This is a genomic window from Candidatus Paceibacterota bacterium, from assembly GCA_035452965.1.
Taxonomy (GTDB): Bacteria; Verrucomicrobiota; Verrucomicrobiia; order Limisphaerales; family UBA8199; genus UBA8199.
The window spans coordinates 1-57,671 of record DAOTCE010000015.1 but is presented as its reverse complement, the minus strand read 5'-3'; the positions used below and the strand labels follow the sequence as shown (position 1 = coordinate 57,671).

38 protein-coding genes (1 of these 38 running past the window's edge) are annotated in these 57,671 nt (G+C 61.9%); 22 read left to right on the top strand and 16 right to left on the bottom strand.

All coding sequences use genetic code 11. The features are described from left to right. The 3 genes from P5205_12845 to P5205_12835 all read right to left on the bottom strand — a co-directional run. Positions 1–47: the start of a hypothetical protein gene (locus tag P5205_12845; protein ID HSA11248.1), read on the bottom strand. Its footprint begins 2,152 nt before the window's first position; the window shows 47 of its 2,199 coding nt (coding positions 1–47); the start codon lies at positions 45–47; its stop codon lies beyond the left edge, outside the window. A gap of 618 nt (positions 48–665) precedes the next feature. Further along, positions 666–1,799, bottom strand: a complete 1,134-nt coding sequence (locus P5205_12840; protein ID HSA11247.1) for an aminoglycoside phosphotransferase family protein — start codon at positions 1,797–1,799, stop codon at positions 666–668. Positions 1,800–1,807: 8 nt separating this feature from the next. Further along, positions 1,808–2,716 carry a nucleotidyltransferase gene (locus tag P5205_12835; GenBank protein ID HSA11246.1) on the bottom strand — a complete coding sequence of 303 codons (909 nt, stop codon included), beginning with the start codon at positions 2,714–2,716 and terminating at the stop codon, positions 1,808–1,810. Between the two features lie 333 nt (positions 2,717–3,049). Here P5205_12835 and P5205_12830 point away from each other — a divergent pair, with 333 nt between their 5' ends. Continuing rightward, positions 3,050–3,859 carry an electron transfer flavoprotein subunit beta gene (locus P5205_12830; protein HSA11245.1) on the top strand — a complete coding sequence of 270 codons (810 nt, stop codon included), beginning with the start codon at positions 3,050–3,052 and terminating at the stop codon, positions 3,857–3,859. A gap of 74 nt (positions 3,860–3,933) precedes the next feature. After that, on the top strand, positions 3,934–4,974 hold the full coding sequence (locus P5205_12825; GenBank protein ID HSA11244.1) for an electron transfer flavoprotein subunit alpha: 1,041 nt from the start codon (positions 3,934–3,936) through the stop codon (positions 4,972–4,974). Between the two features lie 22 nt (positions 4,975–4,996). Here P5205_12825 and P5205_12820 read toward each other — a convergent pair whose 3' ends face one another. From P5205_12820 to P5205_12810, 3 genes are all read right to left on the bottom strand, one after another. Next, complete coding sequence (locus P5205_12820) at positions 4,997–8,395, bottom strand: glycosyl hydrolase (protein ID HSA11243.1); 3,399 nt, start codon at positions 8,393–8,395, stop codon at positions 4,997–4,999. Further along, a complete protein-coding gene (locus P5205_12815; protein HSA11242.1) occupies positions 8,392–14,394 on the bottom strand; it encodes a glycosyl hydrolase in 6,003 nt (2,000 codons plus the stop codon). Before P5205_12815 ends, P5205_12820 begins: the two co-directional genes overlap by 4 nt. 294 nt (positions 14,395–14,688) lie before the next feature. Further along, positions 14,689–15,666: a glycoside hydrolase family 43 protein gene (locus tag P5205_12810; GenBank protein HSA11241.1), complete on the bottom strand. Its 978-nt coding sequence runs from the start codon at positions 15,664–15,666 to the stop codon at positions 14,689–14,691. A gap of 737 nt (positions 15,667–16,403) precedes the next feature. Here P5205_12810 and P5205_12805 point away from each other — a divergent pair. Next, positions 16,404–17,801: a sulfatase gene (locus tag P5205_12805; protein HSA11240.1), complete on the top strand. Its 1,398-nt coding sequence runs from the start codon at positions 16,404–16,406 to the stop codon at positions 17,799–17,801. Between the two features lie 23 nt (positions 17,802–17,824). On the opposite strand, the gene thrH is transcribed toward P5205_12805, so the two are convergent. Next, on the bottom strand, positions 17,825–18,430 hold the full coding sequence (gene thrH / locus P5205_12800; GenBank protein ID HSA11239.1) for a bifunctional phosphoserine phosphatase/homoserine phosphotransferase ThrH: 606 nt from the start codon (positions 18,428–18,430) through the stop codon (positions 17,825–17,827). 198 nt (positions 18,431–18,628) lie between these two features. Between thrH and P5205_12795 the strand changes: the two genes are divergently transcribed. Together P5205_12795 and P5205_12790 are read left to right on the top strand one after the other, a co-directional pair. Continuing rightward, on the top strand, positions 18,629–19,897 hold the full coding sequence (locus tag P5205_12795; protein HSA11238.1) for an adenylosuccinate synthase: 1,269 nt from the start codon (positions 18,629–18,631) through the stop codon (positions 19,895–19,897). Beyond that, positions 19,898–20,635 (top strand): isoprenyl transferase, encoded by a 738-nt coding sequence (locus P5205_12790; GenBank protein HSA11237.1) that lies wholly within the window; start codon positions 19,898–19,900, stop codon positions 20,633–20,635. 24 nt (positions 20,636–20,659) lie between these two features. On the opposite strand, the gene P5205_12785 is transcribed toward P5205_12790, so the two are convergent. Then, positions 20,660–23,344: a M28 family peptidase gene (locus tag P5205_12785; protein ID HSA11236.1), complete on the bottom strand. Its 2,685-nt coding sequence runs from the start codon at positions 23,342–23,344 to the stop codon at positions 20,660–20,662. A gap of 188 nt (positions 23,345–23,532) precedes the next feature. Between P5205_12785 and P5205_12780 the strand changes: the two genes are divergently transcribed. The 4 genes from P5205_12780 to ispG all read left to right on the top strand — a co-directional run bounded on the left by P5205_12780 (position 23,533) and on the right by ispG (position 29,307). Further along, positions 23,533–24,456, top strand: coding sequence for a CDP-archaeol synthase (locus P5205_12780; GenBank protein HSA11235.1), 924 nt, complete (start codon positions 23,533–23,535; stop codon positions 24,454–24,456). Further along, positions 24,453–25,592, top strand: coding sequence for a 1-deoxy-D-xylulose-5-phosphate reductoisomerase (locus tag P5205_12775; protein HSA11234.1), 1,140 nt, complete (start codon positions 24,453–24,455; stop codon positions 25,590–25,592). The genes P5205_12780 and P5205_12775 overlap by 4 nt, the downstream gene beginning before the upstream one ends. A 426-nt stretch (positions 25,593–26,018) precedes the next feature. Next, positions 26,019–27,407 carry an RIP metalloprotease RseP gene (rseP, locus tag P5205_12770; GenBank protein HSA11233.1) on the top strand — a complete coding sequence of 463 codons (1,389 nt, stop codon included), beginning with the start codon at positions 26,019–26,021 and terminating at the stop codon, positions 27,405–27,407. Between the two features lie 97 nt (positions 27,408–27,504). Beyond that, positions 27,505–29,307, top strand: a complete 1,803-nt coding sequence (gene ispG / locus P5205_12765; GenBank protein ID HSA11232.1) for a (E)-4-hydroxy-3-methylbut-2-enyl-diphosphate synthase — start codon at positions 27,505–27,507, stop codon at positions 29,305–29,307. A gap of 82 nt (positions 29,308–29,389) precedes the next feature. Here the strand turns inward: ispG and nuoB are convergent, their stop codons facing one another. The 7 genes from nuoB to P5205_12730 all read right to left on the bottom strand — a co-directional run bounded on the left by nuoB (position 29,390) and on the right by P5205_12730 (position 37,623). After that, a complete protein-coding gene (gene nuoB / locus P5205_12760) occupies positions 29,390–30,226 on the bottom strand; it encodes an NADH-quinone oxidoreductase subunit NuoB (GenBank protein HSA11231.1) in 837 nt (278 codons plus the stop codon). Between the two features lie 16 nt (positions 30,227–30,242). After that, on the bottom strand, positions 30,243–31,838 hold the full coding sequence (locus P5205_12755; protein ID HSA11230.1) for an NADH-quinone oxidoreductase subunit C: 1,596 nt from the start codon (positions 31,836–31,838) through the stop codon (positions 30,243–30,245). Next, the gene (locus tag P5205_12750) at positions 31,835–33,316 is read right to left on the bottom strand and encodes a proton-conducting transporter membrane subunit (GenBank protein ID HSA11229.1); all 1,482 of its coding nucleotides are present in this window, start codon (positions 33,314–33,316) and stop codon (positions 31,835–31,837) included. The genes P5205_12755 and P5205_12750 overlap by 4 nt, the downstream gene beginning before the upstream one ends. Beyond that, entirely contained in the window at positions 33,313–33,984 is a 672-nt protein-coding gene (locus P5205_12745) for a hypothetical protein (protein ID HSA11228.1), read from the bottom strand. The genes P5205_12750 and P5205_12745 overlap by 4 nt, the downstream gene beginning before the upstream one ends. Before the next feature lies 1 nt (position 33,985). Further along, positions 33,986–34,927, bottom strand: coding sequence for a respiratory chain complex I subunit 1 family protein (locus P5205_12740; GenBank protein HSA11227.1), 942 nt, complete (start codon positions 34,925–34,927; stop codon positions 33,986–33,988). Continuing rightward, entirely contained in the window at positions 34,924–37,014 is a 2,091-nt protein-coding gene (gene hyfB / locus P5205_12735) for a hydrogenase 4 subunit B (protein HSA11226.1), read from the bottom strand. The genes P5205_12740 and hyfB overlap by 4 nt, the downstream gene beginning before the upstream one ends. Before the next feature lie 216 nt (positions 37,015–37,230). Beyond that, entirely contained in the window at positions 37,231–37,623 is a 393-nt protein-coding gene (locus tag P5205_12730; GenBank protein HSA11225.1) for a C4-type zinc ribbon domain-containing protein, read from the bottom strand. Positions 37,624–38,306: 683 nt separating this feature from the next. Here P5205_12730 and P5205_12725 point away from each other — a divergent pair. Then, on the top strand, positions 38,307–39,176 hold the full coding sequence (locus P5205_12725; protein ID HSA11224.1) for a glutamate--tRNA ligase family protein: 870 nt from the start codon (positions 38,307–38,309) through the stop codon (positions 39,174–39,176). 26 nt (positions 39,177–39,202) lie between these two features. Here the strand turns inward: P5205_12725 and P5205_12720 are convergent, their stop codons facing one another. After that, a complete protein-coding gene (locus P5205_12720; GenBank protein HSA11223.1) occupies positions 39,203–41,167 on the bottom strand; it encodes a hypothetical protein in 1,965 nt (654 codons plus the stop codon). 251 nt (positions 41,168–41,418) lie between these two features. Between P5205_12720 and P5205_12715 the strand changes: the two genes are divergently transcribed. From P5205_12715 to P5205_12660, 12 genes are all read left to right on the top strand, one after another. Beyond that, positions 41,419–42,024, top strand: a complete 606-nt coding sequence (locus P5205_12715; protein ID HSA11222.1) for a hypothetical protein — start codon at positions 41,419–41,421, stop codon at positions 42,022–42,024. A gap of 114 nt (positions 42,025–42,138) precedes the next feature. Then, the gene (locus P5205_12710) at positions 42,139–44,238 is read left to right on the top strand and encodes an alginate lyase family protein (protein ID HSA11221.1); all 2,100 of its coding nucleotides are present in this window, start codon (positions 42,139–42,141) and stop codon (positions 44,236–44,238) included. Positions 44,239–44,274: 36 nt separating this feature from the next. Next, positions 44,275–46,929 carry a malectin domain-containing carbohydrate-binding protein gene (locus tag P5205_12705; GenBank protein HSA11220.1) on the top strand — a complete coding sequence of 885 codons (2,655 nt, stop codon included), beginning with the start codon at positions 44,275–44,277 and terminating at the stop codon, positions 46,927–46,929. Positions 46,930–47,011: 82 nt separating this feature from the next. Then, complete coding sequence (locus P5205_12700; GenBank protein ID HSA11219.1) at positions 47,012–48,133, top strand: hypothetical protein; 1,122 nt, start codon at positions 47,012–47,014, stop codon at positions 48,131–48,133. A 215-nt stretch (positions 48,134–48,348) separates the two neighbouring features. Continuing rightward, the gene (locus tag P5205_12695) at positions 48,349–48,564 is read left to right on the top strand and encodes a cold-shock protein (GenBank protein HSA11218.1); all 216 of its coding nucleotides are present in this window, start codon (positions 48,349–48,351) and stop codon (positions 48,562–48,564) included. Positions 48,565–48,696: 132 nt separating this feature from the next. Beyond that, on the top strand, positions 48,697–49,875 hold the full coding sequence (hemW, locus tag P5205_12690; protein HSA11217.1) for a radical SAM family heme chaperone HemW: 1,179 nt from the start codon (positions 48,697–48,699) through the stop codon (positions 49,873–49,875). A gap of 158 nt (positions 49,876–50,033) precedes the next feature. Then, positions 50,034–50,987, top strand: coding sequence for an ROK family protein (locus P5205_12685; GenBank protein ID HSA11216.1), 954 nt, complete (start codon positions 50,034–50,036; stop codon positions 50,985–50,987). Positions 50,988–51,008: 21 nt separating this feature from the next. Further along, positions 51,009–52,223 (top strand): MFS transporter, encoded by a 1,215-nt coding sequence (locus tag P5205_12680; GenBank protein ID HSA11215.1) that lies wholly within the window; start codon positions 51,009–51,011, stop codon positions 52,221–52,223. Between the two features lie 40 nt (positions 52,224–52,263). Continuing rightward, on the top strand, positions 52,264–53,031 hold the full coding sequence (locus P5205_12675; GenBank protein HSA11214.1) for a sugar isomerase domain-containing protein: 768 nt from the start codon (positions 52,264–52,266) through the stop codon (positions 53,029–53,031). Positions 53,032–53,184: 153 nt separating this feature from the next. Beyond that, entirely contained in the window at positions 53,185–54,072 is an 888-nt protein-coding gene (locus P5205_12670; protein ID HSA11213.1) for a transglutaminase-like domain-containing protein, read from the top strand. A gap of 346 nt (positions 54,073–54,418) precedes the next feature. Then, complete coding sequence (locus tag P5205_12665) at positions 54,419–56,542, top strand: protein-disulfide reductase DsbD family protein (GenBank protein HSA11212.1); 2,124 nt, start codon at positions 54,419–54,421, stop codon at positions 56,540–56,542. Positions 56,543–56,636: 94 nt separating this feature from the next. After that, positions 56,637–57,236 (top strand): redoxin domain-containing protein, encoded by a 600-nt coding sequence (locus P5205_12660; GenBank protein HSA11211.1) that lies wholly within the window; start codon positions 56,637–56,639, stop codon positions 57,234–57,236. Positions 57,237–57,671 lie beyond the last annotated feature (435 nt).

Genomic DNA, 57,671 nt, shown 5'->3' with positions numbered 1-57,671 from the left:
TTCCCCAACCGGCGGTTGCTGCACGCTAAGTCCTTCCAGGCTTTCATAATGTCATTAACCCGGAGGCAGGCTGCAATAGGCGGGAACTGAATGGCGCAGCTTCATTGCCTAGTTATAGAGCAAACTGGCGACTGTGCAATGCGCAAATGGCTTGGCGACCTCCTCGAATTCCCGCAAGCAGGACATGCGTCACGCTAAGGCACTTCCAACTTGAAACTACTCATTGGTTCTTTGCGGACTCCCGGAGAATACCGATGGCGATTTGTCTTCTCGGGCGGCCCCTCTAACCGCCGGTACCCTCGCTGGACGGGCGACACCGTCGTCAGGGTGGCCATACCCTCGCATTGGCTTGTGGTGGGCTGGAGGATGGCTTGTTAGTGCGGTTAGCCTACGGTGTGTATCCCATGGGGAGCGATCCCCATGGGATACACACCGTAGCGCCACCATGTTGTTACCGCATCCGCAAGCCAAGGAGACCGGCGTTTTCTGGGACTGGAGAAAGCAGACAGGCGGCACAACTGTCCAAAATGTGGACAGTGCACGAGTTGGGGGGCCAGGATTGTTTTGGACCGGGACCATTGCTGACCTTCTATTCACTGTGCATTGGTCATCCGGTATATAGGGGTGAAAACGACCGTTGGAACTTCCCGTAAATCCGAGATTAACTATTGTCGCCCGACTTGGCGCTCGGCCACCTCCACCACTTTGCGCATCGCCACCTCGTTGCGTTCGAATGAGTCCACCATCTTGAACTGGACCCGTGCACGGTCCGCGCTTTGGCCCGGACGATGGACCTTGAAATAGAGGTCGCCCCGCAGATGGTCCTCCAGAAATCGGAAGCCAATCTCGAAGGTAATAAGCTTGGCGCAGAACACGAGATGGTCCTTCTCGACAGGAGTCAGGAACTGGCCTGCGGACGCCAAGTACCCACCGACCAGCGCCTCGAACATGTCCATGCGCATTTCGACCCTGGAGAGGTCGGACTCGTCCTCCAGCGTTGGGCATGCGGCTGTGCGGCACATATCGCCGAAATCATAGAGGGCCAGGCCAGGCATAACCGTATCAAGGTCAATCACACACATGCCCTCGCCGGTGGCGTCATCGAGCATGACGTTGTTGAGCTTGCAGTCGTTGTGCGTTACTCGTTCCGGGAGTTGGCCGCGCGCTTGCAGGCCCAGCAGCACATCCACGAGCGGCTCGTGCCGCAGCGCGAACCCGATCTCCGCTTTTACCCCGGCGGCCCGATTGCAGGCGTCCCGTTCGATCGCCTGGCGCAGCGCGTCAAAGCGCCTGCGTGAGTGGTGGAAGTCGGGTATGGTGTCCTCCAGTCGAGGTGCCGGCAGGTCGGCAAGGTGTTTCTGGAACTGGCCGAACGCCCGGGCTGCCTCGAATGCCTGCCGGGGAGTCTCAATCCGGTCGTAGCTCGTTGCGTGCTCAATGAACAGGTAACAGCGCCAGTGGTTGCCTGCGGCATCCGCATAGCAGCACTTGCCGTCGTTCGCGCGCACCAGCGTCAGGACGCGCCGGGAGATCTGATCCGCACCAAGCGCCTCCAACTTGCGGCGGATGTGCGTCGTGACACGCTCGACATTGACCATCAGACCGGCGGGGTTCTTAAAGACGTTGTGGTTTATGCGTTGGAAGATGTAGCGCATCGAGCTGCCGGATTGATTGAAGACGGCGGCGTAGGTGTCGTTGATGTGGCCGCTGCCGTAAGGCGCGGCTTCCCGGAAATCGCCGTAGATCTGGAAGTGCGCGGCGACAGAGCGAAGATCGTGTCTCGGCTGGCTCTCAGACATAGGGGGGTTCAACCCCACAACCGTGCTGGATACTTGCCGGCACGAATGAGCGCCCGGATGCTGTCCACTACCACCGCGCGGTCCTCACGATAGGTCACGCCGAACCAATGGCACCATGTTGGCAACACAGTAACTCGTACAAGCCCCTCCCGCATCAGCGCATTGACGGCCGTGGGCAGGTAGAACTCGGCATTGAGGTTGGCCTGGTTGCGGGCCAGAAACTCGCTGAATAAGCAGCGCAGGCCGGGCAGCAATTTCGGTGTAAATCCCCAGCAATTCATCGAAACAGTCTCCAGCCCGGTCAGGTCACGGTAACTGCCATCAGCCTCCCGGTTGCGGGCGCCAATGGGCTGTCTTTCGATGGCGGTCAACTCCTCAACGGATGTCAAGTATCCCTCCTCATCCGTCTGGCAGAGGCCCCGCGCCACGGTGCCGTGCTCCGAAAGTGTGCGGTCCAGTTGGAAACCCACCATCGCGAACAGGTCGGGATTGGAGGGCGCGGTCTGCGTCAAGAACCGGGCGAGCACGCCGAAGGACTCCGCCCCGTAGAAGTCGTCCGCGTTGATGACCGCGAAAGGGCGGTCCAGCAACAGAGCGGCGCACAACACGGCATGGCCGGTTCCCCACGGCTTCTGACGATCGGGCGGGACGTAGCAGTTAGGCGGCACCATGTCCAGGGACTGGATGGCATAATCGATATTCACGTGCCTGGCGAAGCGCCGGCCAAAGCTGTCCCGAAAATCCTGCTCGACGTCGCGGCGGATGACGAAGATGAACTTGCCAAAACCCGCGCGCCTCGCATCAAAGACCGAGTAATCCAAGACGGCCTCCCCGGCCGGGCCAACGGGTTCTATCTGTTTCAATCCGCCGTAGCGGGCACCAATGCCGGCGGCCAGGATGACCAATGTAGGGGCCAATTTCAAAGACGCCTGCAGACGCTACCGGCACTCGAAAACTCCGCAAGACCAAAGTGGCGGTTGGACATAAAGAAGGTGCACCCAGCCGAAGCCAGGTTGCACCTATGAAACCACTAACAAAACCAACAAACCTAACACCATAATAGACAGGCACGCCGGGTTTGCGTTCAATGGAATCGCTGGTAGTTGGAAAGACGCTTTCCCAGGACCGTTGGACGCCAATTCAGTTTGGGTCACCTTACTGGCAAGTGACGGCTGCAGCTGCTCCGCCGATTGCATCCTACGCGTTTCAGGCTTCCCAAGGGGCTCAAAACTCAAGATGATCCGTGGCGCATGACCACCGCATATCAAATAGTTGTTTGTGGCACTATTGTGCCGGACCCGCTCCAAACCCTGGAGCCGGTGACCGGTTCCACTGGTCCCGCGTTGAAGAATGAGATGATGCTTCCCGCCGTCCTCGACCCGTGGGCAAGCCACGCACTGTATGAGGCAGCCAACCTGGCGAAGAACACCCCCGGCAGCAAAGTCTGGCTCGTGAGCCTCGGCCCTAAAGCCAAGCTGCAGCAGGTGATGATGACTGTCGCGCAAAAGGTGCCTTTTGAACTCATTGCCATCGACGGCCCGGCGAGCGGATTTGCCGAGGCGGCGGAAGTCGCCGCAGTGCTGGCCGAGGCCATCCAGGGGATCGCCGGGCTCGACCGCACGAAACTGCTCGTGTTTGGCGGCTGGGAGTCCGCCTCGCGCGGCGCCGGTGCGACGATGCAGATGGTAGGCGAACGTTTAGGCATCCTGGACCAGTTCCAAGGCGTGGACGAGTTGAAGGTGAGCGCCGACGGATCGCTGGAAATTCTCGAACGCGTTGAAGGTGGAAAGCACCAGGTTTCACGCTGCGCAGGGCCTCCTGCCCTGCTCGGCTGGGCGACCGGCAATCTTCCGGAACCTAGAAATAATCCGCAGATCGGCATGGCTAATATGCGCGCCGTAATGCCCGCCCTGCAAAGGGCGAAGCCTGTTAAACTCGCCGCCGAAGGCCTGGCCTTCGCCAGCGTGTCGTTGCCGAAGCAACTGCGCACGACCAGGATCGTGAAAGATAAGTCTCCAGATGAGATCGCGCAGGAGCTTGTCCAATGGATAAGAAGGTAATGTCTGCGAATTGGCGCGCGCGCCGAGGCTCCATCACTCCAACATTCTATCACCCCCTTTAGCATTTTCCCGTTATGGAAACAATTCTTCTCCTCGCCCACATCGAAACCGATGGTTCGCTGGCCAAGCCCGCGCTCGAAGCCCTGGGGGCGGCTAAGACCCTGTGTGCCGGCATGGCCGACTCGAAACTGATCGTGGCCCTGGTTGGCCGGGATGTGCAGGCCGCCGCCGACCGCATAGCTGCTTGCGGGGCTGCCGCTTTTCTGGGTGTGGCGGGCCCTGACTTTTCGCAATCGCGCTACGCCACGGACGCCGCTGCGGTTGAAGCGCTCGCCAAAGCCGCTCAGGCTACCCTGGTCCTGGCACCAGCGACCTCGCGTTGGAACAGGGCCCTGCCGGGCGTTGCCCAACGGCTGGGCGGCCGAGCGGACACGCACGTAACCGGGCTCGCCGCTGACAACGGCGCGCCGTCAATCAGTCGCTGGTACTATCGCCAGCGCATGGAAGCCGTCCTGCGGCGGACTCTTAGGCCGTGGTTTATCCTCATTGATCCCGGCAGTCAACCGGCCTGGGAAGGCGCCGCCGGGACCGCAGCCGTGCAGGCTATTCCGGTCAGCCTGTCTGAAACCTGCAAACGTACCACTGTGCTTGGGGTGCGCGAACCGGCGGCTGATGCTCAAACGATACGGCCCGACGCCAATTTGCTACTGGTGGCTGGCGCCGGCTGGACAAAGAAACAGGCCGACAGTCAGGCGCACGTCAAGGAAGCCGAGCAGTTAATTCTCGACTGCCTCAAGCTCTCCCGAGCCTCGCTTGGCAGCAGCAAGTCGCTGGTAGACTTGGGCGGCGAGGGGCAGGCGGTGCTGTCCTTCCTGACGCATCTTAATCAAATAGGCCAAACCGGCTCCACGCCCCGGCACCCGAAAGGGCTGGCCACGTGCTGTCATGGGGAAGAGCCACACACGGTTGGCTGGCGCTTCATTGCTGAGCGCCGCGCCATCAATCTCGATCCGAACTGCGGCTGGGCGCGAGGCAAGGCTGACGTGCTTTATGTCGCCGACGCCTTCGCCGTCATGGGCAAGCTGAATCAGTTGCTGGCCGAAGGCTCCGGGTAGGCCATCAAACACCGCCTGAGGCTTAACGTTCCTCAACCAGAATACGCACCGGGCCGAGCAAACCGGACTCCATCAGCGGCGTGTCCTTGGTCAGTTTCCGGATATTGGTGCGCGTAAAGCGCTTCTCCGGCTGGAGGAATTGGTCTCCAATAATACGGTTGGGCCAGAAGTTAACGACCTCCACCTCGAGTTTGTTTCCGGTCGGTTTGATGGCCTCGGTCGCGTCCACGCGGAAGGGGACTGCCCACAACGTGCCAAAGTTCCTTCCATTAAGACGCACCGTGGCCAGATTTTTGACATCGCCCAGGTCCAACGACAAGCGGTGGCGATCACGACGCAGCGATTCCGGCAGGTCAAACGTTTTGTGATAAGTCGCCTTGCCTGAATAATACTTGATGCCTTCCTCAGATCGCTGGGGCCAACTGACTAATTGGTCGAAAACCGCCGATTCCGGCCCGCCCCACCTGGGATCGAACTGGACAGTCCACGCTCCGGAGAGTTCGTGCGGCTCCGAGTAGGCCGGGAAATTCGAACCTGTTTGACCAGTGGCGACGGACTTGGGTGAGGCTGGCTGACGGAACACCACGAACATGGAGCCATACGGCGCAAACTGAAGGGGCAGCGTGGTGGTTTCTTCGCTACGCGTGTAAACCGCGGCGAGGCGGCTGCTTCCGGTCAGTGGGTCCCAAAGCTCGGGGACTTTGCCGGCCACGCGAAAGGTGCAATCCGGCTTCAGCCAGCAGTTGGAGCGGTTTGCCACAAAGTAGATGTCCGCTTCGCGGCTGGCTCGGTGAATGTAATCCAGCACCGGTGGGGCTTGTGGGTCCAAGGTTGTGGGTTGCGGCTGCAGCCGGAAGCCGAAGTCCGGTTTGAGCCCATCACCACCGAGCACTTGGCGGGGAGTCTGCCCGGAGATCACGCGCCCACAGCCATAGCGCCTTATGCCGCTCACCTGCCGATCGTTCCCCCACAACCGATCCGCGAGCCGGACCACCTCGGCATCGCATTTGGGATACCCGCTCAATGAATAGGTTTGCGCAGGCCTGGGGCCGACGATGGTCGCGCCGGCTTTGACCATCTTCTCCAGTTTCTTGAGCACCGCGAGCGAGATGCCGGGCCGATCCGGCAACGCAAGCACACGGTAACTCATCCCGTCCGGCAGCACGATTCGGCCGTCCCGCACGGACATGCGCTTGAGGATAACATCCTCGGTCACGACATCGTAATCGTAGCCGGGCAGCACATGCGCCGGATCGCTGCGTTTGAGCTGAGCGAAGTTCGGCACGTGGTCGCCATAGTAGTAGCAGGCATCCGCGACGAACAGGCCCTGCTGCAGCATGAACTGGCAGCGATTGAGATAGGCCAGGAAGGGGGCGGACCTCGACCACCACGTCGTGTTTGGATTGAAGTGAGTTCCGGCAAAATACTGTTGCCCCGGCAGACCCATCTCCTCCGGGGAGCACACGAACGCATGCCAGACCAACAGGTTCAGGCCCTCGCAGGCGGCCTGGTCGAAAGAGGGTTTCAGATTATCCCAGAGCGTCTCCTGCCAATGCGGGCCGATGGTGGTAAATCCTTCCGCTAACACCAGCCGGTGCCCATAGGTGTGGGCCGCCGAGGCAGGCTGCTTCACGAAGAACCGGTTGCTTTCCCCGACCCGGTGCCGCCACGACCAGGCCCAGAATTCGGACATAGGCGCGTCATCCATGCCGAGGCAGCGCTGGGCGTCAATCGGCACCGCATGGGGTCCGCCGGACTCGGGATGGATTTGGAGGCCGTGTTTGTGTGCGAGGTCGCGGAAGATGCGGTAGTGGTTGTCAACAGCCAGGTCGCCAAGTGTTTTGCGGAAGTCATACAGAAAGCGGTTGCTGGCCGGGCGTGAATCTACGATCCGGCCCGCCAGCACGGGGAAGAACGGCAGCGGGTCGTAGCCCCGGCGCTTGCGGAACTCGGCGCGCAGGTTGGGAGTCCAATTCAGCGGCTCGACTTCCCAACTGTCCGTGTGCAGATACTTGAGAGTGCGCCCCGCCAACGGACCGGCGTCGGCGATCAGCGGCTCGACCACCGCATCCCAGTAACGCCGGAACGCGCCCGCATCCAACACGTCCAGGGAGTAGCCTTGCCAGCCATCGCTGCAAGTTGACACGTGCGAATGGTTCCCAATCGTGCAGCCGAGCCGAATAACCTGCCACGTGCCCTCCGGGACATCCCAGTGCAAGATGCCTTCTTTGGAGAGCATCGCGGTAAGGTCCAGGACATCTGCAGCCCGGGTGTCCTCCTCGCCAGGAGTGGCCGGCAGTTCCTCAAACAGGGGCGCGGTGTCAGGCGCAGAAAAGTGCAGAGGCTTGTAGATCGCTTTTTGCTCCCAATTTTGAAGCGGCGGGCGCGCGGGCTGCCCCAGGGAATGGTCCTTCCAAAAGCAGCTTATCTCGCCAATTTGCACATTCCGTGGCGCACCAGGCGATCCCCGGTCGTATGCCGCCAGCACAACGATTCGGATGTTCGAGGCGTCCGCGTCAACCATGCTTAGTTCTGCTGACTCGCCGTCCGCCATGCCAAACCGACGCTCGGACCGGAAGGTCTTGCCGTCGTTGGAAACCTGCAGCTCACACTCCTTCGGGCCGTAACCGGGCCTTCCCATGACATGGAGCTTCAGGCCCCGGACTGTCTGCGGAAAGCTCAGTTGGATCCACTCAGGGCGAGCCGCAGTTGGGCCCTCGCCGGGCTTCGTGCCCGAGGAGACCCAATACGTGTCTGAGTTGCCGTCGCACGCCAGTTCGGCCAGGTGGTCCGGCTGTGAGGAACTGCTCGTGATGCTTGGCGGGGCCGGCTGTCGCGCCCTGGCTGTCCGCCGATACGCCACTGTGGCGACGTCACGATAAAATCCTTCCCGGGCTTTTGGCACCGGCAGCGCCGCAGCGTATTTGGCCGGTCCGCTAATGAGGGCCTCCGACCAGGTCAGCTTCTTCGCCGCGTCTTCGGCTTTGACCATAGGTCCGCCCAGGTTCCATCCGCTCTGTATGTTCAAGCTCATCTCCAAGCCCAGGCGCTCGGCCTCGCGCAGCGCGTGTATGTAGAGTTCGCGCCACTCGGGCGTAAAGAAAGTGGGGCCGTGCGGCACCGGGTCGTTACCGTCCTGTTGCGCGCCGCCCGCATCGCAAATCAATGCGCCGCCGAAGCCCTTGGCCTTCATTTCTTCCAGGTCGCGGGTAATAGCGGCTTTGGTGACATTTCCATTGAGCCACCACCAATACGCGCGCAGGCGGGCGCTGTTGGGCGGATCGGCGAAGCCGTTGGCAAGCTCATCATGCTCCCCTCCCGCAGTTTGGCCGGCCCCCCCCCAAACTGGTGTTGCTATGCAGAATAGCAGCACGAGCACCGCGCTGCGCAACATGAATGCGACATGAATGACTGTTCTCATTGTTGAAGCAGTTCGAAGTGCTGCGGCTCCGTGGCGTCGAATTCGCACTTGAATTCCACTTGTCCCCCACCGTCAGCCTTGAAGGAACCGACCTTGTGGTTCTCCCGACGCAGCTCGTACTTCGCGTGTGGCGTCAGGTGAGAAACGACATGCCAGATAACCACCCCCGCGCTTCCGGAGGATACGATCCATTTCCTCTCCGACGCCATGTCCGCAAGCCGGGTGTCCAGTTCGATCTCCACCGGCGCACGACGGGAACGGCTCAGCGTCATTGCGGGTCCGCCCGACTTGCCGGGGAAAAGCTGGGCCGTATCCCCTTTCGCACTCAGCGCAAAAGGCTGCGCCGAGCGTACCGCAAAGTCCTCCACTTCCACGCGAGTCGCAGCCGTGGTAAGGTCTATCAGATAGGATTGGTTCCGCAGTTGATAGCGAAGCCGCGTGCCGCTGAGTTCCGGAGTCAAGTGTGGTTCGAGGTAGATGCGGTCGTGTTTAGGCTGGAGGCCGTAGATGTTGCGATACAGCCCTACCACCGGCATGCAGTTGCCCGCCAGAATGTCCTCGCCCGCACCGCGTTGGGACTTGCGCTCGTAGCGCTGGAATGACAGTCCGTCGGCTTCATACCGGTCGAGCACGTTCCTGATGTACTTGACCGCAATGGCCGGATCGGACTTGGCGTAGGCGCGCACCGCCAGTTCTCCCCAGGAAAGGAAGATGTCGCCATTCTCGTAGTTGGGGAACGGGAAGTTGACCGTGGCGTGGCCTTCCCCGGGCTGGTAGGGAAAGAAGTTCAGCGGCCAGAAGAACAGGTTTTCATTCCGCATTTCCTTCTCGATGCGGCGCAGAATTGCCTCGCGCCGCTCCGCATCGTCGCACAAGCCATAGCCGATGGCGGTGAACTGTACGGGGGTTACGAGGTTGTTGCCGTGGATGGAGCCGTCCTTTTCCCGCCAATATGCATACCACTGGTTTTGCGGATCCCAAAAGCCGCCCTCCGCGGCGGTTCTGTTAAAGTTGACCTTCAGCTTCGCGGCGCATCGGCGATAGTCCGCCGCGCGCGCGTCGTCGCCCAGCACCTCCTCAGCATCGGCCCAGAGGAGCAAGGCGTAGTACAGCTCCGCGTTGACCAGCGCGTTTTCGTGCGCGGCCCAAATCACATCAATCCAGTCGCTCCCGCGCTCCTGCTTGTGACTGTCGGTCATCATCTCGACCAGCCCGTCGCCATCGGCGTCGCGGCGCAACAGGTAATCCAGCGCGCGCTCGCAGGCGGATTTCTGCCCACGCAGCCATTCCTGGTCGCCGGTGAGGTCGAACAATTCCGCCACGCAAATGACGTAGCAGGGCTGCGAATCCAGCAGGTAGCCCCACTGCGCCTCATAGTAGCCGTTGGCGTCGTAGGTGCCGGGCATGGCGTCGTGAGCGAGGCAACACCAGCGTGACTTGACGCGTCCGCTCGGCTCAATGGCGTGGTCCCGCTCGAAGTCGAAAGTGGCGGCGCAGTTCGCCAGGTAATCCGGATCGTCAATAGCGATGCCCATCTGCGAGAACCATTGCTCGTGCAGGCAGGTAAACCCGGTGCGCCAGCCGTTGGCGCCGAGAATACGACGGTCAATGACCCCATAGCGGCCAATGGTATTCAGCAAGTCGCGAATGCTCTTGCCGTTGAGGCCCTGGAATGAACCTCGATCGAACGCCTTGCCGTAATCCAGCGATTGGAGGCTGTAGGTCACCGTTAGCTGGTCTGGTTTGACCTCGTATGGCGCCCACAGGTCTTGCCGGGAGGGATGGAAACGGCGCAGGTCATGCCTCGGCTTGAGTTCACTGTCGGTGACCGAAAAACTTGCAGTTTGGATCCCTGAGGGCTGGTGTGAGAACCTCATCGCCAGGTGCGGCGGCGGGCGGGATGCGCCTGCTTCACTTTTGATGCGAAGACAAGCACCGTCGTCTCGATTCCAAAATGTGACGGCGCTGGCGTGGGCGCCGTAAGTAGCATTGGAGGTCTCCAGGTACTTGTTCCAGACCACGCCGCCAGTGTCCAGCAGCCCGCCGGTCCAGGTGTTCATGTCGCGGAAGTCCCACCCCGGGCAGTACGAATCTTCGAGCCGGCCGGCCATCCCGTAGTTGCGGCTGATCTGCCAGAGAATCCGATCCGGGTGCACGGTGAATTCCCAGTTCTCCGTTACCTGAATACCCATGCCTCCGAAGACAATCTCGCGCACCGTCACCTTGTTCCGGCTGACAGCTACTTTGGGCGCAGGTATGCCGCTGCGCGTGGTGAACCAGTGGTTCGAGACCTGGATGGCGCTGCACACGCCGGTTTCCGGAGCGATCACTTCGCGGCTGCGGACTATGACCCGGTCCAGCAGGCAACGGCCATTGTAGTTCAAGCGCAGCACCAGGTTGCTCCTCGCATCCGCGAGTGTTACCAGACGGCTGCCCGGGTGCTCGACGATAGCGCAGTCGGCGGTTTGTGTATGGCCAGTCTGAGCGTCGGCCCGTTTTCGTTTTGGCTCGGCAGCCGAAGCACCCTCGACTGCAACCAACGATACCGGGCCCAGCAGGCCCGACTCCAGCAAGGGCGAATCCTTCTTGAAAGGGTTCCAGGTTGTTGAGGTCAGCCGCTGTTCGGGGGGAAGCGACTGGTCGCCGATCAACCGATTCGGCCACAGGTTAGCCACGGTGATTTCCAACTGGTTTCCCTTCACCTTGGCGGAGTCGGTGATGTCCACTCGCCAGGGCGCGCACCATACTACGCCCAGGTCCCGACCATTCAACCGGACCGCCGCCAGGTTCTTCACCGCGCCCAAATCCAGGTGCATCCGCTGCCCGCGCACGCTCTTGGGCGCATCGAAGCTCTTGCGGTAGATCGCGGTCCCGGAATAGTAACGGATACCGTCTTCCTTGCGCTTGCTCCAGTCCTGCAGGCGGTCGAATACCACGTTCTGCGGCCCGCCCCACTTGGGGTCGAACGCGACATTCCAGGAGCCAGGTAGATCGGCCACTTTGGATTCCCTGGGGAAATTCCGCCCCCCCGCACTGCCCTCGGTCTTTCGGAACACAACGAAGAACGACTGCGCCGGCTCGAAGCGCATTGGGACCGTCGTGCGCCCATCCCGAACAGTGAACTCAGGCAGGGTGCGCGTTTGGCCGGTCAACGGATCCCACAATTCGGGCGCTTTGCCCGCCACCCGGAAAATGCAGCTTGTCTCAACCGGGCGTTCCTCGCGGTTGGCGACGAAGTAGATATCCGCATCCCTGGTCTGCCGGTGGGTATAGCGCAGCGGGGCGTCGGACTCGAAGTCTGGCCGCACACCAAGCTCACTAAGTACCGCTGACACGACCGTGAAGTCGCAGAATTGCTCCGGCTCAACGGCCGGTAGTCCCACCTCTCCCCACGGAGCCATGCCTGCCGGGCCCAATTCCATGGCCCCGGTCCAGTGCCCCGCCGCCACTCGGGCAGTGGCCCACTTGCCTTGGGTGTCTTGGGCCGCATGCCAGGTCTTGTCGGTAAGTACCGTGAAGACATGACCGTCACGGAACTTCACGACCAGCGCACCGGTGAGTCCGGCTGGGTTTGGCGCGGTGCCGCCATTTTCCGCAGCCACCGCCAAGATGTTCTCGCCAGGCCGGAGCATTTGCGTGACATCGAGCACGGACACGGCGTGGAAGTTGTTCCCCTTGCCCGCGGGCCGGCCATTAACCCACAGCGCGAAGCTGTTGTCCGCGGTCATGTAAACACGGCCGGATTCAACGTCCCCTTTACCGTCTAGATTGAAGCTGCGGCGGAAATACCGTGATCCCACAGGGGCACTGTCGGCAGGGTTGCCTTCATGGTGCCAGATCCATTTACTTAGCTTGATCGGCTCGGGGGATTTCCCAGAGCGGGCTGCATTCTTCCCGGCTTCTCGAATAACCCGGCCCTGGAGGCGGGGAGCACCGGATCCATCTCCCCACAATTCTGCCGCGAGCTTCTGCACTTCATCGTCGCACTGCGGATAGCCGCTCAAGCTGGGCGATTTCAGCGGCGGCGAACCGACCACCGTCGCGCCGGCCTTAACCAAGTCCCGAACTTTCCGCAAAAGCGCCGGAGTCATGGTCGGCATCTCCGGCAAGACCAGCACGCGGTAGCTCATGCCGTCGGGCAATACGAGCCGGCCATCGGCTGCGACCGACATGCGCGACATAAGTGTCTCCGGCGCACAGCCGTCGTAGTTGTAGCCGGGCCGGTCAGGCGGCTGGCCGATGCGAGCGGATGAAGGCGGACGGAATACGTGGGGCGAACCCTCCGGCACGAGGAAGCAGACATCGGCCACCGGCAGCCCCTGGCGCAACATGAACTGGCAGCGCGCGAGGTATTCGTGATACGCGCCTGCCATGTCCCACCAGGTCTGTGTGCGTTCCCAATGCACGCCATACGGCCCCATCGTCATGCCCGGGCGCGCGTCGAGCTGCGGCTGGTGCTGGTAGCGGTGGAAGACGATGCGGTTGACTCCCGAGCTGAATGCCCAATCGCCCAGGATTTTCATCGCTCCTGGATAGGCCTGCCACCGCTCGGTGTCGTCAGAGGTGAACGCCTCTGCCGCTACGATCTGCTTTCCGCAGGTGTGCGCAACGGACGCTGCTTCGATAACGCTGTAGGTGGTGTCGAACCCATGCAGCCAGAACTCGCACATGGGCACATCGGCCACCGCGCCGAAGCTCATGTCGGAGCACGGCATCATGTCGTAAGGCTCGATGGAAAGGCCGAAGCCGTGCCGGCGTCCCAGTTCCTTCAGTCGTTCCGCGTGATTCTGAATGACCAGTTCCTGCGCCGTCTGCCGCACGTCCCATAGGAAGCGTTCCGTCACCTCCAGGCTGTCCACCACCCGACCCGTAACGGCGGGCAAATAGCGCGCCGGATCGTAGCCCCGGCGGCGGCGGAACTCATCGCGGAAAGCGGCGGTCCAGTTCTGCGCGCCCATTTCCCAACTGTCAATGTGCAGCATCGTCCACCCCGACTCGGCACTCTGCTTGCGCGGGCCGATCTCTCGCAGCAACACGCCAACGAACGCGTTGAAATGCGCCTCGAGCGCAGCGGGGTCCATCTTATCACTCTCCAGGCCCAGTCCGGGCAGCGGTGCCGGCCGGGTGCAGGCGCCCGTGCTTGTGCGCCCGAAGCGCATGATGGTCCAACGGCCCGCCGGTACGTCCCAGGCGAGACGGCCATCCGGTCCCATGCGTTCACTGATATCGAGAACGCGGTCGGCCGCGATCACCGCCTCCGACGGCAGCGCCGGATAGCTCGCTGACGTTGGCAGAAATGGCTTCACCTTGGGCTGTGATGAATAGGGCGCGCGCACGTAGAGCGCTTTCTCATCTATGTCGCTGATGCGCTCATTGCCCGCCGGCGTTGGGAAGGCCAGCACGATCTCGTCCCGATAGAAGTCGTTCTTCGCCTTCTCCAGTTCCGCCGGCAACTGGCCATCGCCAAAGAACGCCGGTCGGCGCTGCGGGCGCGGCAGCATTTCGTCGAAGCGCTTCGGCCCCGCGACCTCGACAGCGCTGGCTACCAGGTGCTGCATGGATTCCTCCGGCTTGACCCATGGGCCACCGCTTCCGGTCCAGCCCGGCCCCGCGTTCAGGGTGATCTGCAAGCCCAACCGCTCCGCCTCCGCCACCGCGTGTTTGAACAGCGCCCGCCACTCGGGCCCCATGAACTTGACCGTGCCCCGCGGGATGCCCACGTCTACCTCCATCATGCTCACTCCGCCGATGCCCGCACGCTTGAGCGCTTCGAAGTCAGCCGTGATTCCCTCGCGGCTGAAGTTCCCATCCATCACGAACCAATACACCCAGGCCCGGGCCGACTCCGGTGGTCGCTGGAAGCCTTGGTCCAGGTCGGCCCCCGGGGCGGCAGAAGGGCTTGCCCAACCAAGCGCCACCAGCAGCAGCAGCAGGAAGATTGGTGGGCGTGAAGGGCAGTGATTGGGGGCGCCAGACGTGAAGTTGATCCAGGATGGCATGATCGTTGCAGGGCAAATCGTGGGCGGACCAACGAAATGGGTCAAGGCCGAAGCGCTTCAGACGCAGCGTTATGACTGCAATTGGGCATCCAATCAGCTCGCCAAACTGAAGCTGATGGCGGACGTCTGCGTTCGAAACCGCTCAGGTTGCGCTCGCATGCCTGTGCAGACTTTTCGACTAATACCTTCCCGGGCTGCAGGTCGAAGGGCAACAACGAAAACAGGATGACGTAGTGTTGGCTGCAGGCCTTAAGCGCTATGCGCCGGCTGCGGTCGAGGCGGCTGTCAAGCTGGTCACGGCGCTGGCTGGGCCGTCCAGGTGGGGCCTTCGCACCGGGGGCCATCGGGCGTCCAGAGCAGCTTGTCCAGGCACATCCAGCGCACCCGCATGGCCGGGTCCCAGGCGTGATAGAGGATAGACTGCCCCTTCCCGTGTGGGTTCGGCACGATGGAATGGTGGCCCGGCCCGCGAACGAGGCCTTCGACGCTGTGCAGCACCCGGGCATGGTCGCCCTGACCGGTGTAAGGTCCTAGCGGGTGGTCGGCCACGACGTAATCCACCCCGTAGCGGGCAGTCTGGTAGTTGGCCCCGCTGTAAAAGCAGTAGTAGCGGCCATTGTGCTTTACCACACATGGCCCTTCAATGGTGTGCCAGTTAAAGGTCGCGTCATACACGTCCATGCGGCGATTGGCTTCGTAAAGTGTCCAGTCGTAGCGGGCGCGCACGACTACGCGGCAATCCCCCGCCAGGCGGGTCATGTCCAGCAGGCGATCCACGACTATGGCTGTGCCCGGGTGCAGACCTGGTTCATTGGTGGGAAAGTTGCGCGCGTAAAACATATACCATTGGCCGTCGTCATCCTTGAAGGGGAAGGCATCAATGGTGAAGCGATTGGTTTGGCAATCCACCAGTTTGTGACCGGTGTCCACGTAGGGCCCTTCCGGCTGGCGGCTGGAGGCGACACGGATTTCGAACTTCTCGGTCTCAATGCCCCCCATCGAGTAATACATGTAGAAGGTGCCCCGGTCGAAGGTGACCTCTGGCGCCCAGTACTGCGCGCGGCGATTAGGTGATGGCGGAATCAAGGCGCCGCCCAGCTTCTCCCAATCCACCAGATTTCGTGAGCGCAGCGCCGTGAAAATGCGGTCATCCGGGGTGCGCCCGTTGCCGGTCGTTCCGAAGGCGTAATAGACCCCTTTGTACCGTATTACCGACGGGTCAGGCATAGACCCGGCGTACACGGGATTTGTGTAAACGCTGGAATCGCCCACTGTGGACTTGGAAACGTCCGAGGGAGCTGAACATCCTACCCCAAATATGACTATGTGACAGACGGCTCCCAGCATTACCCACCAGCGGCAGGATGCGAAGTCGCCAGCGGGCAGGCTGCTTGGAATGGCGCCTGTTCGCTTGTCGTAAACTGGCAGTTGGTCGGTAAGTTGGTTAATTGCCATAGATCTCTCCGGGCCTCTGCCCGGCGACGGAAGCCTGTAACCTCGGACCCGTGCTGTCAAGCAAGCAGAGACCTGGCCTGAATGGGCGAAAACGCGCTCGTGGAGGCAATGTGCACAGTCCCATATTCCTGGACTGAATAGCCGCGCTGGTGGGAATTTGCGTTGTGTCCATTTTTAGGACAGTAGTGCGTCCTCCCGCAGCCCCCACAGCCATAATTGCCGGTGCGACAACGGTGTGACACGCGTTATGCCCCAGTGTGTATCCCATGGGGGCCGACCCCCATGGGATACACACCGTAGTCCCCCCGGATTGGGACCGTCACATCGCCCTATCTGGCTTGGGGGCAGGGTGCTTCAAGATCCAGGGGCGAGCGGCAGTCGGCGGGCGTGGACGGGGACATCCGGCTTGCGATGCAGGACTTGAGCCCACCTGCCCCGTTTGACCATTCTAACCCATACTGGCCAAGTGGGCTGCGTGGCGGACCTTTTCAGGCACGGCGTGGACTAAACTACTCGCTTGCCAGTCCTATTTCATTCTGCCATGAACCGAGGTCATGATGAGCAAGACGAAATGCACTACCATGATCCTTGCAGCCGGGTTGACCCTATTGGCCGGTGCGATCATGTATGCCGCGCACGCGGCTCAGGCTCCCAACATCATCATCATTCTGGCGGACGATCTGGGTTACGGCGATCTGGGGTGCTACGGCCATCCGAGCATTCGCACGCCGAACCTCGACCAGATGGCCGCTGAAGGGTTGCGGTTCACCGATTTCTACTCAGGGGCCCCGCTTTGCACACCCAGCCGGGCAGCGCTAATGACCGGGCGGCTCCCCATTCGCAGCGGCATGGCTGGCGGGCCGGGCCGGCATGTGCTCTATCCGAAGCATTCCGGCGGATTGCCCGCGGAGGAGATCACGATTGCCCGCGCTTTGAAGACCAAGGGCTATACAACGTGCGCAATCGGCAAGTGGCACCTGGGCGACCTGCCGGACTACCTGCCCACGATGCGCGGATTTGATTCATTCTTCGGCCTGCCCTATTCAAATGACAGCGATTGGGTCAGCACAGAGCTTCGCAGGACGGAGAGCATGACCCAGAACCCGGATTTCCACAGCTTCAACGTGCCGCTGATGCAGAATACGAAAGTTATCGAGCGCCCGGTTGACCAGACAACCTTGACGAAACGTTACACTGAGGAAGCGATTCGGTTCATGGAGCAAAACAAGCAGAAGCCGTTTTTCCTCTATTTCGCGCATACCTTCCCGCACGTGCCGTTGTTCGCCTCGCCGGAGTTTAAGGGCAAGAGCCCGCGTGGACGCTACGGGGATACGGTGGAGGAGGTTGATTGGAGCGTGGGCGAGGTGCTGAAATGGCTGCGCCAAGCCAAGTTGGAGAAGAACACATTGGTGTTCTTCACCAGCGACAACGGCCCCTGGTTGCAGAAGAAATGGAACGGCGGTTCCGCCGGTTTGTTGCGCGATGGAAAGGCCGGGACATGGGAAGGCGGTTACCGCGTTCCCGCGATTGCCCGGTGGCCGGGGAAAGTCCCGGCGGGAGTGACCCGCGAGATTGCCAGCAGCCTGGACCTGTTCAGCACCTGCGTGCGGCTGGCGGGTGGCAAGATGCCGGATGATCGTCCGATGGATAGCATGGATATGACGCCGATACTATTCGACAACGGCAAGAGCAAGCGCCTGGTCGAGTATTATTACTATGGCGATATGCTTTACGCTGTGCGCAAAGGACCATTCAAAGCGCACTTCACCACTCACGACGGTTACAGCAAGGCGGATCCCATCAAGCACAATCCGCCGCTGCTCCACAACATCACAGAAGATCCATCCGAACAGTTTGATGTGGCCAGCGAGCACCCGGAAGTTGTTGCCGAACTCACCAGGATCGCCGAAGAGCACCGCGCCACTGTGACGCGCGGCAAGTTGCAGTTTTAGCACTGATGGCTGGAGAGGCCGGATCAGCCCATTGCGCCCCGGATCAGCCTCATCAGGTCGGCATAGGCCTCGACCGCCTTGAACTGCGGGAACTGCTTCCTTACGTTCTCCGGCGCCCGGAACAGGAAGCCGACGTGGGCTTCGCTAAGCATGGCGGTGTCGTTGAAGGAATCACCCCCCGAGATGACGTAGTAGTTCAGCAGCTTTAAGGCGGCCACGGCCTTTTGCTTCTGCTCGGCGACGCGGAGCTTGTAGTCAACGATGCGGTCGCCCTCAACCACCAGCCGATGGCAGAGCAACGTGGGCCAGCCAAGCTGGCGAAGCAGCGGGGCTGCAAACTGTTCGAAGGTGTCGGAGAGGATGATGACCTGCACCAGGGAGCGAAGCTCATCGAGGAACCCCTTCGCCCCCTCGAGCGGGCGCAGCGTGCCGATAACCTGCTGGATGTCGGAAAGTCTGAGGCCGTGCTGGTCGAGAATCTGGAGACGGCCGCGCATGAGCTTGTCGTAGTCCGGCTCGTCGCGGGTCGTGCGGCGCAGCTCTTGGATGCCCGTCTTTTCAGCCACCGCAATCCAGATTTCGGGAGTCAGCACTCCCTCCATATCCAGGGTTACAATTGATTGTTTCACCGGGGTGATTGTTTCAAAAGACTGCCGTGAAAGCAACGCGGCATTATCGGCCATTGACAGGAGCGGCGCGCTTATCTAGTGTCCTAACGCAAGAGCTCAATGGCCTTGTCCCCAAACTAGCGTTTGGGGTTTTTGTTGCGTGCCGGTCCTGCGCCGCGAGCCTGTTCGCGCCCGGCCAGTGAATAACGTTTTTACACTATGGCGAATACGATTCTGGTGGGCGTCCAATGGGGCGATGAGGGCAAAGGCAAGATAATTGACGTGCTGACCGAGCAGGCGGATGTGGTAGTCCGCACACAGGGCGGCAACAACGCCGGCCACACCGTGCGCATCAAAGGGCAGAAGTACATTCTGCACCTGGTGCCCTCGGGCATTCTGCGCAAGAACAAGGTCTGCGTGATCGGCAACGGCGTAGTCGTGGATCCCGTAGGGCTGGTCCAGGAAGTCGAGGGGCTGCGCAAGCTCGGGGTCCACATTGACGGCAATCTCTACCTCAGCGAGACGGCACATGTGGTGTTCCCCTATCACCGCGAATTGGACGCCCAGCGCGAGCTTCTTAAGGGCGAAAACAAGATCGGCACCACCAAGCGCGGGATCGGCCCGGCTTACGGCGACAAGGCGGCCCGCACGGGCCTGCGGGTGATTGACTTGATCAGTCCGGAGCGGTTCAAGCAGCAACTCGCGCTGAAGATCAAGGAAAACAATGAAATCCTGAAGGCCTTCGGCGCCAGAGCGCTCTCGTTCGAGAAGATCCACCGGGAGTACCGTCAGGCGGGCGATTATCTCAAACCGTTCGTGGCCAACACTGTCATTCTGCTGCACGAGGCCGTGCGCCGGGGCGATGATATACTCTTTGAAGGCGCGCAAGGAACGTTCCTGGATATTGATCACGGCACGTATCCGTTTGTGACTTCATCCAATACCACCGCGGGCGGCGCGTGCACCGGGTCGGGCATCCCGCCGCATCGCATGGACCGGGTCGTGGGCGTGATGAAGGCCTACACTACGCGGGTCGGCGAAGGCCCGCTCCCGACCGAGAATGCCGAGATTGCCGACATGCTCCACGCGATGGGCCGCGAGTTTGGCGCGACGACCGGCCGGCCGCGGCGCTGCGGCTGGTTCGATGCGGTCGCCACGCGCCACGCTTGCATGGTCAACGGCATTGATGAACTGGCCGTCACGAACATTGACGGTTTGGATACCGTGGAGACCATCAAGGTCTGTATCGGGTACCGCGACGGCGCCCGGCGCTACGACTACGTGCCGAACGACATTGAAGTGCTCTCCCGCTGCAAACCCGTCTATGCGGAGTTCCCCGGGTGGCGCACCCCCACGCACGGCGCCCGCAAATGGAGCACCCTCCCGGCCAAGGCTCGCGCCTATCTCAAGGCGCTGGCGGAGTTGAGCGGGGCGGAACTGGCCATCGTCTCGGTCGGCCCCGGGCGAGAGCAGACGATTATGGTCTGAATGAACCCTCAGGCTGCCCATCTGAGTACCGAGGCCAAGGCGGCCCTGCCCCGCCATGTGGCGATCATCATGGATGGCAATGGACGCTGGGCGCGACAACGGCACCTGCCGCGCATCGAAGGCCACCGCGCAGGCGCTGAATCCGCGCGCGTCATTATCCGGACTTCGGGCGAGCTGGGCATCAAGTACCTGACCCTCTACGCCTTCTCGGTGGAGAATTGGAACCGGCCCAAGGAAGAGGTGGACGCGCTGATGAAATATCTGGTGCATTACCTCAAAAGCGAGACGCCCGAGTTGAACAAGAATAACGTGCGGCTCGAAATCATTGGGCAGGTGTACCGCCTGCCCGAGGTGGTGCAGGAACACCTGCAGAAGTCCATCACCACCCTCGCGAAGAACAACGGGTTGACGTTAATCATGGCGCTAAGTTACGGAGGACGCACGGAGATCGTGGACGCGGTGCGCAGCATCGCCAAGAAGGTCAAGGCCGGGGAGTTGGACCCGCCGGACATCACGGAACAGATCTTCGCCCAGCACCTTTACACGCGTAACGTGCCCGACCCGGACGTTCTCATCCGAACCAGCGGGGAGATGCGGATCAGCAACTTTCTGCTGTGGCAGATTTCCTACACTGAATTGGTGGTAACGCCGACCCTGTGGCCTGACTTCCGCAAGCCGCAGTTCTACGCGGCCCTGGAGGAATACCACCGGCGACACCGGCGGTTTGGAGGGCTGTAACCGCCGCAGTGCGCCGGGGAAGCCCTACGGCACGTAGACGAACTTCACGGCGTCGGCAATCACGACATTGTACGTCGTGAAGTTATCCTTGATCCGCACGTAGCCGCTGCTGCCAGCCAGGAAGTTGTAGGTGCCAAGCGGCACCCAGGTGCCGCCATTCTCCTGCTGGTTGATCCTCACGGTCTGAGTTCCGCCATTGTAACCAATCTCGACCGGTGCATCCGTTGCGCGGTTCGTCCCAACCGAGTGCCACTCGTAGACATCGTAATTGCCGCTCGCCTGGAGAGTCGGCCGGAATTCCACATACTCGGCGCCAGCCCCCTTGTCGTCGTCGAAGTAGTAGTCGTCGCCATATCTGCCTGCCGCGGAGATGCCAGTGATCCAAGCGCCAACTACGGTGGCAGCCGGGTTATCTATGATGATATCCGCCGGCGGCGTGCTGTTGGTGGACACTTCCACGCAAACATTGTCCACGAGGCCGAAGCTCAGCGCCGAGTTGTCGGATATGGACGCGAAAGGATCCCAGTACCCCACAAAGATGTTATCGGCGGTCACGGAGGCGCTAGTAAAAGCGGCAAGCTTCACTCCGTCAATAGACCACTCCACGATGTTGCCGCGTTTGGCGATGATAACCTCACGCCACGCGAAGCCGACCGCGCCTCCCTGCAACGCGCCGGTTTGCTGGGGATAGGTGGATTGCTGCAGCAGCGGTGGAGCCTGGCCGGCGGGAAAAGCGGTGGTGTAATACACATTCAGGTTGCCGCGTGAGTTGGAATCGGTGCCGGCGAAGTAAACGCCGCTGGTGGCCGCCTGCACGTCAATGCCAGCGTACGCGCCGTAGTCGGAAGTGGTTGAGGTGTCAACTGCCTGTCCCTCGCCAGCCACCGCAAACCAGTAACCATCGGTCTCACTGTCGGACTTTGTCCATTGCACGTGCCCGCCGCTGGTGCCAAGGCCGCCCGTGATGTACTCCGTGGATCCCGTGCCACCCAAGGGGAACGGCCCGTTGGCGTTGATCCACATGTCGAAGCGCAGACGGTAGTCTCCCTCGAAGCTCTGCCCGATGGGCGACATGGAGAGCGCGGCCGCGGCGCCATTGGCCATGTTCGCCTCGAACTTCACCCCGCGCGTCGTGCCGCCGGTCGAATTGGGGGCGGAGGGAATGCCGTCGGCGGCGTAATCGTAGTTGAAGGTGCATCGCGTGTCGGTCGAACTCCTGCTGACGGTCCAGTTGGCCGAGGTGTCGGCGTCGAGATTATCCGCAAAGGCCACGGTCTGCTCAGGATACACGGTGAGGGAGACAACCCGGCTGGTCACACTGCCTGAGTAGTTGGCAACCACGACGTAGTAATCCCCGGCATGCGTGGATTGGGCCTCAGGAATCGTAAAAGAGCTGTCGGTAGCGCCCGGAAAGGCGCTGCCGTTCCGCCACCACTGGTAGGTAAGAGGAGCGTCGCCAGTTGCCAAGACGGCGAAGCTGGTGGCCGCGCCGGTGTCCACGACGCGGTGAAGCGGTTGCGTGGTGATGTTGGGAGCGACGCCCCCGCCACCAACATAGCCGGCGACAAATCGTGCCCGATAGAACCCACAGGGACGATTGCCAGCCTCCGTGTCGAGGATCGCAAATGTCCCATCTGTAAGGGAGGCCGTATTGGTTCCGAGGGGCAGCCAAAATGGCGCTGCCAGATTGGTGCATAGGTCAATCGCGTATTGGCAACGCTGCAGGCCTAAGGCGTTAATCAGCAGGGCGCTATTGGTGGGCTGGAAGGAAAGGAACTGCGGAGTTACATCCACCGGCTGAAGCTGGGTGGCGAAGTAGCCGATGGCACCTTTGCACATCTTCTGAAGATATGACCAGTCCAGGTAGCCGGGATTCTCGACGTAATCGCTGGCCTCATGGTAGTTGTTGTTGCCGTTGTAATTGTATTCGATCAAACAACAAGCCGGGATGCCCGCCTGCGCAAAGGAGTAGTGGTCGCTCATGTTTTCGGAGGTGGAGATCATGCCGATAAGCCCGTCACCATAGGTTGCGAGAGCCGCTAGCAGGTCGTTGCAGATGCCGTTGAAGCTGGCCCGCCCGCGGATACCGGCGCGGTTGTTGTTCGGCGGTGGCGCCTGCCAGCCGATCATGTCCACGGAGATCATGCCCTTGATATTTTCGGTGCCGTGTTGGTCCACGTAGCGGAGACTGCCCAGTCGGTGCCGGCCGGTGCCGTATTCGTAACGCTCCTCGCTGTCGAAGATGCCAAAGACGATGGTCTTGGCGAAATGATAGGGGGCAAAGATGCGGGCCATTTCCAGCGCGCAACCGACGCCGGTGGCATTGTCATCCGCGCCCGGGTTCTCGCGAGAGTCATAGTGAGCGCCGAGGACATAGATTTCGTTGTTCGGGTTTTGGACGCCTTCCTTGACGGCGATGACGTTGCAGACGTGAACCGTAGTGGGGCCGGCCGTATCCACGTAGGAGAAAGGATCCTTGTAAGGAGCCAGCCCAACCCGTTGGAACTCATCGTAAATGGCGTCGCGACATAAGTCGTGTTCCGCTCCCCCCACCTGCACGGGGGCGCGGTTCATGCCCTGGCGGGTGTAGAGCTTGTTGCTAACGACGTTGAAGTAGTTGGCCATGCTGAACTGGTTGACCAGTTCCTGCACCGTGGGTGGAGCTGCCAAGGCGACCTGGTCCGGCAAGCAGGCCAAAGCTGACAGCACAATGGAAACAACTACCCCTCTTTTGCATCCCCGCGAGCGCGGGAGCCAATTCACATGGCACATCATGGTGTCTGATCATAGCCGGAAGACTTTGAAGATCAAGCTGATTCGCTCCTCGCGCAGTTCGCTGCGCCAGGCCCGGAGGAAATGGCTCGACAGCCGCCGCGGGGAACATAGCCTTTAGCGGCATGCCTGAGATGACCACGTTCGCGCCCGCCCCTGTTGCGCCCTCTAAGCGGCAGGTATTCATGCGGCGCCTGGGCAGTTTTGTCGTCCTGTGGACCTTGGTGCTGACGGCGCTGTTCTCGAGCAACCAATTGGTGGCGGACTGCGTGTTTCTGCTGGTGATGCTGTTGCTGTCAACGTTTGGGCTCGCGGAATTCTACGGGCTGGCAGCCAAGCGCGGGCTGGTTTGCTTCAAAGGCTGGGGCATCCTGGGAGGGGTCCTCCTGATGCTGGGCACCTTCCTTAACCTGACGGGGCAGATAGGAACCTCAGGCAGCCCGGCGCGCGTCAACGACTTCGAAGTAAGCTTCCTCATATTGTTCGTCCTGGGTCTCTGTCTGCGGCAGTTCCTGTCCCGCAGCAACACCGCCGGCATTCTGGCGATCTCCACGACACTGTTCGGCCTGATGTATGTGCCCTGGCTGCTGAACTTCATCCAGAAGATATGTTTCTTCCCCGGTGTCGAGGGGCGGTATTACCTGCTGTACTTCATCCTGATCACCAAGTTCAGCGACACGGGGGCCTACGTGGTGGGCTCGCTGATCGGGTGCCACAAGATGATCCCGCGAATCAGTCCACAGAAGACCTGGGAAGGATTTGCGGGGGCCATTGTGGCCTCGACGCTGGCGAGCCTGGCCTTCGCGCACTTTCTGGGGGCGAACATGGCGGGAATGAACTGGCGGCATGCGGTAATCCTCGGGGTCATCCTGAGCGTCTGCGCGGTGGTCGGTGACTTGATCGAGTCGCTGTTCAAGCGCGAGGCGGGGGTCAAGGACTCGGGCCGTTTCTTCCCCGGCATCGGGGGCATCCTCGACTTGCTGGACAGCCTGCTGTTTAATGCGCCGATCATGTATTTGTATTTGCGACATGTGCTGACGGCCCCATGAAGAACGTCGTTCTACTGGGCAGCACCGGCTCCATCGGCACCAGCACCATCAAAGTGGCCGAGGACCTGCCGGAGCGAATCCGCCTGGTCGGGCTGGCGGCGGGCAATAACCTGGAGCTGCTGCTCGAACAGACCCGAAGGCACCGGCCCGAAGCCATTTCCATCTCCGACCCGGCAAAAGCCCGCCAACTGCGCGACCTCCTCGGCACCGGCACGGAGGTCTTCACCGGCGCGGAGGGACTGGTAAAGCTTGCCACCTTGCCCGGGGCCGACCTGGTGTTAATCGCCATTGTGGGCACTGCGGGCCTGCAGCCCGCGCTGGCAGCCATTCGCGCGGGCAAGGACATCGCCGTGGCCTCCAAAGAGATCCTGGTCATGGCTGGTGAAATCGTCATGCGCGAAGCGCGCGAGTACAGGGTCAAAGTGTTGACCGTTGACAGCGAACACTCGGCCATCTTCCAATGCCTGGATGGCAAACCCGCCAGTTCCGTCCGGCGGCTCTGGCTGACCGCCTCGGGCGGCCCCTTTCGCACGACTCCCAAAGAGGAGTTCCCGGCCATTACCGTCGAGCGGGCCTTAAAGCACCCATCCTGGGTCATGGGCCGGAAGATCACGATTGACTCGGCCACCCTCTTCAACAAAGGGCTGGAGATGGTCGAAGCGCGGTGGTTGTTCGACGTTGAGATGGCCCGCGTGTCGGTAGTGGTCCATCCCCAGAGCGTAGTGCATTCCATGGTGGAGTTTGTGGATGGCTCGATCCTGGCGCAGCTTTCGACGCCGGACATGTGCCTGCCGATTCAATACGCCCTCACCTACCCCGACCGCGCGCCCAGTGACCGGGTCCAAACCAATCTGGCAAAGCTCGGTTGCCTGACTTTCGAGGAACCCGACCCCGAGCGCTTCCCGTCGCTGGAACTGGCGCGCCGGGCGGGGGAGACAGGTGGCACGCTGCCGGCCGTGCTCAACGCCGCCAATGAGGTAGCCGTCGAGGCATTCGTGAATCGGCAAATCAGCTTCCTGGATATCACCGCCGTTGTGCGCCGAACTATGGACCAGCACCAAGTGAGGGCCCACCCCACTTTGGAGCAAATCATCGCCGCCGACGATTGGGCGCGCGCCGAAGCGGCCAGGCGTTAGCGCCGCCCGGACCTTTCCCGGACAACGTATTCACACGCGCCAACAAACGACGCACCACCTTGACTGACCGCAGTCAAACTACATCGCCCCTTCGACGAAAACCGCGCGAATCACTCTGCTGCTGCCCCCAACCAAGCCCCCTTCACCAAGGGGACCTCAACGTATCCTAACCGTATCCACACCGTCTCCACACCGTAGATACAGCCTTGACATCGCGGACGAGTTACCGTGTAACACACTGTCATTGCAAGGCTTATAACGATTTTGGCTCAAAACTGGGCCTTTCCCTCCTCCGATTGCGGTATCCTGCTGCAATTAAGGAACTTACACCTCTTGGCGGGGGAGGCGCCAGAGCACCCCCACCTGACATGGCCCACAAATAATTGACTGGCATAAGCGCCCAGTCCGGCTAAGTTCTCCCATCCGATGATCTGGCTATTGAACATTGTTTATGTGGTCGTGGCGATGCTCCTGCTCTTTGGCGCCGCGGTTTTTGTCCATGAATATGGGCATTACTGGATGGCGTTGCGCCGCGGCCTCAAGATCGAGGGCTTCTCGATTGGGTTTGGTCCCAAGATCGTCAGTTGGATGCGCGACGGCGTGGAATGGTCCTGGCGCTGGATTCCAGCCGGGGGCTTCGTGAAACTGCCGCAGATGGTGACTTCCGAGGCCTTGGAAGGCAAAGCGGCGGAAGGCGCCGAACCGCTGCCTCCCGCTTCGCCCTGGGCCAAGATCCAGGTCGCCTTTGCCGGCCCGCTGATGAACGTCGTCTTTGGCATTGCCATCGCCTGCTTTCTGTGGGTCGTCGGCATGCCCGTTCAAGTCAATCCCCCCATCATCGGCTACGTGGATCCAGGTTCCCCGGAGGCGAAACTCGGGATTCAACCCGGCGATGAGATTCTCTCCGTGGACGGCAAGCCAATCACTTCCTGGCACGAGGTTCAGGAAACCACCATTTTGGCCCATAGCACCAACCTGCAAGTGGTCATCGCCCGGCCCGGGCAATCCACCAACACCTACACCCTGACGACGGTCGTGAGCGAAGCCCTCGGCCTCAAAATCCTCAATCTCGACCCGCGTGACCACCCGATCATTAAGCGGGTGCTGCCCGACCGCCCGGCCGAGGAATCGGGACTGAAGTCCGGTGACGAAATTCTCATGTTCGCCCAGGTCCCAGTGCACGGAGCCGAACAATTCATCAGCCTGGTTGGAAAGTGCGCCGGTGAAACCAAGGAAATCGTCGTCCGGAGGGACGGTCGGCGCCAAACGCTTACAGTAACACCCCAAAGCGACCCAAAAGCCAACGTGGGCCGCATCGGCGCCGAGATCGGACCCGGCAAACCCATTTACCGGATTGAGCATGTCCCGCCCTGGACCCAGATCGTCAGCGTGGTCGAACGCACCGTCAGCACATTCTCCGCGCTGGTCCATTCCAAGCAAACGGGTGTGGGATTGAAAGACCTGAGCGGCCCCCCGGGCATCCTGGCGATGCTCGCTGCCTACGTGAACACCGATTGGCGCCTGGCCCTGAGCTTCCTCGTCCTGCTCAACATCAACCTTGCGATCATCAACCTCTTCCCGATGCCGGTGCTGGACGGCGGCCACATCGTCATGGCCTTCGTCGAACGGCTGTTTGGCCGGCCCCTGCCCAACCGTCTGGTGGAATACACAACCACCGCCTTCGCCATACTGCTCATCGGCTTCATGCTCTACGTTTCCTTCAACGACGTGCGCCGCTATTCACTGTTCCGCTCGATGTTCAAGCAGGAGGTCACCATCGAAGAGCCGCAAACCGCCCCGGCGACCAACCGCTGAACCGCTTCCACGCGTGCCCCGTGAATTCGTCATCTGCCACCTGCCATGGACGATTGGCTGGCGCGGCGCGTCCATCCCCGGTTAGCCGCGGCTGACAATGTCCCCGCACTGCGCATCCCCTTATTTCCACCTCCGCCGCCCCACCCGGGAGGTCAGGGTTGGTGATCCCCAGCGCGGCGGCGTCATCATCGGAGGCGGCCACCCCGTCGTGATGCAGTCCATGATCACCTGCGACACCATGGACACCGCCGAGTGCGTCAAGCAGACGCTGGACCTCGTGGCAGTCGGTTGCCAGATCGTGCGCATCACCGCCCCGACGGTTAAGGACGCCGCCAACCTCAAGAACATCGTCGCCGAACTGCGCGCCCGCGGCTGCCTTGTTCCCATCGTCGCCGACATCCACTTTAAACCCGAGGCCGCCCTTGAGGCCGCGCAGTGGGTCGAGATGGTGCGCATCAACCCCGGCAACTACGCCGACACCAAGAAGTTCGCCATCAAGGAATACTCGGAGGAGCAATACGCCGCCGAACTGGCGCGCATCGAGGAGAAGTTCACCCCCCTGGTGAAGCTCTGCAAAGAGCTCGGCCGCGCGCTGCGCATCGGCACCAACCACGGCTCGCTCAGCGACCGCATCATGAACCGCTTCGGCGATTCCCCGCTCGGCATGGTCGAGAGCGCCCTGGAGTTCGCCCGCATCGCCCGCAAACACGACTTCCACAACTTCAAGTTCTCCATGAAGTCCAGCAACCCCAAGATCATGATCCAGTGCTACCGGTTGCTGGTCGCCCGCCTGGAACGGGAAGGCCCGGATTGGAACTACCCGCTCCACCTCGGCGTCACCGAGGCCGGCGAAGGCGAGGATGGCCGCATCAAGAGCGCCATCGGCATCGGCTCGCTGCTCTGCGACGGCCTGGGCGACACCATCCGCGTCTCCCTCACCGAGGACTCCCCGCGCGAAATCGAAGTCTGCCGCGATCTCCTCTCCCAGATCCCGCACCTCACCGTAGCTGCCGACGTCAGCCGGCGCACTTCGACTTTCGCCTGCAGTCCGCAGCCCGCAGCCTTTCCCTTTGACCCCTTCTCCTACACCCGCCGCTCGACGCCGGAAATCGCGCTGGTCCCTGACATCAAGTGCGGTGGAAGCCAAACTGTGCGCGTCGTCGTCACCCGCGCCACCTGGGACAGAGTCGCCCCTAAGCTCACCGCACGCGCCGACGTAAAGCCCGAGGCGGTTTACGAGGACCTGAACGTCATCGAGGCGGACCCCCGCACCGACTTCGCCATCAATTGCGGCACGCAGCTTGTGACCGTAAAGGACGACGTGCCGATGCCTGCCACCGCCGCCTTCCGGTTGCTCTCGGCCAAGCTGAAGCGCCTTGGACACAACAACCCCATACTCCTAAAGGATTGCCTCAGCCTGCCCATGCCGCCTCTGGAGCCCAGAATCGCCCTGCTCCGCGCCTCCGTCGTCATAGGCTCACTGCTGGCCGACGGCATCGGCGACGCCATCCTCGTCCGCGGCGAACCCGGCGCCGGCCAATCGTTGCGCCTGGCCTACAACATCCTACAAGCCGTCGGCTGCCGCTCCTTCAAGACCGACTACGTCGCCTGCCCTTCCTGCGGTCGCACCCTCTTCAACCTCCAGACCGTCACCGCCCGCATCAAGGCACGCACGGAACACCTCAAGGGCGTTAAGATCGCCATCATGGGCTGCATCGTCAACGGCCCCGGCGAAATGGCCGACGCCGATTTCGGCTACGTCGGCGGAGCCCCCGGCAAGATCAACCTCTACGTCGGCAAAACCCCCCTCAAGTTCAACATCCCCGAAGCCGAAGCCGTGGACCGCCTCGTGGACCTCATCCGCGAGCACGGCAAATGGGCCGAACCCCAGGGCAAGTGAAAGTAGCGTAGGCGTCCCGCCGGCGGGTCAGCGGCGGCATCTCACCCCGCACCGCACAGGTTTTGACGACAGGATGCTCAGGCTATAGGCGGCCTATGGCCGTGAGGATGCCATGCAGTAGGGCATGAGGGTTGGGCGGGCAGCCGGGAATATAGACATCCACGGGAATAACCTTATCCACACCGCCCAGACTCGCGTAGTTCTGACCAAAGATGCCCCCGCTGCAACCGCAGGCCCCCACCGCCACCACCAACCGAGGTCCGGGCATAGCGTCGTAAGTTTTGCGCAGGGCCAATTCCATGTTGCGTGAGACCGGGCCGGTAACCAGCAGCATGTCGGCGTGCCGCGGCGAGGCTACGAAGTGGATGCCCAGGCGCTCGATGTCGTAGACCGGGCTGTTGAGCCCGACAATCTCAACCTCGCACCCGTTGCAGGAACCGGCGTCAACTTCCCGGATATGCAATGATCGGCCGAGCACTTTGTCTATGCGAGCCTTCAATTGCGCGCCGAGGGCGTCAATGAAGGCGGGTTGAGAATTACCGGGCAATGGCTGGCGGTCGAGCAGCCCGGCCTGGGTGCCACCCGCGGCGAGTTGGTAGCGCACCGTGGTGACCAGGTCAGCTTTGCACCGGGTGGCCAACTCGCAGATGTTCGTCATGCGGATGGCGGGGTCGGTCTCGGCGCACAGGCCGCAGAAGGTGCATTTGCCGAGGTCCAGCGTTACGGCGCGCGTGCCGCCGCTGTCAGCACAGGCGAGGGCGCCGGTCGGGCATGCCGCCGCGGCCGGACGCGCGTCCTTCCACGCAGAATAATCTATCTCCGGCCGCCCGCGCGCCTGACTGGAGACCTGGGCGGCCGCCTGCGGATAATCCGTCGTGACAATCCCAGCGACCAGGCTGTTGCGTATGATGTCAAACATGGATGGGGCGCAAGGGTCAGCGGTCAGTGCCGGAATAGGACAGGTTGAAGCTCTTGTTCACCACGGGAAAGTCCGGGACGATGTTGCCAAGGATGGCTTCGCTGAGCGCCGGCCAGTTCTGCAAGGACGGGTCCTTGACTTTGCAGCGGGCGAGCCGGCCGCCGGGACCGGTGCGAATCCAATGAAAGATCTCTCCGCGCCATCCTTCGACGTAACCCAGCGCAACGGCGTCCGGCGGCAGCGAAGGCAGAGACACCCGCACCTTCCCGTCAGGCAGCGCGGCGGCCAACTGCTCGATAATGCTCAGCGCTGCGCGTACCTCCTCTACGCGGACCTGCAAACGGCGCAACACATCCCCTTCCTGAAAGACGGGAACAGGGAAAGCCACGCGGTCATAGGCCGCGTGGGGGAAGTCGCGGCGCAGGTCGTGTTCAAAACCGGAGGCGCGGCCCGCAATTCCGACTACGCCGAGGTCGCGGGCGGCTTCGGGCTTGAGGATGCCGGTGGTTTCGAGCCGGTCGAGGGTGGAAGAGGACTCCAGGATCAAGGCGACCAGGGATTCAAACTCCGGACGGAGGTCCTGCGCCAAGCGGATGAGCGCCTCGATTTGAGTCGCGCTCCAATCATAACGGACACCCCCCAGGGCAGCCATGCCGCGCAGGAGCCGGTTGCCGGTGAGCTGCTCATTAAGGCGCAGCATACGTTCTTTGAGCCTCATGGCGTGAGCGTTTGCGACCACGAACGCCACATCCGTGGCGATGGCGCCAATGTCGGCGACGTGGTTGTAGATGCGCTCTAACTCGAGGCAAACGCTGCGCAACGCGCGGGCGCGCGGCGGAACTTCCAGGTCGGCGGCGCGCTCCACGGCGTGGCAAAAGGCGGTTGCATGCGCAAAGCTGGAGTCGCCGGAGATGCTCTCCGCCAGCGTGACACCGTGGGTGACCGGGATATTCTCAAAGAGCTTCTCGGTGCCTTTGTGGGTGTAGAAGAGACGGATTTGCAGGTAGAGGACGGGCTCGCCCGCGACGCTGAACAGGAAGTGCCCGGGCTCGATGATGCCCGCATGCACCGGCCCCACCGGCACCTGGAATACGCCTTCACCCTCGACCTTCCGGAACTTATGGCGTTCCCCGGTGAAGGGTGGCAGCGAGGCGCGCAAGTCAAAGTCCTTCCGCAAGGGATACACGTCGGGCCAATCGTCGTGCAGCGCGCAGCGGCGCGGGTTGGGGTGCCCCTCAAGCCGAAGGCCGAAGAGGTCCTGAATCTCACGCTCCTGCCAGTTGACGGCCGGCAGGGCGTTGGTAAGCGAGGTAAACTGCGGGTGCGCCGGGGACACCGGCACGCGCAGGATGATGAAGCCATGCGCCGTGTCGAGCGCGAACGCGTAATAGAGGTGGAAAACGCCGGCATGCGCGCGGGCGTCATCGGCAAACAAGCTGACCAACCGGGCGTTGCACTTCCTGTAAAGCTGCGCGCAGAGACCGGGAACGAGCTCCGTTGGGGCCTGCAAATAGACCTCGTTGGGGCGGGCAACCTGGACTGGCTGAATGCGCTCCCCAAAGCGCTCGGTCAGATCCAACAAGGCCGGCTGGAGTTCGGGCAGCGGTTTCAAGGCAAACCTCCGATCACACGCGCGGCTTGGCGCACCACTTCGAGCAGCGGTGCCGGCAGCCAGAGGCTGAAGACCAGCAGCGTACCGAGCATCAGCACCATGGTCGGCACACCGTCGAGCGGGGACGCGTCCGTGGTCCGCGCAACCTTCGGGGTGCCGGGCAGGATGCGCGTGAGCTGGTACAAAATACCGCAGAAGGAGGCCAGAATCGCGCCCAGCAGGATCGCCGTCGCCGCCGTCTGACCGGAGGCGAAACCGCCGCTGAGCACCGTCAGTTCGCTGAAGAACAGTCCGAAGGGGGGCAGGCCTGCCGCCGCCGCCCCGCCCAGGCCCAGGCAGAGGGCAGTCCACGGCAGCACTTTGGCCACGCCGGTGCCGATCCGTCGAAGCTGGAGGGTATGCCACGTCTGGTGGATGTTGCCGGCGGCGAAGAACAGCACCGGCTTGGTCAGCGCGTGATACCCCATGTGCAATAGCGCGCCAAAAATGGTCATCGGAGAATTGAGGCCGATGCCGGCGCAGATCAAGCCCACATGCTCAAGGCTGGAGTACGCCAACAGCCGCTTGAGATTGGTCTGGACCAGGATGAAGGGGGCCGCCAGGCACATCGAGGCGAGCCCAAACACCAACAGCAGCGTCTGGCTGAATGGGGTGCCCAGCGAGGCGGTCGTCAGGATGTGGAAACGCAGCAGGGCATACAGCGCCACTTTCAACGATACGCCGGAAAGCATCGCGCTGGTGGGCGAGGGCGCCTCGCTGTGCGCATCCGGCAGCCAGGTATGCATGGGCGCCAGCCCGGCTTTGGTGCCATAGCCGACCAGGACAAAAACGAACGCCAGCTTGATCATGCGCGTGTCCAATTGGCCGGCAATGGCCATCAGGTGCGACCAATTGAAGTTGGGCAGGCCCGTCGCAGCGCGCTGGTCAATGGCCGCCGCGTAGGTGAACACCGTGCCGAACAGCGCCAGCGCCAAGCCCAGGCTCCCCAGGATCACGTACTTCCAGGCCGCCTCGAGAGAGGTCTTGCGGTTGTAAATCGCCACCAGCAGCACCGAAGAAAGTGCGGTGGCCTCCAGGGCAAACCACATCACGCCCAGGTTGTTGGCCAGCACGACGAGAAACATGCCGCCGCTGAACAGGGGCGTCAGCACATAGAACTCCTTCACCCGGCCCGGCGTCACGGCCTGCGCCGCCAGGTCGCGGCGGAAGTAACGCCCGGCGTACAAGGCGCTGCCGAGCGAGACCACCGAGATCAGGAGCGCCATCCAGGCGCTCAGAGCGTCGGCGCGAAAGAACTCATCGCACTCCGTGACGGCGTAAGGCGGTTGCAGCACCGCCGGCAGCAATTGGAGGCTGAGTCCGAGCGTCACGGCAAAGCCAAGGACGTTCGTCAAGGCCATCGCGCGGCGGGAAGGCAGCAACAGGCAGAGCAGCCCGGCGACGATGGGCGCGACCAATATGGAAACAAGCACGCTCATCCTTTAAGTTCGCTCAGCTTGCTGACGTCCATCGAGGAGAAGCGATCGCGGATGCGGTACACCAGCAATCCGAGCACCATGATTGCCACCATGAGGTCGAAGAATATCCCCAGCTCCACCACCAGCGGCATGCCGTAGGCGGTCAGAGCGACGGCGGCGAGCATCACGCCATTTTCGACGGTCAGCAGGGCCAGGACCTGGGTGATCGCCTTGCGCCGGTTGATCATGAGGAAGAAGCCCGTCAGCAGTAGGGTGACAGCGACACCCAGCGTGTTATTGCCCAGGTGGGCGAGGGAGGTGAACGGACGCGCGACAATGTAGCCCAACAGCGTGAACCCGCCGCAGAGCAGCATCGAGGCCGAGGCGTTCAACAGCGGCGCGATCTCTTGTTCGATATGAATGCGGCGCACCTGCCGGTGCAACAACCAGGGAAGGAAGAAGACTTTGCCCGCCAGGGTCAGCCCAGCCACCCAATAGACGTGTGTGGCGTTGGCATGAGAGGCGGCGACCGTCGCGGCGATGGCCGCCAACATTACCGACTGCAAGGCAAAAAGCCGGATGTTCGTCAGCAGCATGCGTTGCACGACCATCAGCAACTGGATCACCAGCATTCCCGCGGCCAGCAGGGTGATCCATTGGGAGGCGAGTTCGGATTGGGGCGGGTTCATGCTACTGGAATAGAAAGGTCGAGAGCAGCGCCAGGGTGGCCAGAATAAAGGCCGCGCTCAGCAAGTCCGGCACCCGAAACAGGCGCAGCTTGGCATTGGTGGTCTCGACGAGCACAACCGCCGCCGCGAGCACCAGCAGCTTGGCCACAAACCAGGCCAGCGATAGCCCCAGTGAAACCGCGCTCAGGTTCGTGGCGATGCCGACCGGGAAAAAGATGTTTACCAGCAGGGCCATCAGCACAAGCTGCTTGACCGAGGCGCTCCACTCGATGAGCGCCAGGTAGCGGCCTGAGTATTCCAGGATCATCGCCTCATGGATCATCGTCAGCTCCAGGTGGGTCGCCGGGTTGTCCACCGGGATGCGCCCTGTTTCGGCCAGCAGCACGATAAACAAAGCGGCAAAGGCCAGCACGTGCGCCGGGTTGAGCAACTGCCACGTCGGGCCCTGTGCCGCCAGTAGCATCTGGCTCAGATTCGTCGAACCGGCTTTGATGGCCACCGTGAAAATCGCCAGCATCAAGGCCGGCTCGGCAATCGCCGAGATGGTCATCTCGCGGCTGCTGCCCATCCCGCCAAAGGCGCTCGCGGTGTCCAGCCCGCCCAGCGCCAGGAAGAACCGCCCAAGCGCCAGCAAGCCGACAAAGGCCAGCGCGCCGCCAAACAGGCTCAACGGCGCCGAGGCGCTCACCAGCGGCACCATCAGCCCCGCCAGCAGTGTGGAAATGAACAGCACCTTGGGCATGGCTCGGAAGATCCAGGAAGCATGCTCGGAGATCACCATGTCCTTGCGCAGGAACTTCGCCAGGTCCAGGTACGGCTGCCAGACGCGGGGCCCGCGGCGGTTCTGCAGCTTAGCCTTCCAGTTGCGGATGCAACCGCTGATCAACGGCGCCAGCGCCAGCAGCAAAACGGTTTGCAGTAAGATGGCGATAACGGCGTTCATAACGCGACCAGCAACAGGAGCAGCAGCGTGACGAAGATGTAGATGAGGTAGGCCTGGATGCTGCCCGCCTGCAAGACGCGCATCCGACGGGAAATCAGCAGCACCGCCCGTTTGAAAGGCCGGTAAAGCCGCGTGACAAAAGCCTCTTCGATGTGGCTCTCAAAGCGCAGGGTGGTGGCGAAATACGGCGAGTAGTCATATTCACGCTGGACTTCGCGGTGCGGCCGAAACAGGGCCTTGAAAATCATGCGCAGAGGCTTGGAGAAGCCGGTGGCGGTGTATTCCATTTGCGGGGTCAGGCCCCTCAGGCCGCAGTCCCAGGTCGGTCCAATGCGCACCTGCGTACGCCGACCGAAGAACAGCCACAACACCAGCGGCACTGGAGCGAGGCAAAGCCCCGTGAGAAGGATGCCCAGCGTGGAAACCGTTCCGCCTAACTCCTGCGCATTGCCCAGCACCCAACCGTTGCCCCGGGTCAAATAGCCCGGAAGCGGCTGCCCCAGGAGCTGTTGGGTGAGCGGACCGAACACCGTGAGAAAGACCGTCGGGAACAAGCCCAGGAACACGCAAGCGACGGTGAGCAGTCCCATCCCCAACAACATGGTGGGGGAGGCCTCGTGCGCCTGCGCCGCTTGCTCGCTGCGGGGCTGGGCCAGGAACGTGATGCCAAACGCCTTCACAAAACAGGCCGCCGCCAGCGCGCCCGTGAGCGCCAGCATCGCCCCGCTCAGCGGGAACATCAGCTTCACCAGGCTGCTCGTCGTGCCAAAGCCCTGCAGCAGGGATTGGTAGGTGAGCCATTCACTGACAAACCCATTGAGCGGCGGCAGGGCTGAGATTGCCACTGCGCCCATTAGGAAGAAGAAAGCCGTTTTGGGCATGCGCTTTATCAGGCCGCCCATCGCCTCCATGTTGCGCGTGCGCGTCGCGTGCAGGACGGCGCCCGCGCCCAGGAACAGCAGCGCCTTGAAGATCGCGTGGTTGAGGGTGTGATAGAGCCCGGCAATCAACGCCAGGGATGCCAGCACCGGATGCCCTGTGTGCAGGAACATCAAGGCCGCGCCCAAACCCATGAGGATGATGCCAATGTTCTCGATGCTATGGTAGGCGAGCAAACGCTTAAGATCGTGCTCCATCAGCGCGTAGAGCACGCCCAACACCGCGGATACGGTCCCCACCGTCAGAATGGTGATGCCCCACCAGTTGGGCGGCGTCCCCAGGAAGTCGAATAACACCCTCGTCAAACCATAAATGCCGGTCTTTATCATTACGCCCGACAACAGCGCGGAAGCGTTGCTGGGTGCCACTGGATGCGCCGCCGGCAGCCAGACGTGCAGCGGCACGATGCCGGCCTTCACCCCAAAGCCCAGCAGGAAGAACACGAACGCGGCGTCCCGCCGGCCAGGCGACAGGTTGCTGCCCAGTGCGCGGAAGTTCTCGAACGAGTATGCCTCCGGGCTGAAATCGCCCAACGCCTGGCCCGAGGCCTGAAACAACAGCAGAAAGCCAACAATCAAGCACCCCGTTCCAACGTGCGACATGATGAAGAAGAGCACGCCCGCATTGCGCGTCTCGGCCTGCTCATGCTCGAAGCTGACCAGGCAATAGGCCGTTAGCGCCATGATTTCCCAGGCGACGAGAAAGAAGAGCGCGTTGCCCGCCGTAAACACCAGCGTCGTCGCCAGCAGCAGTGCATTGTAAAGAGCCCCCAGCGCCCCGACACTCTTCCGCCCGTAAAACCCGCGCACATAACCGAAGGAGTAGATGGACAGTGCCAGTGCGAGGACCGACACGATCAGCACAAAAAACGCGCTCAGGGGATCGAGCTTGACCGACAGCCTTACGAAGGGAATCAGGGACGGCCACAAATCAAAGCTCCTCGCCCCGTCCGCCGGTTCGCCGATCAACGCGAGGAGTGCCGCCCCAATCCCGCAGATTGCGGCCACCGTGCCGCTGCCAAAGCCGACAAGATTAGCAAGCTTCTCCCGCCGTATCGCGGCCAAACTGCCCACTCCTCCCACCCCATACACGCACAAGGCGAACTGCAGCAGCGTGGTGGATTGCAGGTCTGTAAGGGCGCTGCTCATCCCAGCCGCATCCTCGCTTGCTCGAGCATGGTCGGACCGAGCTCCCTGCGCCGCACGACGACCGCCGGCGGGGAACTAACCGCCGACAAAAACGGCCCGGCACAAGTAATGGTTGATTTGGAAACCATGGAAGAACTGTAGGTCACACCGCAGCCTCGCCCCCGCGGGAGCGGTGAGGCGTTCGTTTATCCCTTTAAAATCCAGCTTGGCGCGGCTTCAGGCAGCGTGAGCCAATACCCGGCGTTTGCGTGGCTTTGACTTTGCCTTGGCCGCGGGTTTCTCCGGCTCGGGCTGGCTCGCGGCCTCAGTCTCGGCCGGGTCCGGCAGGTGAAGGTAGCGACCGCAACTCTCACAGAGCTGGATATCCTCACCCCGCATCAACTCGGTGATCTGGCCAATGGGAACGCGCATATGGCAGCCGGTGCAGACCTGATTGCGCACAATCGCCACTCCCTTCTTTCCACGGACGCGGAGCCGGTCATAGTGGCCAATGATGGGTTGGGGCAGTTGGGCGCGCAAAACGGCGGCTTGCGCTTCAACATTCTTCTCAGAGGTTTCGCCAAACTCCAGTGCCTGGAGCTTCAGCAATTCTACTATAACAGTATTCATAAAGATCAAAAGAGTTCTAAGAACAGACGTGATGTGCTTGAACAAGTCACAACGCGTTATAGTATGCGCTTCCAAGCTGCGCAAGACCTAATTTTCTACAATTTAGGCGACATCCCTGGCACAAAACCGGGCCAACCTGTCTTAGCCCGCCGCTCCCCTGTCGGCCCGCCTCGACTCCAGTTGAATTGGCGTGACCATCCCAGAGAACCGGCTGCGCCCCACAATGGAGTCTCACCGTATGCTCACCGTATCCACACCGTATCCACACCGTGGATACAGCCTTGACATTCTCCGGGCTTCCCGGTGTAAACCACTGTCAACGCTGCACTTGCCTCTAAAAAGACCTCGCGAACCCCGCCGAAGGCACGCCCCCCGTCACAAGTGCTTCAACCGCAGTGACTTACGCGCAATTCCCCACCCCCAGCCTCCCACACTCCTTCTTGAATCGGCGCAAGACCTCAGACTCGGGTGGGGCCGCCTCGGCGAGGCGTCCAATCGGTGGCGCTTTCGGCCAAAGTCCCCTGCCAGCCTGAGGGATTACGAGTCGGCTGGCTTTTAGCTTTGCGCGGCCAACTTGGCAGCTTGTATGGTCTCCAAACAGTGAGTTGGAACACAGCAACCTTCTCGACAACTATGAACTCCAGGGCCTCAGCCCGGCCTGAAGCGTGAACACGGGGCAGCCAATGTCAGATCAGCCCTATCGCGGGCGGCTCGCACCGTCGCCCACGGGCCTGCTGCATCTGGGCCACGCGCGAACATTCTGGGTCGCGCAGGAACGGACCCGCGCGAGCGGGGGCACTTTGGTCCTGCGGAACGAAGACCTGGATTCCACGCGCTACCGAATGGAGTTCGTGGAGGCCATGATCGAGGACCTCAAGTGGTTTGGGTTCGATTGGCAGGAAGGCCCCGACTGCGGCGGACCCTTCGGGCCGTACTCGCAAAGCGAGCGGCGAAAGTTCTACGTCGGCGCCTTGGAACGACTGCACGCCGCCGGAGTGATCTATCCCTGCACTTGCTCCCGCAAAGACATCCTCACCGCCGCGCGCGCGCCGCATGCGGAAGATGACCGTGAACCTATCTATCCCGGCACCTGCCGCGCAAAGGGCGCCGGGCTCGAACTGACCGGCGTCACGTCGCCAGTCCAATTCAGGCCGCCTGGCCCCCGCGTCAACTGGCGTTTCCGCGTCCCGCAGGGCGAAACTGTTACCTTTGTGGACGGCAACTACGGCGCGCAGCACTTTGTGGCCGGCAAGGACTTCGGCGACTTCGTGGTCTGGCGGCAGGTGGACGAGCCGTCCTATCAACTGGCCTGCACCGTAGATGATGCCGCCATGCAGATCACCGAAGTAGTGCGCGGCGCGGATTTGCTGCCGAGCACGGCGCGCCAGATGTTGCTCTATCGCGCGCTGGCGTTGACGCCACCGCAGTTCTATCACTGCCCATTGATGGCCGATGAGGCGGGCGTTCGCCTGGCCAAGCGGCATGACGCGCTGAGCCTGCGGCGGTTGCGGGAGGAGGGCAAAAACCCCGCGAGCCTGCGCACTGGCTGGTAAGCGCACGGAGTCTCACTGGTCGCACTTCAACCCAGTGGCTCCTCTCGCCGGGAAGTTTCAAATACGCGCCAACGAATCGTGCTGTGCCAGAAGCGCTCGTCCCCGGGGGGCAATTCAATGGAATAGCCACTGGGCCGGCAGCGGGGCTCGCCGTTGTACCACGCTGCGGCATCATCGTTTCGCAGCAACAGCGGACTGGCCACAAACCCGGCGGCCAGCATTGTCGCGGGTGCGCGGCGGCGGGCCAGCAGGGGCTTGGGTCCTTCGCCCCAGGCCGCCAGCCGGACGGTGGAGGATTGGTAGAGCAACTGGCGCAGCCGGCCAAGCCACGTCGGCTCCAATTCAATCTCCAGCCAGAGATTGGTCCCGGCGAAAGCGCTCAAGTCAATTCGCTCGCCACGAGGAGCGGTTCCTTCGCGCAGCAGCCTTGACTGCGGCGCGCGGACAGACGCCTTTCTTAACAGGAGAAAGTCACCCTCGGCCCCAGCCAATTCATAACTAAACAACAACTGCCGCAACAGCATCGCGTCCTCGAGCGGCGGAAACCGCCGGTCTATCGGCCCCAGGGTGAACATCACAAACAGCGGCGCAGAGCTCGAAAAATAGAACTCTTCGTTTAAGCGCATGAGCTGCGCATTGCACGCGACGTAGCTTTGGAACACCGGCCGCGGGCAGTAGTTCAAGTCGTTGAGCAGCGCATGGACCGGGTGCTGCCCAAAGACGTCCACGCTCCCGCGCCCGATGATGCTGCGCAGCAGCGGCAATCGGGCTTCATCCCGCTTCTTCTCCAGGATACCGCCCATGCGTTGCCAGTACTCGGCCGGCTTCAGCAGGCAGCGCGCATGGTATCGAAAGAGACGGTAAGGGTGCGCCACCGACCGCAGCCCGGTCGGGTAGTATAGCGACTGCAGCGTGATAACGGACAGCAGGCAACAGGCCATCCCCAGTCCCCGAGCCCAATGTCGCGCCACCAATCGGCTGGAGGGCAAGACCTCCAGCGCCACCGCCAGCACCGCCATGAAGCCGAAGAAATACACCACATGAAAGGAATCTCCGCGGCCAAAACCATGCTTCCAGGTCAGGAACACCAGGGCCGCAAGCCATGCCAACAGCAGGCCGCGCCGCCACCCGAACCGCTCGCCCGGCTCCTCGAAGGCAGTCCAGGCGCGGGTGAGCACCATCGCCACGCCCATCAGCGCCACCGCCAGTCCGGCGAACTTCGCCTGGGGCAACCCTTCCCAACCCAGGCTTTGACTGTAGCCATGCGCCACAGCCAGCGAGCTGGCGAGCCAGTCGCCGAGGTTTCCCAGGCGCTGCCCCAGGCCCACCCACCCCACAACCACCGCCAGAACGAACCCCGCCACCATCCCTGCCGCCAACCGCAGGTATCCCCGCGTCGCCAGATCGCCCGCAATGAGCAAGACGCTCACCCCTCCGATCAATAGCACCAACACCTTCGCCAGCGAGCCAAGTGCCGCCAGCGCAACGAAGACCGCAACCGCCACCACCAGGCGGCGTCCGTTTTCCACAAAGCAGAGCAGCCCCCAGCATAACAACCCGGAATCAATCAGCAGATCCGTCCGGGGATCGGCATTGGCGGCCAGGAACACGAACAGGCCCACCAGCAAGCACCGCCCCACCAGCCCAAGCCGCCACGCCGCCAGGCAAAGACCGGCCGCCACCACAAAGCAGAACACCGTATTCACCAGCAGGCGCGCCACCGCGGTATCAGGCGAGAAGTAGAAATAGAGCAGGTGTCCGAGCGGGCCGTAGAGATAGACCAGGTCTGTGCCGAACTGCAAGCCTTGTTGCTCCGCGTAATTCAGGACCGCGCTCGACGAGGTGTCCGCGTCCACTTTCAGGTCCAAGGGCGCGTTGGGAATGATGAGGACCGTCACCATAACCAGCACCGCAGCCAACAGCGGCGGCGCCACGCCGCGGCCCGCTTCAGACACTGCGCGCGTTTCGTCTGGCTTCAGTGCGGTTTTCATCGTCCAACCGGTCGCAAGTCTGACCCTGCAGCCCAAAATGTCCAGCATCCTCGCTTTCGGCAGAGAAGACACTCCGCTCACTGTCACCTGAGCTGTAACGATGCAGTTGGGCGCCCGCCTCCCGGTGCATGGATGAATACGACTGACACGCGCCCCGTCCAAGATCATGAATCGCAGCGCGGCAGATCAAGACGATCAACAGCGTTTGACGCTATATGAATGCGCGGATATTACCTGGCTGGATGTGGGGAATGATACTGGCAACGGTAGTGGGAGGCATCGGTTTTGCCCAGGACAAGGCTCCCCCCGCTCCGACAACTGCTTCTCCCGATAAGAGCGCTGTACCGGTCTCTAACCCGGCGACGCCCGCTGAATCGGCTCCCCCCGAAGCCAAGCCGCTCCCGACCAAGGCGCAACTCTCAGCCTGGTCACTCGAAATTCAGAAGTTGGCACAGGCGCAGGTTGAGGAACAGGTTATGTTGGCCTATGTCACCAACTCCGCGGGCGTCTTCAACCTCGGAGCGGACGACATCATCTGCTTAAAGGACCAGGGGGTCTCCCCAGCGGTCATCAATGCCATGATGCGCCACGACCAGAAACTGCTCTCCGGCGCCCGACCCCTGGCCGCCAACGCTGCCGCACCGCCGGCTCCAGCCGCTCAATACCCCTCACCCGTGGCATCCCAGAACGTGGCCAACGAGGAGGCCTGGGACACTGAACTCCTGCTGACTGGCGATGGCTACTATGCCCCTGAGCAGCCCGACAACACCGGCCCGGTGCGGGCCCCCTACCCCGTCAAGCTCAACGACCCCATTCTTATCCTGCATCTTCCCTCACTTGCGGTGCCTCACCGGTGATCCAAATCAGCGGTGACCGCGCGCCCGACTGGATGACAGCCTATCCTTCTGGACGGGAGACTGGAATTGCGCTATTACGCGGTCACGTTGAATTGTTTACACGCATTGGCCCGCATGCTTGCTGACACGGTAGCTGGCGACGTCCACCGGCGCCAACCTCCACGGTTGCCCAACCTGTCAGCCAGCATAGGCGGTTGCGCATTAAGCACCCGTCTGGCGGCGGCAATGCTGGTTTTCCATTGCGCCATTGCTTTGGCCGCGGCCGCGGAGCGCGGTCATCCGTTTCTGCTCGTCGCGCCTTCGGACGTGGAACGTGCCCGGGAGGGCATGCAGCGCAGCGCCGCCTTCGCCGGGCTGGCCGAAGATCTCACCTCCCGCGCTACGACCAACCGGCTCGTAGACCTGCCGTCACTGGAACGAAATTGGTGGCAGACCGCGAAACTGAAGCCCTGGCGTGAAACGTACCCCGAGGTATTCCATCACACGTGGATCGTGCCGTTGAAATGGGCCGATTTGGCGCGCAACTGCGCCCGGGCCAGCCTTGTCTCCTCCCCCTCGCTGCCGCTGGCCGCCAAAGGCAGGAACATTCTGCTACGGCTCTCCGACTACCCGTTCGAGGCCGAGCACTACGACGTGGGCATGAACTACACCCTCTGGGTCCTGGCGGCGCTCGATGCCTACGACATACTTTACAATGGCTTCACCGCCCCGGAGCGGGCGCGTTTGGATGCCTTCTTCATGCGCTACCTGGACGCGGTGCGGAAGAATGACGATTACTGGATTGAGCACGAGCCGGGCGGCAGGCTCAACAATCATTACGCGTGGCACAAATTGGGACTGAGCATGATCGGTGTGTTTTACGACCGGCCCGAACTTGTGGAGCGCGCGCTGCGCGGCCCCAAAGGCGTCGAGCAAATGCTCGCGGAAGGGTTCAAGGACGACGGCCTCTGGCTGGAAGGCTCGATCCCCTACCAGTTCGCCGAAACGACCCCGCTGGTCATCATGGCCCAGATGCTGGCGAACGCCGGCTGCCCTGAGGACTTGTTCCGCTACCGCTCACCCAACGGCCACAGCCTGAAGCAGGCTTACGACGCCTTGATCCCCCTCCTGTTTCCCGACCGCACCCTGCCGACGATTGGTGATTGCTACGCGCGCCGGGCGCATATCGCGGAAAGCCCGGATTGGGAAACCCTCTTCCGCCGGTTCCGCGAGCCGGCATACGCATGGCTCATCGCCGACCGTAAGACTCGCACGCCTCAGGCATTGTTCAATGGTGCGATTGACCTGCCCAAGGTGCCGCCGCCGGCACTGGAAAGCAGGCTGTGGCCGGAGATGGGCTACGTTGCGCTTCGTTCCAACGAGGGAACCAACTACTGGTCCGGCCGCGGCTGGAGCCTCTTTGCGAGCTTCTCCGGCCAGCCCGTACACGAACATGCCGACAAACTCTCGCTTATCCTGTTTGCCGATGGCCACCTCTGGCTGCCGGATTTGGAAGCCAGAACTTCAACCGAACACGCGTTTTCCTCGCTGACCCAGGGCCAGCTGAACCGGCAAACGGTTTGCCATAATACGCTGTTAGTAGATGGCCGCAGCCAACGTCTGATGGGCCAGCGGCTCGACCTGATCGAGTTCACCAATACCGCCGGGCTGAAACGGGCAACGATTGGCGACCTCCAGGGGCGGCTCTACGAAGGTGTCCACCAGCTTCGCACATTCATTGTGACCGAAGGCTATGTGCTGGACTTCTTTCAGGCCGCCTCTGCCGCGCCGCATGAGTTCGCCTGGCTCACGCACGTGGACGGCAAGCCCGCAGGCGGCAGCCTGCGCGCCACTAACACGGTCAGTTGGCCAACAGGCGCGCCGTGGTCCTACCTGCGCGAACCAAGGGGTGCCAGCGCCGCCGCCCAGGTGTGGGAGTGCTTCTCTAACAGCGGCCAAACGTTCCAACTGGACGTCCTCGCCGACGGCCCCACCGAAATCGTGCATTGCGGTTTCCCACGCGACGACAGCCAAGGCGCACCCACCATACCGATGCGTCTCTTCAAGCGGCATGGAACCAAGGCGTGGTTCCTGGCGGCTTACCGCCTCGTGCCCAAACCAGACGAACCCGCCGAGCTGAAGGTCAGCCCCGCCGGGACGGAAAGCATGAACATCTCGCTGCGTTCAGGCGGCCACACGTTTAAACATGCTGTGCCCCGGCTGCGTCTGCAGTAGCCGGTTGTACCTCTTGCCCAAAGACAAATGAAGCCCATGAAACAGTTGCATATCACCGCGAATCGCCGGATCAGCGAAATCGTGATTGCCATTACCCTGATCCTGCTGCACGCTCCCCGCGCCGCGGCGCAGCCCTCCCAAACGCGCTACTTCGCCCACTCGACCGTGGAAGACCGCTACGGAGTGATCGCCCCGTGGTACCAGGGCCTCAACGGACAATGCGATTTCCGGGTGCGGATCGCCGCCGAGACCATGAAACGCTATCCCTGGGCCACCACTCCCAAGACGGGCTTGCCCGCCCCGGCCTACATCTACAACGGCTGCTGGGAGATCAAATCCGACGGCACGATTTCTCCCCGGACACCGCGGGATTGGGACAACGGCGACCTGGCCCAGCGCTGCGCCTATGCGATGCACGGCCTGATCAAATACTACCGCTATACCGGCGACCCGGCAGCCATTGCCCACATCAGCATGATGAACGACGTTGTCCTGCATCACAACCAGACCGGCCCCGAGCATCCCTGGCCTTGCTTTCTTATCAGTGTTCCCACCCGGGGCGAGCCTTATGGTAAGGCCAATCCGCGTGGCATGATCCAGCTCGACATTGTGGGCCTTTACGGGTCGGCGCTGGTCCAGGCCTATCAACTGACGGGAAATAAGGAGTGGTTGCAGACTGCCAGACATTGGGCCGACGTGCTGGCCGCCAAACGCTGTCGTACTCCCGGCGCTCCGCCCTGGAATCGCTACGCCAACCCGGGAGACGTCATTTGGAACGACCTGCAAACCGGCGGCGTCATCATGCTGCTGGATTTCTTCGATGAATTGATACGCGTCGGCTACACCGGCCCCGGCAACAGCATCGTTCAGGCGCGCGATGCCGGGCGCGCTTACCTGCGGGACGTGCTGCTGCCGCTGTGGCTTCAGGAAGATACCTGGGGCCGCGAATACTGGGACTGGGAGCACCAGGTTCACGGCGAGAGCTACTCGGAAATGGTGCCGCGGCACATGCTGTCCAACCCGCTCGCCTTCCCCAACTGGCGAACCGACGGGCGCAACATCATGTCGCTCTACTTGCAGCGCTCGTGCGTGGCGCTGAATTCCAGGGGTGACGTCTATAGCGGCGCCTGGGCGTATCCGGAAGGCTGCGCCTGCTGCGGACGTTCGTTGAACTATGCCCCCATGCAGGTCGGCGCGGCGTTTGCCGAATACGGCGCGCGGGCGGACAGCGAATGGGCCCGCGAACTGGCGCGACGCCAGTTCCTGCTGGCGACTTACGATTGCCATGAGAACGGCGTCGTGGAAGACGGCATGGATGGCGGAGATGTGGTGGCGGGCGGCTGGTTTCAGGTGGCCCATCCGTTGCCGCTGAAGTATGTGCTCGACGGCATCGCCTGGTTGCCGGCGACGCTTGGCGCCAACCGGGAGAATCATGTCGTGCGCAGTAGCGCCATCGTCAGCAACGTGATCTATGACCGCGGCCGCATCGCTTACACGACCTTCGACGCTCCAGAGAATTCGGTTGATGTGCTGCGGCTGGCATTCCGCCCGGGGCGCATTACCGCCAACGGACGCACATTGAAGCAACGGCCAGCCCTCGATGGCAATGGCTACGTGATCGAAGAGCTTCCCAATGGGGATTGCCTCGTTAGCATCCGACACGATGGACGCACCCGGGTAACCGTGGAGGGCGACGATCCGCAGCAATGCCTGCCCGATGAGACACTTGGTTTCACCGGTCACTGGACCTGCCCGGAGACCCACGGGGCCGCGGCCCGCCCGCTCCACACCACTGCCGATGCGGGGGCAGCGATGAGTTGTACTTTCGAGGGTAACCAGGTGCGGATCATCGGCTCGGTAGATCCGGACGGCGGACTGGCGGACATCTATCTCGACGATGTCAAGCAACTCTGCGGCATAGATTTCTGGAACCCGAACCAGTTGCGACGGCAAGTGGTCTATTACCGCAACGGCTTGAGCAACGGACGCCACACTTTGCGAGTAGTCGCGCTTGGCTCGGGCAATCCCCTCGCCCGCGGCGCCAGGGTCGCGATTGACACCGTGCAATGCTCCGCAGCCAGCGGCGATGGCGGCTTCGGCGCCGGCGGCGGTCCTTCTGGGCCGCAACGCTGGATCTTCGGCTACCCGGAACGCCACGAGTATCTGGACTCAACTGGACACGCCTGGCTGCCGGCCACCGAGGTGGTGATTCGTTCCGCTAATCGAAGCGACTCAGTGGCGCGTGCATGGTACACGGCCCCCCGCCGCCAGTTTGTTTCCGGCACGGCGGACCCGGCGCTCTACCGCTATGGCGTGCACAGCACGAATTTCGTCGCGTATTTCACCGTCGCGCCGGGAACGTATCACGTGCGCATCAAACTCATGGAAACAAGGCCGCTTGAACCGGCCAAGCGGGCAATGGACATCGCGATCAATGACCAGCCGGTCGTTCGCAACCTGGACATCGCCGCTACCGCCGCAAATCGGCCTTCGGAACGGGTCTTCGTCGGGTCTGCCAAGGACAAGCTCTGGGATGGAATGAACTGCGCCGCAGACCTGGTCTTCGACGGCATCAATCCAAAACACGGTGTCATTGCCGTGCGCTTCACTGGCTGTAACGGAGCCGAAGCAGTGGTCTCCGCCATTCAAGTTGGCCCAGGGCCGGGCGGCCAGGGCGCGACACCGCGGTGATTGCCCGCAATACGTTGACGTCCAGTGGTGGCGCTCGGCAATATTGTGCGCGTGTCCGAAGCTGAATTGATGCTTTCCTCTGATGAACGCCCGCCTCGCCAAATTGCTCGATCATCTTGCGGCTACGCTCACGCCTGAACGTGAGGCCGAGATTGAGGACCTGCATCGCCGGGCCCTATCCTGGGAGCCGGTGGAACGCCTGCCGCTCGTAATTAGCTACCCCGCCCCGTCGGATCGTTGGGTCCCCTACCCTCACGCTGAAGCCCTGGCCGATCCGGAGAAGATGCTCTTCAACGAACTGGTTTCCGCCTGGGGCACCAGCATCTGCCATCGGGCGGAAGTGGGGGATGATCTGCCCTGCACCATCCGCGCCAACTTCGGTTGCGTGCTCATCGCGTCCCTGTTTGGCGCGCGCATCGAGCAGGTCGAAGACAACCCGCCCTGGGCGCGCAGCTTTCAGAGCCGTGCGGAGTTCGTTGCCGCCTTGCAGCGCGACCCGCTCGATTTCACGCAGGGCTGGTGCCCTCGCGTCCTTGAGCGCTATGAGTTCTACCGCGCCACGCTGACGGCTTATCCTGCGCTGAACCGCGTTATCAAGCTGGTCCTGCCGGATTTGCAGGGGCCCATGGACACCGTCGAACTGCTGCGCGGCTGCGACCTCTACTTGGACCTCCTCCAGGACTCGGCCTTGGTGGCGGACGCCCTCTCCAAGGCAGCCGCGGCGCAAATAGGCTTCGCGCGCCATCTGGCCCGCTATGTGAATGACGGTCCTCACGGCTGGGCCCATCAACATGGCTTCTTGATTCGCGGCCCGATCCTGATCCGGATTGACTCCGCCATCATGCTTTCGCCCCGGATGTATCGCGAGCAGATCGCCCCTCACGACGCGCGGGTGTTGCGCGAGCTTGGGGGGGGCGGCTTGCACTCGTGCGGCAATGTTAATCTTAACGGCGTTGAGTACCTTAACGTCCCCAAGCTGCAATGCCTCGACCTCGGCCAGCCAGAGATGAACGACCTCGACAAGCTCTACATCCAGGCACGAGAGCGCCGCGTCCCGCTGCTGCGCGTCACCGTCCAGGAAGGGGAGTTAACATCCGGCTCGGTGCTGCGCCGCTTTCCAACGGGCGTCTCGCTTCTGCATCCCGCCAAGTCCCTCGCGGACGCCCGCCGCATCATGAGCGCGTATCTCGGCGCGGCTCCGTGAAGCCGTCCAAGTCCCCGTGCGCTCGAAATACTGACCTTTCCGCCTTTCCGGAAGACGAAAATGAACTCTTGACCGCATTTTCAGGACACCATATTCTGGCCCTGTTTTGAGGCGTATGCGGTTCTGGAAGCGGTTGTTGGTCACACGCTGACCTGTCAGTACGTATTAACTGCCTCTTGGAGCTGGCGGTTTCAAAACGTCAGGAGAACTATGCTATGGCCAGTGGCAAAGTAAAATGGTTCGATAATCGGCACGGATTCGGCTTTATCGTTCAACCGACCGGCCCGGATGTGTTCGTGCATCACACGGCGATCCTCGGGACAGGTTTCAAGACGTTGAAGGAGGGCGAATCCGTCGTGTTCGACGTCGTGGCGGGGGAAAAAGGGCCCAAGGCCCAAAACGTCCAACGCCAACAGACGAACCCGCCGTAAACGACACTATACCGGGTTCCGCCGCGTTAGGATCGCCCCGTCGAATCGGCCTACGCGCGGCGCTTCCAGCCAGGCCGCCCGGCCGTCAACCTTTTAGGTTGGCCCTCAGCTCCGGGGCGGCTACGTTCGGCTATGGCCCTGCCATCTGCCGAGCCGATTGCTAGTCTCTATGTCCATGTGCCCTTCTGCGTGCACAAGTGCGCGTACTGCGCCTTCTACTCCGAGCCAGCAGGCGGTGAGCTTCTGGACCGCTACATCAGCGCTCTTATCCGTGAGTTGGAACTAGTCGCCCCCGATCTACGGCCACGCACCGTCTATTTCGGCGGCGGCACACCCTCCCTCCTGACTGTTCCCCAATGGGAGCGAATCTTCCAGGCAATGGACAATCACCACCTCTCCGACGCGGCGGAGTGGACGGTCGAGTGCAACCCCGCCACGGTGTCCCTCGAAAAGGCGAGGTTCCTGCGATCCTGCGGTGTAAACCGCCTGTCCCTTGGCGTGCAGTCATTCGACGACACGCTGCTTTCACGCCTTGGACGCATACACACTCGTCAGATGGCCTTCCAGTCCTTCGATGCCCTGCGCCGAGCCGGTTTCGACAACCTGAACCTTGATCTTATGTTCGCCATTCCTGGCCAAACCCTCGAAGTCTGGCGCGAGACTCTAAACGAGGCCACCGCCATGGCCTGCGAACATCTCTCCAGCTACGAGGTCATTTACGAGGAAGACACGCCCCTTTACGAACAGCTCCAGGCCGGCAAGGCTGACGCGGACGAGGACCTGGCTTGTGCCATGTATGAGGCGCTGGTCGAGCGAGCCACTGGTGCCGGATTCCAGCAATACGAAGTCGCCAATTTTGCCCGAGACGCTACCCCCAACCCCCAACCCTCAAACTTCAACGTCCCCACCCACGCCTGCCGCCACAACGTCAATTACTGGCGCGGCGGCCCCTTTTATGGTCTGGGCCCCAGCGCCACGACCTATGTTCGCGGCGTGCGCACCAAGACCTCGTCCAACACACAACTCTACTGCGACGATCTTGAACAGGGCCGGCGATCCATCGAATCCCGGGAAGAACTGCCACCATTGTCGCGTGCCGGCGAGACCGCAGCGTTCGGCCTTCGCATGGTCGCTGGCTGGCCCTTCCAAGAGTTTCTCCAAACCACTGGCTACGACCTGCGGCGCGAGTGGGCGAACGAGTTGGACCAGTTGGTGGAACAGGGCTGGGGATGCATTCTGCCCGACCGCTTTCACCTTACCTCGCAGGGCCTGCGCTTTGCCGATGCCGCCGCACAACTCTTCCTCCGCTGATACAGCCGCGCTTGCCCTTTAGCGCCAAGCTTCACCTTGCTGAGAACCCGCTTGCTTACTGCAGCACCCTGCCTTAGCAATACCTGCAACCTAATGCGGCAGCGCAGAGTCAACGTCACTATTATGCCTACGCCATTCAGAGAGACAGCCCGCAAGTTATGACCAACACCGCCGTAATCGGGCTCGACCTGGGTGGCACAAAGCTCGCCGGAGCAATCTTCACCCCCGAAGGGAAGGTCCTTTGCAAACAGATCGTTCCTCTCGCAGGCCGCCAAGGCCGTGCGGTCGGCGAACTGATTCGCAAGACACTCACCAGCCTTCTCGTCGCTGCGCGCGCGAAGCGAATCAAAGTCACGGGCATGGGTGTCTCAGTCCCGGGCATCAGCCACGCGCGGACCGGCACAGTCTGGGCCCCGAACATCCCCGGTTGGGAGAACTACCCCCTTCGACGCGAAGTCCTCTCTGCGGTCCGCGATGAGCGCATCCGCGTCGCCATAGACAGCGACCGCGCCTGCTACATCCTGGGCGAGACCTGGCGCGGTGTCGCCAAAGGCTGCCGAAACGCCATCTTCCTGGCCGTGGGGACCGGCATCGGCGCGGGGATCCTGGTTGATGGCCGGATAGTGCGTGGAGCGCACGATATCGCCGGCGCCATCGGGTGGCTGGCCCTGGACCGGCCTTTCCAACGCAAATACGTTGATTGCGGTTGCTTCGAATACCACGCCTCTGGGACCGGCCTGACAAAAGTCGCAAACGAGCTTCTCACTCAGCAGCCCAAACGCTTTTCCACTCCCCTGCCCATCGTGTCCGCCAGTGACGTCTTTGCCGCCTGCGGGCACAACAAACCGTTCGCCCGCGAGGTCATTGCCCAGGCGGTGGAGTTCTGGGGCATGGCTGTCGCCAACCTCGTCAGCCTGTTCGATCCGGAGAAGATCATCTTTGGCGGTGGCGTATTTGGCCCCGGAGCGAAGTTGCTTGGCGATATCTACGCCGAGGCAAGGAAATGGGCCCAGCCCATCAGCATCAAGCAGGTAAAACTCCAGGTCTCAAAGCTCGGCGGCGACGCCGGCCTTTACGGCGCAGGCTGTTTGGCTTTACGGACAGCGAACTGACCTGCTATAAATCCAGCCCGCATGTATAACCGCAACCTGGTCTTCGCCGCCGCCTGCCTGGGGATGCTGCTCTTTGGCATCGTCTTCCTGTCACTCGGCTCGGCGAATAACATGCTGGCCGAGCGCTTCCACCTAGACAACAACGGCATCGGCACGCTGACGGCGCTGTTGCCGCTGGGCATTCTGGCCGGATCGCTGATCTTCGGCCCCATTGTGGACCGGTTCGGCTACAAATGGATGCTAATTGTTTGCGCCCTGCTCGTGATGGCCGGGCTGGAAGGCATGGCCTTCGCGACCAGCACAGGCTTCATCCAGTTCTTTGTGTTCCTGATTGGCTTCGGCGGCGGTGTGCTGAACGGCGCCACTAATGCCCTGGCCGCAGATGTGAGCGAAGGCGAGCGCGCCGCCAAGCTGAGCTTGTTGGGCGTCTTCTTCGGCATCGGCGCGCTCGGCATGCCCAGCACCCTGGCGGCCCTTTCCCGGCACTTCTCACTGCACGTTATTGTTGCCGGCATTGGGATGTTCGTGCTCGTGCCGGTGGTTTATTTCGTTGTCATCACCTTCCCGCCCCCCAAGCAGAAGGCTCAAACCGCTTCCCCGACCAGCGGCCTGGCGCTTCTTAAGCATCCCATCTTTTTGTTGGCGGGCCTGGCCCTGGCGATCCAGAGCGGCATGGAAGGCATGTCCAACGATTGGATGACCCGTTACTTCAAGAAGGTGACGCTGTCCGGCCAGCAGGCGGAGGAGTGGAAAACCCTCCTGGGCCTTATGGCCGTAACCGGCGCCATGGTGCTGGCGCGAATTGCGCTCAGCCGATTGCTCAAACACATCAAGTCCCCAGTCGTGCTCTTCGCCAGCATCGGGATCACGGCCGCAGGCACCTTGCTCCTGATGTGTGCGTCCAGCTATGGCGTCTCGCTGGCGGCGGCGCTGCTGATTGGCGCAGGTCTGGCCGCGGCCTTCCCGATCGTGCTGAGCTACATCGGCGACCTGTATCCCCGCCAGTCCGGCACAGCCTTCAGCACCATCTTCTTCATCGCCCTGATCGGCAATATGACCATCAACAAGTCCTTCGGCGCGCTGGCTCAAGTCCACGGCATCGAGCAATACACCAAAGTCATGCTCGGATGTCTCGTCGCCTCCGCCGCCCTCCTTTTCCTGGTGGTCAGGCAACTGCGGCCTTCGCCCGGCAAACCCTCCACCGAAGCATTCCCATCCGTTACTGCATCAAGCTAAAACCTCAGCACTTCAAGCACTTATTGCACTCCCATAACTTATGAGCACTGTCGCCCAACAATGGCTGGCCAACACCCGCGCGGTCATGGACCGCATCGAACAAACCCAACTGGACAATATCCGCAAGGCCGCCGAAATTATGGCCGATACCATCCAGGCGGAGCGCTGGGTGCACACCTTTGGTTGCGGTCACGCCACCATTCCCATCGAAGACATGTACCCGCGTATCGGCGGCTTCGTCGGCTTCCACCCCATGTGCGAGCTGCCGCTGACCTTCTTCACCCGGATTGTGGGTGAAGGCGGCGTCCATCAGTTCGTCTTCCTGGAGCGGGTCGAGGGGTACGGCGTCCAGATCATGAAGGGTTACAACTTCGACCCGCGCGACACCATGTGGATCTTCTCCCACTCGGGTATCAACAACGTCAACATTGACGTCGCCCTCGAAGCCAAAAAGCGCGGCATGAAAGTGATCGCCTACGGTTCCGCCGCCGCAGCCAAAGGCAAACAGACCCGCCACTCCTCGGGCAAGACCATGTTTGATATTGCCGACCTTGTCGTGGATACCTGCGCTCCGATAGGGGATTCCTGCGTCCCCCTCAAGAATCACCAGGACAAAGTCGGGCCGGTCTCCACGATGGCCTTCATCACCTGCGTTTGGATGACCGTGTGCACCGTCGCCGAGATTCTCGCCGACCGCGGCGTGAAGCTTTATATCAATCCCTCGCACAACGTCCCCGGCGACACCACTGCCAAAGAGCGCCTGGACGCAGCCCTGGCCGAATACAAGCGCCGCATCGCCGGGGTCTAAGCCAGGAATCGTAAGGAGTTCAGCCTCCGCCGCGGGATTTGGGGTCGATCCCACAGCGCACCACGGCAGCTTTCGATGCCACGGAAATGCGGGCGGGCGCGCATTTGGCGGCATTTCGCCCTTGAATTGAGGTGCGCTTTCTGCTCTACTGACGTGGAGCGTAAACGAATGAATCCGGGTGGCACTAGTCCAGCAGCGAGCGAGATTTCTCAGAGCCAGCGGAAGGCGCTGCTCAATCTGCTCGCGGATGAGGATCCAGCCGTCTACCGGACTATACGCGAGAAACTTCTTTCCTGCGGTCCGCCCGCGGCCGAATGGCTGCGGCCCCTTACCACGAGCAATGATCCTGCATTGCGCCGCCGCGCCCGGCAAATCGTGCTCCACTTCGATCGCCAGGCTGCCGACGACCATTTCCTCGCCTTCTGCCTCCGCCACGGCGAAGAGTTCGACCTCGAGCAGGGCGCCTGGCTGTTTGCTCAAACCCAGTATCCACTTATCAACGTCGAAGCCTACCAGGCCGTGCTCGACGGCTATGCTGACGATCTCCGTTGCCGTTATGACGCCGGCGCTGAGCCTCGGCAAATCCTGGCCACCATCAACGGGTACCTGTTCGGCCAACTCGGCTTCATAGGCAACGAAGAAAACTACTACGACCCGGATAACAGTTATCTAAACCGTGTCCTGGACTCTCGAATGGGCAATCCCATCAGTCTGTCTCTCCTGTATATTCTGCTTGCCCGGCGCCTGCGGCTTCCCATTGCCGGCATCGGACTTCCTGGCTACTTCCTTTGCCGGTTCCAGTCCACTGCGGCCGAGGTGTTCGTTGATCCCTTCAACCGCGGAAAACTCCTTACCAAGGCGGATTGCATTAAGTATCTGACGAACGCGAATTGCAGCCGCCGCGACGAATACCTCACACCGGTCACCGCCCGCCGCTTCCTGCTGCGGATCTGCACCAATCTTCACCAGGTCTATCAACGCCTGGAGGCGGCGGTTGATGCCATGCGCCTCCAGCGTTACCTGGTCGCTCTGGCGCGGTAGCTCCTTGTCCCGCCTCAGTCCGGCAACGCCTACCGTTGTCGGCGCATCAGGTCGGGATCAATCGGCACCAGCAGCCAATGAACCCAAGGCGTGCACCAGCACCCGCACGCTCCGCCCTGGGAGTCCGGCGCGCAGATGTATAGCTCCAGGCAAGTGCACTCCCAAACTGCTTCAATGGCGGCCAGCATCGCGGGAAACAACTCCCGCCTGGAGGGCAACCATTTCTACCCGGCAGGCTCAGCCGCCCGACATGCCCGGCTGCCTATGGCGTCAGACGCACATTTGCAATTCGGCGTATTCATCTCTAATTTAGCGGCAACTAGAGCAACTTATGTGCTTGAGACGTATGTTGACAGTCATCGGGACGGCCTGGTTCTGCCTGGCCGGTCTGGAGGCTTTTGCGGCCCACACGCAGGCGCGGCTGCTCCTCGCCGCGACCACCGCGAAGCCGGGGGAAACGGTCATGGCCGGGGTGCAGCTCCGCATGGACCCGCGCTGGCATACCTACTGGCGAAACCCGGGTGCGTCCGGCATGGCGACGAAGATCGAGTGGCAACTGCCGACGGGCATCACTCCGGGCGCCGTCCAGTGGCCTGTTCCGGAGAAATTGCCAGACGAAGACCTGACCACCTACGTCTACTCGAACGAGGTCGTATTGCTGGTGCCCCTCAAGTTGGCACCCGATTTGTCCTCCGGCTCGCTCCATCTCAAAGCCAATGTCTCCTGGCTTGAATGCGAGGTGCAGTGTGTGCCCGGCAAGGCGACTGTGCAGGCCACCCTCAACGTCGGCGCCGAAGCCAAGCCGTCCAGTGACTCCCCCCTCATCCACCACTGGCAAGCGAAGTTGCCAGGAACCGGCGACAGCTTATCCGCGCAAGCCTGGTGGGAAAACGACGGCGCCACCGATTCTCGCAACCTGATTCTGGAATGGCATTCCACGTCGGCAACTGGCGACGCCGACTTTTTCCCGTACGCCAGTGAGGAGTTCGAGGTGCAGCCGGCTACCATGAGGTTGCCGGCGGAGCCGGGGAAGATTCGGTTGCGCAAGGAAGTACGGAAACTGGAAGGCGACTGGCCCCGCCAGATCTCCGGCCTGCTTATTCAGCAATCCGGCCCGGCGCGCGAGGCCTACGATGTCAATCTGCCGGTGCAAGCTTCCTCCAACTCTGCGGCAGCGAGCCTGAGTCAACCCAGCGTGCTCGACCTTAGCGCGACTTCCCTTTGGAAGATGCTGCTATACGCCTTTCTGGGAGGGCTGATTCTCAACGTCATGCCCTGCGTCCTCCCGGTTATCGCCTTGAAGATCCTCGGCTTCGTCGGCCAGGCCAAGGACGACCCTCGCCGGGTCCGGAGGTTGGGCCTGATCTACGCGCTCGGCGTGCTCGTTTCTTTCCTCGTGCTCGCGGGTTTAATAATTGGCGTCAAGGCCGCCGGCCACAAAGCCGGCTGGGGTATGCAATTCGGCAACCCGCAGTTCCTGGTCCTGCTCACCACGCTGGTCACCCTGGTGGCGCTGAACCTCTTCGGCCTGTTCGAGATCAACCCCGGCGCCCGCTTGCTCGATGCAGCCGGCACTCTGGCCTCGAAAGGCGGCTCGGCTGGCGCGTTCTTCAACGGTGTGCTCGCCACAATGCTGGCCACGCCGTGCACGGCCCCGTTCCTCGGCGCAGCCCTCGGCTTCGCCTTTGCTCAGTCCCCTGCCATCATCGTCCTGATGTTTGCGGTCGTTAGCTTCGGATTGGCAGCTCCCTACGTCATTCTAAGCTGGCAACCGGCGTGGCTGCAGTTCCTGCCGAAGCCCGGCGCATGGATGGAACGATTCAAGGTAGCCATGGGCTTCCCCATGCTTGCCACAGCCGTTTGGCTCTTCAGCCTCATTCCCCTGCATTATGGCAGACGGTCCCTGTGGCTTGGCCTCTTCCTCGTGGTCCTCGCTCTGGCAACCTGGGTGTACGGGCAGTTCGTCCAACGCGGACGGACGCATCGCACGCTCGGCCTGGTGGTGGCCCTGGCCCTTGTCACGGGGGGCTACCTCTACGCTGTGGAAGGTCAGTTACGTTGGCGCTCCCCTGTTGCGGAAGCCGCATTGCCAGGCTCGCTCAAAGAGAGCCCCGACGGCATAGACTGGCAACGCTGGAGCCCCGCCGCGGTTGCGCGGGCTCGCGCCGAAGGCCGGCCGGTTCTTGTGGATTTTACCGCCGACTGGTGCCTGACTTGCCAGGCCAACAAGCGAGTCGCCTTGGACATTCCATCCGTCCGCGCCAAGCTCAAGGAGATCAACGCCCTCGCCCTGCTTGGAGATTACACCCGCCTGCCCGATGACATCACCACCGAGTTGAACCGCTTTGGCCGCGCGGGCGTCCCGCTCGTGTTGGTCTATCCCCGAAACTCAGGCGAACCTCCCCAGGTATTGCCCGAAGCTCTGACGCCGACCATCGTGCTGAACGCCCTCGACCGCGCCGCGCGTTAGAAGTTTTCTGGGATCCCCATTTGCGCGAACGCCGGTCTCGTGCTTCTTTATGATCGAACGGAATAAGATCAACCAACTATTAAGAGAAGCTATTATGAAACATGTGTTCGCACTATTTGCGGGAATTGGGCTCCTGAGCACCGGCCTCTTCGCCGCAGAGGTCGGCAAAGCCGCGCCGGACTTCACGGCCACCGACATCAACGGCCAAACCCATAAACTCAGCGATTACAAAGGCAAGATTGTGGTGCTTGAATCCTACAATCTCGACTGCCCCTTTGTTCGCAATCATTACCGGAGCGGTGCAATGCAAGAGTTACAGCGCGACCTTATTGCCAAGGGGGCAGTGTGGTTCATTGTGAACTCAGTCGCATCGAAGCATCCCAGCTACCGGACTGCCGAAGCTGCCAAAAAGGAATGGGCCAGCCAGAAGCTGGCCGCCACGGCTTGGCTGGACGACAGTTCGGGCGAGGTCGGCAAAGCCTATGGCATGAAGACCACCCCACACATGTTTGTCATTGATAAGGAGGGGGTGCTGGCTTTCCACGGTGCGATTGACGACCGGGCAGCTTCGGAAGGCGATCCACGCACGGCCCGCAACTATGTCCGCGAGGCGGTGGAGAAGCTGCTTGCCGGTGAGAAGCCGCTCGTTTCCCAGAACAAACCCTACGGCTGCGGCGTCAAGTACGGCGGTTGAGAGGTTCGGGCGAAATCCTCCGCTGGTGCCGCTAATAGTCGGCCGGCACTCCCGGCTCGAGTCGCCGTGTCGGTGGAAGGCAGCGCTGTGTCCATTTTTAGGACAGTGGTGGTTACCGAGCGCATTAATCCTCCAACTCGCAAAGAACCACAAATACCGGTGCGAACACGCTCCCACCCCCGTTAGAGCCCGGTGTGTATCCCATGGGGATCGCTCCCCATGGGATACACACCGTAGTCCCGCCGGATTGGCGCCGTTTCATCGCCGTAGCTGGCTCGGGTGTGGGGTGTCACGGGCTTGGGCGGCTAACGAAGAGTTCTGAGTCAGTCCGTCAACGGTTTTGTTGAAAGTTATTCACCGCGCGCCGGTGTCGGGATCTCCACCTCATTGGCGAGTGGGCTGCCCTGTTCTTCCAGTGCGCGGAGATAGATGTTC

Excerpts from the sequence above, each read along its gene's own strand:
- P5205_12840 (HSA11247.1), bottom strand. The coding sequence starts at position 1,799 with ATGTCTGAGAGCCAGCCGAGACACGATCTTCGCTCTGTCGCCGCGCAC.
- P5205_12830 (HSA11245.1), top strand. The coding sequence starts at position 3,050 with ATGACCACCGCATATCAAATAGTTGTTTGTGGCACTATTGTGCCGGAC.
- P5205_12825 (HSA11244.1), top strand. The coding sequence starts at position 3,934 with ATGGAAACAATTCTTCTCCTCGCCCACATCGAAACCGATGGTTCGCTG.
- P5205_12820 (HSA11243.1), bottom strand. The coding sequence starts at position 8,395 with ATGAGAACAGTCATTCATGTCGCATTCATGTTGCGCAGCGCGGTGCTC.
- P5205_12815 (HSA11242.1), bottom strand. The coding sequence starts at position 14,394 with ATGCCATCCTGGATCAACTTCACGTCTGGCGCCCCCAATCACTGCCCT.
- P5205_12805 (HSA11240.1), top strand. The coding sequence starts at position 16,404 with ATGATGAGCAAGACGAAATGCACTACCATGATCCTTGCAGCCGGGTTG.
- P5205_12795 (HSA11238.1), top strand. The coding sequence starts at position 18,629 with ATGGCGAATACGATTCTGGTGGGCGTCCAATGGGGCGATGAGGGCAAA.
- P5205_12790 (HSA11237.1), top strand. The coding sequence starts at position 19,898 with ATGAACCCTCAGGCTGCCCATCTGAGTACCGAGGCCAAGGCGGCCCTG.
- P5205_12780 (HSA11235.1), top strand. The coding sequence starts at position 23,533 with ATGCCTGAGATGACCACGTTCGCGCCCGCCCCTGTTGCGCCCTCTAAG.
- P5205_12775 (HSA11234.1), top strand. The coding sequence starts at position 24,453 with ATGAAGAACGTCGTTCTACTGGGCAGCACCGGCTCCATCGGCACCAGC.
- rseP (HSA11233.1), top strand. The coding sequence starts at position 26,019 with ATGATCTGGCTATTGAACATTGTTTATGTGGTCGTGGCGATGCTCCTG.
- ispG (HSA11232.1), top strand. The coding sequence starts at position 27,505 with ATGTCCCCGCACTGCGCATCCCCTTATTTCCACCTCCGCCGCCCCACC.
- nuoB (HSA11231.1), bottom strand. The coding sequence starts at position 30,226 with ATGTTTGACATCATACGCAACAGCCTGGTCGCTGGGATTGTCACGACG.
- P5205_12750 (HSA11229.1), bottom strand. The coding sequence starts at position 33,316 with ATGAGCGTGCTTGTTTCCATATTGGTCGCGCCCATCGTCGCCGGGCTG.
- P5205_12745 (HSA11228.1), bottom strand. The coding sequence starts at position 33,984 with ATGAACCCGCCCCAATCCGAACTCGCCTCCCAATGGATCACCCTGCTG.
- P5205_12740 (HSA11227.1), bottom strand. The coding sequence starts at position 34,927 with ATGAACGCCGTTATCGCCATCTTACTGCAAACCGTTTTGCTGCTGGCG.
- hyfB (HSA11226.1), bottom strand. The coding sequence starts at position 37,014 with ATGAGCAGCGCCCTTACAGACCTGCAATCCACCACGCTGCTGCAGTTC.
- P5205_12730 (HSA11225.1), bottom strand. The coding sequence starts at position 37,623 with ATGAATACTGTTATAGTAGAATTGCTGAAGCTCCAGGCACTGGAGTTT.
- P5205_12725 (HSA11224.1), top strand. The coding sequence starts at position 38,307 with ATGTCAGATCAGCCCTATCGCGGGCGGCTCGCACCGTCGCCCACGGGC.
- P5205_12720 (HSA11223.1), bottom strand. The coding sequence starts at position 41,167 with ATGAAAACCGCACTGAAGCCAGACGAAACGCGCGCAGTGTCTGAAGCG.
- P5205_12715 (HSA11222.1), top strand. The coding sequence starts at position 41,419 with ATGATACTGGCAACGGTAGTGGGAGGCATCGGTTTTGCCCAGGACAAG.
- P5205_12710 (HSA11221.1), top strand. The coding sequence starts at position 42,139 with ATGCTTGCTGACACGGTAGCTGGCGACGTCCACCGGCGCCAACCTCCA.
- P5205_12705 (HSA11220.1), top strand. The coding sequence starts at position 44,275 with ATGAAACAGTTGCATATCACCGCGAATCGCCGGATCAGCGAAATCGTG.
- P5205_12700 (HSA11219.1), top strand. The coding sequence starts at position 47,012 with ATGAACGCCCGCCTCGCCAAATTGCTCGATCATCTTGCGGCTACGCTC.
- P5205_12695 (HSA11218.1), top strand. The coding sequence starts at position 48,349 with ATGGCCAGTGGCAAAGTAAAATGGTTCGATAATCGGCACGGATTCGGC.
- hemW (HSA11217.1), top strand. The coding sequence starts at position 48,697 with ATGGCCCTGCCATCTGCCGAGCCGATTGCTAGTCTCTATGTCCATGTG.
- P5205_12685 (HSA11216.1), top strand. The coding sequence starts at position 50,034 with ATGACCAACACCGCCGTAATCGGGCTCGACCTGGGTGGCACAAAGCTC.
- P5205_12680 (HSA11215.1), top strand. The coding sequence starts at position 51,009 with ATGTATAACCGCAACCTGGTCTTCGCCGCCGCCTGCCTGGGGATGCTG.
- P5205_12675 (HSA11214.1), top strand. The coding sequence starts at position 52,264 with ATGAGCACTGTCGCCCAACAATGGCTGGCCAACACCCGCGCGGTCATG.
- P5205_12665 (HSA11212.1), top strand. The coding sequence starts at position 54,419 with ATGTTGACAGTCATCGGGACGGCCTGGTTCTGCCTGGCCGGTCTGGAG.
- P5205_12660 (HSA11211.1), top strand. The coding sequence starts at position 56,637 with ATGAAACATGTGTTCGCACTATTTGCGGGAATTGGGCTCCTGAGCACC.